Origin of the sequence: Hydrogenophaga sp. UC242_50 (genome assembly GCF_042697355.1) — a bacterium.
GTDB lineage: Bacteria > Pseudomonadota > Gammaproteobacteria > Burkholderiales > Burkholderiaceae_C > Hydrogenophaga.
This window is the reverse complement of sequence record NZ_CP170553.1, coordinates 1,642,053-1,699,069: the sequence shown is the minus strand read 5'-3', so window position 1 is coordinate 1,699,069 and position 57,017 is coordinate 1,642,053. Positions and strand designations below refer to the sequence as shown.

The 57,017-nt window shown below is 68.7% G+C and carries 43 protein-coding genes and 11 pseudogenes (2 of these 54 cut by a window edge); 24 read left to right on the top strand and 30 right to left on the bottom strand.

The features are described 5' to 3' along the window. The 3 genes and pseudogenes from ACFJGX_RS08710 to ACFJGX_RS08700 all read left to right on the top strand — a co-directional run. Nucleotides 1-914: pseudogene (locus ACFJGX_RS08710) on the top strand (patatin-like phospholipase family protein); it begins 337 nt to the left of the window's first position. A 12-nt stretch (nt 915-926) separates the two neighbouring features. Next, on the top strand, nt 927-1,586 hold the full coding sequence (locus ACFJGX_RS08705) for a TetR/AcrR family transcriptional regulator (protein WP_291111097.1): 660 nt from the start codon (nt 927-929) through the stop codon (nt 1,584-1,586). A gap of 22 nt (nt 1,587-1,608) precedes the next feature. After that, the gene (locus ACFJGX_RS08700) at nt 1,609-2,382 is read left to right on the top strand and encodes a hypothetical protein (protein WP_382321940.1); all 774 of its coding nucleotides are present in this window, start codon (nt 1,609-1,611) and stop codon (nt 2,380-2,382) included. Here the strand turns inward: ACFJGX_RS08700 and ACFJGX_RS08695 are convergent, their stop codons facing one another. From ACFJGX_RS08695 to ACFJGX_RS08685, 3 genes are all read right to left on the bottom strand, one after another. Next, the gene (locus tag ACFJGX_RS08695; protein ID WP_382321942.1) at nt 2,383-3,483 is read right to left on the bottom strand and encodes a M14 family metallopeptidase; all 1,101 of its coding nucleotides are present in this window, start codon (nt 3,481-3,483) and stop codon (nt 2,383-2,385) included. Beyond that, complete coding sequence (locus ACFJGX_RS08690; RefSeq protein WP_382321943.1) at nt 3,480-4,697, bottom strand: M20 aminoacylase family protein; 1,218 nt, start codon at nt 4,695-4,697, stop codon at nt 3,480-3,482. Before ACFJGX_RS08690 ends, ACFJGX_RS08695 begins: the two co-directional genes overlap by 4 nt. Nucleotides 4,698-4,818: 121 nt before the next feature. Continuing rightward, nucleotides 4,819-5,970 (bottom strand): ABC transporter substrate-binding protein, encoded by a 1,152-nt coding sequence (locus ACFJGX_RS08685; protein WP_382328212.1) that lies wholly within the window; start codon nt 5,968-5,970, stop codon nt 4,819-4,821. 182 nt (nt 5,971-6,152) lie between these two features. Here ACFJGX_RS08685 and ACFJGX_RS08680 point away from each other — a divergent pair, with 182 nt between their 5' ends. From ACFJGX_RS08680 to ACFJGX_RS08670, 3 genes are read left to right on the top strand one after another with little or no spacing between them, the layout of a single operon-like run. Continuing rightward, nucleotides 6,153-8,219 (top strand): molybdopterin-dependent oxidoreductase, encoded by a 2,067-nt coding sequence (locus ACFJGX_RS08680; protein ID WP_382321944.1) that lies wholly within the window; start codon nt 6,153-6,155, stop codon nt 8,217-8,219. Further along, a complete protein-coding gene (locus tag ACFJGX_RS08675) occupies nt 8,219-9,307 on the top strand; it encodes an aminopeptidase (protein WP_382321945.1) in 1,089 nt (362 codons plus the stop codon). Before ACFJGX_RS08680 ends, ACFJGX_RS08675 begins: the two co-directional genes overlap by 1 nt. A gap of 36 nt (nt 9,308-9,343) precedes the next feature. Then, entirely contained in the window at nt 9,344-9,688 is a 345-nt protein-coding gene (locus tag ACFJGX_RS08670) for a polyhydroxyalkanoic acid system family protein (RefSeq protein ID WP_382321946.1), read from the top strand. Between the two features lie 90 nt (nt 9,689-9,778). On the opposite strand, the gene ACFJGX_RS08665 is transcribed toward ACFJGX_RS08670, so the two are convergent. Next, the gene (locus ACFJGX_RS08665) at nt 9,779-10,033 is read right to left on the bottom strand and encodes an acyl-CoA-binding protein (protein WP_382154125.1); all 255 of its coding nucleotides are present in this window, start codon (nt 10,031-10,033) and stop codon (nt 9,779-9,781) included. 304 nt (nt 10,034-10,337) lie between these two features. Between ACFJGX_RS08665 and ACFJGX_RS08660 the strand changes: the two genes are divergently transcribed. Continuing rightward, the gene (locus ACFJGX_RS08660) at nt 10,338-11,771 is read left to right on the top strand and encodes a wax ester/triacylglycerol synthase family O-acyltransferase (RefSeq protein ID WP_382325735.1); all 1,434 of its coding nucleotides are present in this window, start codon (nt 10,338-10,340) and stop codon (nt 11,769-11,771) included. Between the two features lies 1 nt (nt 11,772). Here the strand turns inward: ACFJGX_RS08660 and ACFJGX_RS08655 are convergent, their stop codons facing one another. The 4 genes from ACFJGX_RS08655 to ACFJGX_RS08640 all read right to left on the bottom strand — a co-directional run bounded on the left by ACFJGX_RS08655 (nt 11,773) and on the right by ACFJGX_RS08640 (nt 14,018). Further along, entirely contained in the window at nt 11,773-12,534 is a 762-nt protein-coding gene (locus ACFJGX_RS08655) for a type III pantothenate kinase (protein ID WP_382328645.1), read from the bottom strand. A 75-nt stretch (nt 12,535-12,609) separates the two neighbouring features. Continuing rightward, nucleotides 12,610-13,278: a helix-turn-helix transcriptional regulator gene (locus ACFJGX_RS08650; RefSeq protein ID WP_291111076.1), complete on the bottom strand. Its 669-nt coding sequence runs from the start codon at nt 13,276-13,278 to the stop codon at nt 12,610-12,612. A gap of 329 nt (nt 13,279-13,607) precedes the next feature. Beyond that, a complete protein-coding gene (locus tag ACFJGX_RS08645) occupies nt 13,608-13,760 on the bottom strand; it encodes a hypothetical protein (protein WP_382328210.1) in 153 nt (50 codons plus the stop codon). A 90-nt stretch (nt 13,761-13,850) separates the two neighbouring features. Next, a complete protein-coding gene (locus ACFJGX_RS08640) occupies nt 13,851-14,018 on the bottom strand; it encodes a hypothetical protein (protein WP_382321949.1) in 168 nt (55 codons plus the stop codon). A 23-nt stretch (nt 14,019-14,041) separates the two neighbouring features. Between ACFJGX_RS08640 and ACFJGX_RS08635 the strand changes: the two genes are divergently transcribed. After that, on the top strand, nt 14,042-14,695 hold the full coding sequence (locus tag ACFJGX_RS08635) for a sensor histidine kinase (protein ID WP_382325737.1): 654 nt from the start codon (nt 14,042-14,044) through the stop codon (nt 14,693-14,695). Between the two features lie 5 nt (nt 14,696-14,700). Beyond that, nucleotides 14,701-15,687 carry a response regulator gene (locus ACFJGX_RS08630; protein WP_291111072.1) on the top strand — a complete coding sequence of 329 codons (987 nt, stop codon included), beginning with the start codon at nt 14,701-14,703 and terminating at the stop codon, nt 15,685-15,687. 12 nt (nt 15,688-15,699) lie between these two features. On the opposite strand, the gene cqsA is transcribed toward ACFJGX_RS08630, so the two are convergent. The 3 genes and pseudogenes from cqsA to ACFJGX_RS08615 all read right to left on the bottom strand — a co-directional run. Further along, the gene (gene cqsA / locus ACFJGX_RS08625; RefSeq protein WP_382328208.1) at nt 15,700-16,962 is read right to left on the bottom strand and encodes an alpha-hydroxyketone-type quorum-sensing autoinducer synthase; all 1,263 of its coding nucleotides are present in this window, start codon (nt 16,960-16,962) and stop codon (nt 15,700-15,702) included. A 163-nt stretch (nt 16,963-17,125) separates the two neighbouring features. Then, nucleotides 17,126-17,545, bottom strand: a complete 420-nt coding sequence (locus ACFJGX_RS08620) for a rhodanese-like domain-containing protein (RefSeq protein WP_382325739.1) — start codon at nt 17,543-17,545, stop codon at nt 17,126-17,128. Between the two features lie 24 nt (nt 17,546-17,569). Further along, nucleotides 17,570-18,250: pseudogene (locus ACFJGX_RS08615) on the bottom strand (MBL fold metallo-hydrolase); the annotation flags it as partial. Between the two features lie 226 nt (nt 18,251-18,476). Between ACFJGX_RS08615 and ACFJGX_RS08610 the strand changes: the two are divergent. From ACFJGX_RS08610 to icmF, 5 genes and pseudogenes are all read left to right on the top strand, one after another. Then, a pseudogene (locus ACFJGX_RS08610) lies at nt 18,477-19,587 on the top strand (TRAP transporter substrate-binding protein). A gap of 86 nt (nt 19,588-19,673) precedes the next feature. Then, the gene (locus ACFJGX_RS08605) at nt 19,674-20,294 is read left to right on the top strand and encodes a TRAP transporter small permease subunit (protein WP_382321951.1); all 621 of its coding nucleotides are present in this window, start codon (nt 19,674-19,676) and stop codon (nt 20,292-20,294) included. Continuing rightward, nucleotides 20,291-22,254, top strand: a pseudogene (locus tag ACFJGX_RS08600) (TRAP transporter large permease subunit). Before ACFJGX_RS08605 ends, ACFJGX_RS08600 begins: the two are co-directional and overlap by 4 nt. 138 nt (nt 22,255-22,392) lie before the next feature. Further along, nucleotides 22,393-23,283 carry a PPK2 family polyphosphate kinase gene (locus ACFJGX_RS08595; RefSeq protein ID WP_382321953.1) on the top strand — a complete coding sequence of 297 codons (891 nt, stop codon included), beginning with the start codon at nt 22,393-22,395 and terminating at the stop codon, nt 23,281-23,283. A gap of 34 nt (nt 23,284-23,317) precedes the next feature. Then, a pseudogene (gene icmF / locus ACFJGX_RS08590) lies at nt 23,318-26,613 on the top strand (fused isobutyryl-CoA mutase/GTPase IcmF). Nucleotides 26,614-26,831: 218 nt separating this feature from the next. Here the strand turns inward: icmF and ACFJGX_RS08585 are convergent. The 3 genes and pseudogenes from ACFJGX_RS08585 to ACFJGX_RS08575 form a co-directional block, all read right to left on the bottom strand. Continuing rightward, nucleotides 26,832-27,722: pseudogene (locus ACFJGX_RS08585) on the bottom strand (DUF6352 family protein); the annotation flags it as partial. Nucleotides 27,723-27,820: 98 nt separating this feature from the next. Continuing rightward, entirely contained in the window at nt 27,821-29,140 is a 1,320-nt protein-coding gene (locus ACFJGX_RS08580) for a right-handed parallel beta-helix repeat-containing protein (RefSeq protein ID WP_382328206.1), read from the bottom strand. A 324-nt stretch (nt 29,141-29,464) separates the two neighbouring features. Continuing rightward, nucleotides 29,465-32,230, bottom strand: a complete 2,766-nt coding sequence (locus ACFJGX_RS08575) for a right-handed parallel beta-helix repeat-containing protein (protein ID WP_382328204.1) — start codon at nt 32,228-32,230, stop codon at nt 29,465-29,467. Between the two features lie 41 nt (nt 32,231-32,271). On the opposite strand from ACFJGX_RS08575, the gene ACFJGX_RS08570 reads away from it, so the two are divergent. Together ACFJGX_RS08570 and rocF are read left to right on the top strand one after the other, a co-directional pair. Next, complete coding sequence (locus tag ACFJGX_RS08570; RefSeq protein WP_382321960.1) at nt 32,272-32,451, top strand: hypothetical protein; 180 nt, start codon at nt 32,272-32,274, stop codon at nt 32,449-32,451. A 503-nt stretch (nt 32,452-32,954) separates the two neighbouring features. Then, nucleotides 32,955-33,872 (top strand): arginase, encoded by a 918-nt coding sequence (rocF, locus tag ACFJGX_RS08565; RefSeq protein ID WP_382328202.1) that lies wholly within the window; start codon nt 32,955-32,957, stop codon nt 33,870-33,872. A 49-nt stretch (nt 33,873-33,921) separates the two neighbouring features. Here the strand turns inward: rocF and ACFJGX_RS08560 are convergent, their stop codons facing one another. Continuing rightward, nucleotides 33,922-34,221 (bottom strand): antibiotic biosynthesis monooxygenase family protein, encoded by a 300-nt coding sequence (locus tag ACFJGX_RS08560; protein ID WP_382321962.1) that lies wholly within the window; start codon nt 34,219-34,221, stop codon nt 33,922-33,924. Between the two features lie 133 nt (nt 34,222-34,354). Next, nucleotides 34,355-36,073: a GMC family oxidoreductase gene (locus ACFJGX_RS08555; RefSeq protein WP_382321964.1), complete on the bottom strand. Its 1,719-nt coding sequence runs from the start codon at nt 36,071-36,073 to the stop codon at nt 34,355-34,357. A gap of 155 nt (nt 36,074-36,228) precedes the next feature. Here ACFJGX_RS08555 and ACFJGX_RS08550 point away from each other — a divergent pair, with 155 nt between their 5' ends. Further along, the gene (locus ACFJGX_RS08550; RefSeq protein ID WP_382328200.1) at nt 36,229-37,080 is read left to right on the top strand and encodes a 3-hydroxybutyryl-CoA dehydrogenase; all 852 of its coding nucleotides are present in this window, start codon (nt 36,229-36,231) and stop codon (nt 37,078-37,080) included. Here ACFJGX_RS08550 and ACFJGX_RS08545 read toward each other — a convergent pair. Together ACFJGX_RS08545 and ACFJGX_RS08540 are read right to left on the bottom strand one after the other, a co-directional pair. Continuing rightward, nucleotides 37,074-37,961 (bottom strand): pyridoxamine 5'-phosphate oxidase family protein, encoded by an 888-nt coding sequence (locus ACFJGX_RS08545; protein WP_382321966.1) that lies wholly within the window; start codon nt 37,959-37,961, stop codon nt 37,074-37,076. The genes ACFJGX_RS08550 and ACFJGX_RS08545 overlap by 7 nt on opposite strands. After that, the gene (locus ACFJGX_RS08540) at nt 37,958-38,581 is read right to left on the bottom strand and encodes a glutathione S-transferase family protein (protein WP_382321968.1); all 624 of its coding nucleotides are present in this window, start codon (nt 38,579-38,581) and stop codon (nt 37,958-37,960) included. Before ACFJGX_RS08540 ends, ACFJGX_RS08545 begins: the two co-directional genes overlap by 4 nt. A 103-nt stretch (nt 38,582-38,684) precedes the next feature. Here ACFJGX_RS08540 and ACFJGX_RS08535 point away from each other — a divergent pair. The 3 genes and pseudogenes from ACFJGX_RS08535 to gorA all read left to right on the top strand — a co-directional run. Continuing rightward, nucleotides 38,685-38,813: pseudogene (locus ACFJGX_RS08535) on the top strand (LysR family transcriptional regulator); the annotation flags it as partial. Nucleotides 38,814-38,996: 183 nt separating this feature from the next. Next, nucleotides 38,997-39,591, top strand: a pseudogene (locus ACFJGX_RS08530) (LysR substrate-binding domain-containing protein). Then, the gene (gene gorA / locus ACFJGX_RS08525) at nt 39,588-40,988 is read left to right on the top strand and encodes a glutathione-disulfide reductase (protein ID WP_382321972.1); all 1,401 of its coding nucleotides are present in this window, start codon (nt 39,588-39,590) and stop codon (nt 40,986-40,988) included. The pseudogene ACFJGX_RS08530 and the gene gorA overlap by 4 nt, the downstream one beginning before the upstream one ends. A 6-nt stretch (nt 40,989-40,994) precedes the next feature. On the opposite strand, the gene ACFJGX_RS08520 is transcribed toward gorA, so the two are convergent. Next, complete coding sequence (locus ACFJGX_RS08520) at nt 40,995-42,275, bottom strand: MgtC/SapB family protein (protein ID WP_382328198.1); 1,281 nt, start codon at nt 42,273-42,275, stop codon at nt 40,995-40,997. A gap of 61 nt (nt 42,276-42,336) precedes the next feature. Here ACFJGX_RS08520 and ACFJGX_RS08515 point away from each other — a divergent pair. Further along, a pseudogene (locus tag ACFJGX_RS08515) lies at nt 42,337-43,844 on the top strand (AMP nucleosidase). Between the two features lie 15 nt (nt 43,845-43,859). On the opposite strand, the gene ACFJGX_RS08510 reads toward ACFJGX_RS08515, so the two are convergent. Together ACFJGX_RS08510 and ACFJGX_RS08505 are read right to left on the bottom strand one after the other, a co-directional pair. Beyond that, a complete protein-coding gene (locus ACFJGX_RS08510) occupies nt 43,860-45,110 on the bottom strand; it encodes a S1C family serine protease (RefSeq protein ID WP_382321976.1) in 1,251 nt (416 codons plus the stop codon). Beyond that, nucleotides 45,107-45,655 (bottom strand): DUF2846 domain-containing protein, encoded by a 549-nt coding sequence (locus ACFJGX_RS08505; RefSeq protein ID WP_382325741.1) that lies wholly within the window; start codon nt 45,653-45,655, stop codon nt 45,107-45,109. The genes ACFJGX_RS08510 and ACFJGX_RS08505 overlap by 4 nt, the downstream gene beginning before the upstream one ends. A gap of 168 nt (nt 45,656-45,823) precedes the next feature. On the opposite strand from ACFJGX_RS08505, the pseudogene ACFJGX_RS08500 reads away from it, so the two are divergent. After that, nucleotides 45,824-48,128, top strand: a pseudogene (locus ACFJGX_RS08500) (molybdopterin cofactor-binding domain-containing protein). On the opposite strand, the gene ACFJGX_RS08495 reads toward ACFJGX_RS08500, so the two are convergent. The 5 genes and pseudogenes from ACFJGX_RS08495 to asd all read right to left on the bottom strand — a co-directional run bounded on the left by ACFJGX_RS08495 (nt 48,115) and on the right by asd (nt 52,197). Then, complete coding sequence (locus ACFJGX_RS08495) at nt 48,115-48,816, bottom strand: anti-sigma factor domain-containing protein (protein ID WP_382321978.1); 702 nt, start codon at nt 48,814-48,816, stop codon at nt 48,115-48,117. The pseudogene ACFJGX_RS08500 and the gene ACFJGX_RS08495 sit on opposite strands and share 14 nt — an antisense overlap. Then, entirely contained in the window at nt 48,813-49,415 is a 603-nt protein-coding gene (locus tag ACFJGX_RS08490) for a sigma-70 family RNA polymerase sigma factor (protein WP_382321980.1), read from the bottom strand. Before ACFJGX_RS08490 ends, ACFJGX_RS08495 begins: the two co-directional genes overlap by 4 nt. A 25-nt stretch (nt 49,416-49,440) precedes the next feature. Then, nucleotides 49,441-49,989, bottom strand: a complete 549-nt coding sequence (locus ACFJGX_RS08485) for a DUF3455 domain-containing protein (RefSeq protein ID WP_382321982.1) — start codon at nt 49,987-49,989, stop codon at nt 49,441-49,443. Between the two features lie 121 nt (nt 49,990-50,110). Further along, a pseudogene (gene purT / locus ACFJGX_RS08480) lies at nt 50,111-51,314 on the bottom strand (formate-dependent phosphoribosylglycinamide formyltransferase). A 31-nt stretch (nt 51,315-51,345) separates the two neighbouring features. Then, complete coding sequence (gene asd / locus ACFJGX_RS08475) at nt 51,346-52,197, bottom strand: archaetidylserine decarboxylase (RefSeq protein ID WP_382328196.1); 852 nt, start codon at nt 52,195-52,197, stop codon at nt 51,346-51,348. Between the two features lie 101 nt (nt 52,198-52,298). Here asd and ACFJGX_RS08470 point away from each other — a divergent pair, with 101 nt between their 5' ends. Both ACFJGX_RS08470 and ACFJGX_RS08465 read left to right on the top strand, forming a co-directional pair. Next, entirely contained in the window at nt 52,299-53,234 is a 936-nt protein-coding gene (locus ACFJGX_RS08470) for an ATP-binding cassette domain-containing protein (RefSeq protein ID WP_382321986.1), read from the top strand. 3 nt (nt 53,235-53,237) lie between these two features. After that, entirely contained in the window at nt 53,238-54,062 is an 825-nt protein-coding gene (locus ACFJGX_RS08465) for an ABC transporter permease (protein WP_382321988.1), read from the top strand. 3 nt (nt 54,063-54,065) lie between these two features. Here ACFJGX_RS08465 and ACFJGX_RS08460 read toward each other — a convergent pair whose 3' ends face one another. From ACFJGX_RS08460 to ACFJGX_RS08445, 4 genes are all read right to left on the bottom strand, one after another. Continuing rightward, entirely contained in the window at nt 54,066-54,323 is a 258-nt protein-coding gene (locus ACFJGX_RS08460; protein WP_382154047.1) for a hypothetical protein, read from the bottom strand. A 163-nt stretch (nt 54,324-54,486) separates the two neighbouring features. Continuing rightward, nucleotides 54,487-55,614 (bottom strand): YbdK family carboxylate-amine ligase, encoded by a 1,128-nt coding sequence (locus ACFJGX_RS08455; protein ID WP_291121182.1) that lies wholly within the window; start codon nt 55,612-55,614, stop codon nt 54,487-54,489. 3 nt (nt 55,615-55,617) lie between these two features. Further along, a complete protein-coding gene (locus ACFJGX_RS08450) occupies nt 55,618-56,805 on the bottom strand; it encodes a cation:proton antiporter (RefSeq protein ID WP_382321990.1) in 1,188 nt (395 codons plus the stop codon). 154 nt (nt 56,806-56,959) lie between these two features. After that, a protein-coding gene (locus ACFJGX_RS08445; RefSeq protein ID WP_382154041.1) for a class I SAM-dependent methyltransferase crosses the window boundary here: on the bottom strand, nt 56,960-57,017 show its end. It continues 818 nt past the right edge of the window; 58 of the gene's 876 nt are visible here — the last part of the coding sequence; its start codon lies beyond the right edge, outside the window; it ends in the stop codon at nt 56,960-56,962.

Sequence of the window (57,017 nt, the reverse complement as noted above, 5' to 3'; positions counted from 1 at the left end):
GCCTGCCGCGCCTGATCGGCAGTGCCTTGTGGGCCTGGGGCGTGCACCGCAAGCCCTTCACCCACGCGCTCGAACGCGTGGGCGCGGCGCTGCCCACCGGTGTGCTCGACAACGAGGGCATCCACCAGCAGATTCAGCGCCTGTTCAGCCAGCCGGGGCGCAGCAACGACTTCCGCGAGCTGCGCGCGCGCGCCTGACCCTGGTTGCGCACGCAGCTCGACACCGGCGACGCCGCGCCCTTCGGCCGCCCGGGCTGGGACCACGTGCCGATCTCGCGCGCCATCCAGGCCAGCGCGGCCCTGCCCGGTCTGTTCCCGCCGGTGGAGATCGGCGGCCAGCACTACGTGGACGGCGCGCTCAAGAAAACGCTGCACGCCACCGTGGCGCTGGACGAAGGCACCGACCTGCTGCTGTGCCTGAACCCGCTGGTGCCCTTCCACACCAACCCCAGCCTGCACGACGGCCGGCGCATTCCCTCGCTGGTCGAGGGCGGCCTGCCCGCGGTGATGAGCCAGACCTTCCGCTCGATGATCCATTCGCGGCTGGCGCTGGGCCTCAAGCACTACGAGCGCGCCTACCCCGGCACCGACATCGTGCTGATCGAACCCGACCAGCGCGACGCCACGCTGTTCTTCGCCAACACCTTCAGCTACCGCCAGCGCCGCGAGATCGCGGAGCACGCCTACCAGCAGACCCGCCGCATGCTGCTGGACCGGCAGGCCGAGCTGGGGCCGCAGCTGGCGCGCCATGGTGTCACGCTGGACCTGGCCGCGCTGCGCGACCCGCAGCGGCGCCTGCTGGGTGCCGCGCGCACCCCACCGGCACGCACCACCCTGGCCGCGCGGCTGCACGCCACGCTGGATGACCTGCAGCGGCACCTCGAAGGTCCCGCCGCGCCCGCCCACAGCCGCTGAAAGCGCCGCGCCATCGCCAAGAAAGCCCCGCGACGCACCGCCGAGCGCATCCTGGAGGTGACGCTGGAGCTGTTCAACCGCTTCGGCGAACCCAACGTCTCCACCACCCTGATCTCGGCCGAGCTCGGCATCAGCCCGGGCAACCTGTATTACCACTACCCGGCCAAGGACGAGCTGATCAACTCGCTGTTCGAGCGCTACGAGCGCTCGCTCGGTGAACTGCTCAGCGCCAGCGAAGGCGTGCGCAACGTGGAGGACGCCTGGTTCTTCCTGCACTCGCTGTTCGAAATCATCTGGGAGTACCGCTTTCTCTACCGCGACCTCAACGACCTGCTCTCGAAGAACCGCCTGCTGGAAACCCGTTTCCAGACCGTGCTGAAAAACAAGTCGCGCGCGATCCGCCACCTGCTCGACGGCATGAGCCGCCACGGCGCGGTGAGCATCGACGCGCGCGAGAGCGAACCCACCGCCACCAGCATGGTGGTGGTGCTCACCTACTGGCTGAGCTTCGAGTACGTGCGCGACCCGCGCAACGCCCTGGAGCCCGACAACGCGCAGCAGGCCCTGCTGCGCGGCGCACACCACGTGCTCAACCTGCTGGCGCCCTACCTGGAAGCCACGCAGCGGCAACACCTCATGACGCTCACCGGCGCCTACGGTCCCCAGTCCTGAACACCTCCCGGGAGAATCCACCATGGCCGATTGGAAACCCTTTCCCTCCGCAGGCCACACCCCATTGGACGCCGACCGCCTCAAGGCGCTCTGGAGCCGGCTGCATCGCGGCGATGCCGAACCCTGGCCCGAGGAGTCGGCCGTGGTGCAGGCCTGGGTGCTGTTCCACAACGGCGAGTTCCAGCGCGCGGCCGAGGCCGGCCTGGCCTTGGGCGACGCGGGCATGAACGTGGCCAACAAGGCCACCTGCATCTACGCCAACTACCTGGAGGCGCGCGAGCAGGTCCGCCAGGACCTGCTGCTCGAGGCCGCGGCCCGGGCCGAAGCCCTGCAACGCCGGCAGGCCGACCACACCGGGGCCTGGTACTGGCAGGCCTACGCGCTGGGGCGCTACAGCCAGGGCATCAGCGTGGCCAAGGCACTCACGCAGGGCCTGGGCGTGCGCATCCGCCACGCGCTGGAGACGACGATCTCGCGCTGCCCGCACCACGCCGATGCCCACCTCACCCTGGCCGCGTTCCACGCCGAGGTGATCGACAAGGTGGGCAGCATGGTCGGCGGCATGACCTACGGCGCCAACAAGGCGACCGGCCTGTCGCTGTACCAGAAGGCGATGGCGCTCAACCCGGACTCGGTCGTGACGCTGACCGAGTACGCCAACGGCCTGGTCATGCTGGAAGGCATCGACGCGCTGCCCGAGGCGAACCGGCTGCTCGACCGCGCGGCGTCGATCGAGCCGCAGGACGCGATGGAGCGCCTGTACGTCGCGTCGGCGCGGGTGGCGCTGGACAGCTGATCAGCCGGCCGACAGGCCGTCGACCACCTGGAACAGGGCCTGCCGCGCCTGCGACACGATCTGCGCCTTCCACTCGTCGGTGTCCACGTAGAACGCGGCCAGCGTGCGCGCCTTGATCGCGGCGCGCAATTCGGCCGGTGCCTCCGGATGGAGGTGCTGCCAGTGGTCACCGCGCAGCGCGTCGATCACCTCGGTCACGGGCACCGTGCCGTACTCCATGGCGATGCCGGTGTACTCGGCCTGCGGGCACTCTTCGTACGCCGCGCACCACATCAGGCCGGTGAGCAGGGCCGAGGTGGACGAGCCGTCGTAGATCGAGGTCACGGGAGTCTTGCCATCACCGCCCCACCAGGCCCGCGCGCGCTGGAGCGCGGCCGCATCGTCGGCGCAGGCGAAGATGCGCTCGCCCAGGCCCGTGGGTCCCAGGCCGGTGTGCAGGTCGATCCATCCGAGGCGCCGGGCCTGGCGGCCGTGCCGGCGAAGCACCGCGCGCAGCGTCTGGTTGCTCCAGGTCGCGGCGGTGCCGCCAAAGAACAAGCCGTCGGCGAACGCGTGCTGGCCCTGCGTCACCGCTGCCTGGAAACGCGGGAGGCCGTGCTCGGCGATCCAGGCCTGGATCGCGGCCTCGTTCTGCGCCGTCGGCGGCCACTGCGCGGGCAGCAGCAAGCCGTGCAACTCGGCGTAGGCCGGGTTCTGCGGCAGCGCCTTGCTGAAGTCCTGGAAGTTGCGGTTGAGGTCCACGTTCTCGTTCGTCACGCGGCGCACCCACGAGAAGCCGTGCGGGTTGAGCGCGTGGATGTAGAGCACGGCCACACCGGCCGAGCGCGCGTGTTCGCGCCAGTCGGCGTCGTGCGTGGCGAACACCTGCACGCCCGAGCCGCAGTAACCCTCGACCCCATGGCAGGCGCTGCTCACGATCAGCAGGCGCTCTGCATCGGGCGAGCCGTCGAGCGCCACGTCCATCGCGAGCGTCTCACCGTCGCGGCCCGGCAGCGGGTGGTTGTGGCTGGTGATCGCCATGCCGGCGGCCGCCGCGCCTTCGAGGAAGCGCACCCGGGCGCGGGCGTAGGAAGAGGAAAAGGCGTCCTGGGGCGAGATCAAGCGGCACCTCCGGTGCGTGCCTGGCCCAGCCACTTTTCGGCCAGTCGCACCCAGAAGGTCGCCCCCAGCGGGATCAGGTCGTCGTTGAAGTCGTAGCTCGGGTTGTGCAGCATGCAGGGGCCGCCGCCATGACCCATCTCGCGGTGCGCGCCGTCGCCGTTGGCGATGAAGGCGTAGCAGCCCGGCTTTTCCTGCAGCATGTAGGCGAAATCTTCCGCGCCCATGGTGGGCTCCTGCTCCAGCACGTGGTCCGCACCGACGATCTCGGCCATCACCTCGCGCGCGAACGCGGTCTCGGCCGGGTGGTTGATGGTGGGCGGGTAGTTGCGGTGGAACTTGAACTCCACCGTGGCGCCGAAGGCCGCGCAGGTGTGCTCGGCGATCTCCTGCATGCGGCGCTCGATCAGGTCGAGCACCTCGTAGGTGAAGGTGCGCACGGTGCCCTGGATCTCGCAGCTGTCGGGCACCACGTTGGTGGCCTCGCCGGTGTGGATCATGGTGACCGAGATCACGCCGGCGTCCACCGGCTTCTTGTTGCGCGTGATGATGGTCTGGAAGGCCTGCACCATCTGGCAGGCCACGGGCACCGGGTCGATGCCGTTGTGCGGCAGCGCGGCGTGCGAGCCCTTGCCGCGGATGACGATGTGGAACTCGTTGCTCGACGCCATCACCGGGCCGGCGCTCGCGGCGAAGGTGCCCACGGGCAGGCCAGGCCAGTTGTGCATGCCGAACACGGCCTCGACCGGGAACTGCTCGAACAGCCCGTCCTTGATCATCTCGCGCGCGCCGCCGCCGCCCTCTTCGGCCGGCTGGAAGATCAGGTAGACCGTGCCGTCGAAGTTGCGGTGTTTCGCGAAATGCTGCGCCGCGGCCAGCAGCATGGCGACGTGGCCGTCGTGGCCGCAGGCGTGCATCTTGCCGGCGTGCTGGCTGGCGTGCGCGAAGGTGTTGTGCTCCTGCATGGGCAGGGCGTCCATGTCGGCGCGCAGGCCGATGGCGCGCCCGCTTTGGCCGCCGTCGCGGCCGTGCACGATGCCCACCACGCCGGTGGTGCCCAGGCCCCGGTGCACCGGAATGCCCCAGTCGGTGAGTTTCTGCGCCACCACGTCGGCGGTGCGCACTTCCTGGAAACAGAGCTCGGGGTGGGCGTGGATGTCGCGTCGCACAGCGGCGATGCTGGCCGCCTGGGTCAGGATGGAGTCAATCAGCTTCATGGGGAACCCTCTCGATACCCCTCGGGGCACCTGTTCAAAGGGGCCATGGTACCCAAGGCAGGGGACCACGATGGCCCCCGGGGCGACAACCGAGTGCGTTCAGGGGGATCCACTGGCGGGCTCAGCGCCGGATGCGGCCGTCTTCGGTGAGCAGGGTCATCTCGACGAAGCGCGAGCCGGTGTGCTTGTTGGGCCCGAAATCCACCGGAAAACCACCCAGATCGAGGTTGCGCAAGCCCTGGACGGCGTGGATGAAGCCCTCGCGCGTGAGGTTGCGCCCGGCGCGCTGCGCGGCTTCGCTGAACACCTTGGCCGCGACGTAGCCCTCCATGCTGGAATGGTTGGGCACCAGGCCCGGCCGGGCCTTGACCGCGGCGAGGTACTCGCTGGCAATGGGCGTGACCGGCGTGTAGGGAAAGGGCATGACCTGGCTGACCAGCACGCCCTTGGCCATCGCGCCGAGTTCATCGAGCAGGGCCTGCGTGCCGACCACGGAGACGTTGTAGAAGTTGCCGGTGTAGCCCCGGCCGCGCGCCAGGCGGACGAAGACCGCACAGGCCTTGTAGACACCGATCTGCACGATGGCCTCGGGCCGATGGGCCAGGATCTCGTCGACCGCTTTCACCACGTCCACCGAATGGCGTTCGACGGTGCCCAGCGCCACGGGCGACAGGTTCTGCGCCTGGAGCGCGCGCGCCACGCCCTCCAGACCAGCTTGGCCATAGGCATCGTTCTGATGGAACACGGCGATCTTCTTGATGCCGGTGCCGGTGATCTGGCGCACGATGGCCGCAGTCTCGTCCTGGTAAGAGGCGCGCACATGAATGGCATAGCGGTTGAAGGGCACGCGCAAGGCTTCGGCCCCGCTGGCGGGCGCGAAGAACGGCAGCTTCGCTTCGGTTGCCAGGGGCAGGGCCGCCGCGCTGGTGAGCGTGCCGATGTAGCCGAACAGCGCGAACACGCCTTCGCTCAGGAATTGCCGGGTGTTGGCCGCGCAGCGATCGGGATCGTCGCCATCGTCCAGGCGCCGCAACTCGATGCGCCGGCCCTGCACGCCGCCCTTCTGGTTCAGGGCCTCGAAAAACAGCTGCGCGCCCAGGTAGAACTGCAGGCCCAATTGTTCGGACGCCCCGCTGAACGGGGCCGACTGCCCCAGCACGATGCGGGTGTCGCTGATGCCCACCGACTGCGCCCGGGCGGCGAACGCCACCCCGCCCAGGGTGGGCCAGAGGGCCAGGCGGCCCGCGTGTCCAAGCATGTCTCTGCGTCGCATGATCCGTTCCCCCAACCGCGTGAATGTGTTCCGCAGCGTAGGCCAAATCCCCGGCGAAAGTAAGGCTTTCGGCCTGCATTTCGTCGCCGATGAACGGGGGCCGCGTGAGCGAGTGCACGCAAGTGCGACCGGCAAGGACATGGGGGCGCGAATATCATGAACGGCTGCCACACCATCGCCCCATGACACCCCTCACGACCACCCCGGAACCGCAACAGGTGCGCGGCGCCTGCCCGCACGACTGCCCCGACACCTGCGCCCTGGTCACCACGGTGGAGAACGGCGTGGCCCTGCGCGTGCAGGGCAACCCGGCGCACCGCCACACCGACGGCGCCCTGTGCACCAAGGTCTCGCGCTACGCCGAGCGCAGCTACCACCCCGAGCGCCTGCTCACCCCGCTCAGGCGCAGCGGCCCCAAGGGCAGCGGCCGCTTCGAGCCGGTGGGCTGGGACGAAGCGCTCGACGACATCGCGCAACGCCTGCAGGCCATCGCCGCGCGCGACCCGCAGGCCATCCTGCCCTACAGCTACGCCGGCACCATGGGCCTGGTGCAGGGCGAGGCCATGGCCGGGCGCTTCTTCCACCGCCTGGGCGCGTCCCTGCTCGACCGCACGATCTGCGCCTCGGCGGGCGGCGAAGGCCTGGTGCAGACGCTGGGCGGCAAGGTCGGCATGAAGGTCGAGCACTTCGCGCGCTCCAAGCTGATCCTGATCTGGGGCAGCAACTCGATCGGCAGCAACCTGCACTTCTGGCGGCTGGCGCAACAGGCCAAGCGCGAGGGCGCGCGCCTGGTCTGCATCGACCCGCGCCGCACCGAAACGGCCGACAAGTGCCACGAACACATCGCCCTGCGCCCCGGCACCGACGCCGCGCTGGCGCTGGCGCTGATGCACCAGCTCATCACCCACGGCTGGCTGGACCACGGCTACATCGAACGCCACACCCTGGGCTGGGAAGGCCTGCGCGAACGCGCCCTGCAATGGCCGCCCGAGCGCGCCGCCGAGGTCTGCGGCGTGCCGGTGCAGCAGATCGTGGACCTGGCGCGCGCCTACGGCACCACGAAACCGGCGGCGATCCGCCTCAACTACGGCATGCAGCGCGTGCGCGGCGGCGGCAACGCGGTGCGCGCCATCGCCTGCCTGCCCGCCCTGGTGGGCGCCTGGCGCGACCCGGCCGGCGGCCTGCTGCTCTCGGCCTCGGGCCACTTCCCCGTGCAGCGCGCGGCCTTGCAGCGGCCCGAGCTGCTGGCCGGGCGCGCGGCGCGCACGATCAACATGAGCACCATCGGCGACGACCTGCTGCGCCAGACCTCGCCCGGCTTCGGCCCGAAGGTCGAGGCCGTGATCGTCTACAACAGCAACCCGGTGGCGGTGGCGCCGGAGTCCGGCAAGGTGGTGCAGGGCTTCGAGCGCGAAGACCTGTTCACCGTGGTGCTGGAGCATTTCCAGACCGACACCGCCGACCTCGCCGACTACATCCTGCCGGCCACCACGCAGCTGGAGCACTGGGACATCCACACCAGCTACGGCCATACCGACGTGCTGCTCAACCGGCCCGCCATCGCCCCGGTCGGCCAGGCCCGCACCAACACCGACATCTTTCGCGCGCTGGCCGCGCGCCTGGGCTTCGACGAACCGTGTTTCGCCGACGACGACCTCACGCTGTGCCGCACCGCCTTCGGCGACGCGGTGGACTTCCAGCAGCTGCTGGACCAGGGCTTTGCCACGCTGAACCTGCCCGAGGCCCCGTTTGCCGATGGGCAATTCCCCACCGCCTCGGGCCGCTGCGAGTTCCACAGCGCGCGGCTGGCGGCCAAGGGCGAGGATGGCCTGCCCGACCACCTGCCCAACTTCGAGGCCTTCGGCAGCTCGACCCAGTTCCCGCTCGCCATGATCTCGCCGCCCGCGCGCAACTTCCTCAACTCCAGCTTCGTCAACGTGACCAGCCTGCGCGACATCGAGGGTGAGCCTCTGCTGGAAATCCACGCCGACGACGCCGCCGCGCGCGGCATCGCCAGCGGCCAGATGGTGCGCGTGTTCAACCAGCGCGGCGAATACCGCTGCAAGGCCAGCGTGTCCAAGCGGGCCCGTCCCGGCGTGGTCAACGGCCTGGGCATCTGGTGGCGCAAGCTCGGGCCCTTCGGCACCAACGTCAACGAGGTCACGAGCCAGCGCCTCACCGACATGGGCGGCGGCCCGGTGTTCTACGACTGCCTGGTCGAAGTGGCGACCCTGCCCGAGGGCGCCTGATGCGGCGCGGCCTGGCGCTCATGGCCCTCGCCCTGCTGGGCGCAGGCTGCGCCAGCACCACCGGCGTGGGCTATTACTGGCAGTCGGTCACCGGCCACCTGCGGCTGATGCAGGCCGCGCGCCCGGTGGACGACTGGCTGGCCGACGCCCAGGCGCCGGAGCGCCTCAAGGAACGGTTGGCGCTGGCCCGGCGCATCCGCGCCTTCGCCGTCACCGAGCTCGCCCTGCCCGACAACGCCAGCTACCACCGCTACGCCGACCTGCAGCGCCGCGCCGCGGTCTACAACGTGGTCGCCGCGCCCGCGCTCTCGCTCACGCTGCAGACCTGGTGTTTCCCGGTCGCCGGCTGCGTGGGCTACCGGGGCTACTTCGACGAGGCCGACGCGCGCGCCTTCGCCCGCACCCTGCCCGCCGACCTGGAGGTCGTGGTCTACCCCGTGCCCGCCTACTCCACCCTGGGCTGGATGAACTGGGCCGGCGGCGACCCCTTGCTCAACACCTTCATCGGCTACCCGGAAGGCGAGCTGGCCCGCATCGTCTTCCACGAACTCGCGCACCAGGTGGCCTATGCCCGGGGCGACACCGAGTTCAACGAGGCTTTCGCCACCAGCGTGGAGCGGCTGGGCGGTGCACGCTGGCTCACGACCCAGGCGAGCGAGCAGGCGCGCGCCGACTACGCGGTGTTCGACCAGCGCCGGCGCGCCTTCCGCTCGCTCACCTTCTCCGTGCGCCAGCAATTGCAGGACATCTACCGGGACACCACGATCGACGACGCCGAGAAGGCGCGGCGCAAGGCCACCGCCATGACCGGCTTCCACCGCAGCTACCAGGACCTCAAGCGCGGCTGGGGCGGCTTCGCCGGCTACGACCCCTTCGTGGCCCAGGCCAACAACGCGAGCTTCGCGGCCCAGGCGGCCTACGACGGCCTGGTCCCGGCCTTCGAGGCCTTGTTCGAGCGCGAAGGGCGGGACTTCGCGCGGTTCTATGATGCGGTTCGCACCCTGGCCGCGCTGCCCAAGGAAGAACGGCAAGCGCAGTTGCGCCGCCTGGCACCTGCCGGCGCGCCCCAGGTGGCCCGCCACCCCTGACCCCGGCAACCACACCACCCACACACGAGGCAAGCCATGGCAGACATCCACATCGAACGCGAACACGCCCTGGGCCTGCCCGCCGCGCGCAAGCTGGCCTGGCGCTGGGCCGAACAGGCCGAGAACGAGTTCGACATGAGCTGCACTTACGAAGAAGGCGATGGCTGCGACGAAGTGCAGTTCACGCGCTCGGGCGTCAGCGGCACGCTCAAGGTGTCGGGCGAACGTTTCGAACTCGACGCCCGCCTGGGCTTTCTGCTCGGTGCGTTCAAGGACCGCATCGAAAGCGAGATCGTGAAGAACCTCGACACGCTGCTGGCGGCCAGGAAGCCGGCCGCCAAGGCGGCGGCCAAAAGAAGAAAGCCGGCTGAGCCGGCTTGACTTCTTCCAGAGCACCCGCGGAACCGGCTTTGCCGGGCCGCCAGGTGCGCCCCCCTGCAAGGGGGGTGACGCCGAAGGCGGCGCGGGGGGTCAGCTCAATTCTTCGATGAGGTCGACGTACTGCTGCATCGCGTCCTCGCTGCCCGTGCCCTTGAGGCCGTTCCAGGCGTCCCACTTGGCGCGGCCCACCATGTCGCCGAAACCGGGCTTCTTCTCGGCGTTGTCGCCGGTGGTGGCCTGCTTGTACAGCGCGTAGATCTTGAGCAGCGTGGCGTTGTCGGGGCGCTCGCTCAGGTTCTTGGAATTCGCCACCGCGGCGTCGAAACGGGACTTGAGATCGGCCATGAATGCTCCTGGTTTGAAATGAAACGCCCGGCGCGGGTCGGCCGGGCTTAGGGCTGTCCCGCTATCTTACGGTTTGGTCTGTCTGCACAATAGAGCCACAACCCCAAGACCCGCGGCACCGGCCTTTCAGCGGCCTGGTTCACGCACCCGAGGAGCATCCATGGTTCAACGCGTCGCCGCCCGGCCCGGCCCTTCCGCAGCGCGCCCACCCGCCACCGCCAAATCCCCGGTGGCCCTCGTGCGGGGCGCGAGCGCCTCGGTCCAGCAGGCGCTGGCGAGCACCCTGGGCATGGAAGGCGAGCGCATGAGCAAGGTGGACACCGCCTGGCTGCGCATGGACTCGCCGTCGAACCTGATGATGATCGTGGGCGTCTGGATCCTGCGCCCCGGCCTCACGCCGGACGCCTTGAAGGAACGCGTGCGCGAACGCCTGCTGCCCTACCCGCGCTTCGTGCAGATCGCGCGCGAGGACGCCGCCGGCGCGCACTGGTCCAAGGACCCGGATTTCCAGATCGATCGGCACATCGTCACGCACAAGCTCAAACGCCGGCCCGGCCAGACCGAGCAGGACGCGCTGCAGGACCGCGTGGGCGACCTCGCCATGCAGGCGCTGGACCCCGAGCACCCGCTCTGGCGCTTCGAACTGATCGAGCGCTACGACGGTGGTTCGGCCCTGATCGCGCGCATCCACCACTGCATCGCCGACGGCATCGCGCTCATCAGCGTGATGATGAGCCTGGTCGATGGCGGCGGCGCGCCCCCCGAGCGCCAGCGCCGCAAGCCCCCGAAGATCGGCCTGGACGGCGCCGAGGACTGGCTGGCCGACACGCTGATCCGGCCCTTTGGCGACATCACGGCCAAGGCATTGGAAGCCGCTGGCGGTGGCGCGGCGAAATCGCTCTCCATGCTTGCCGCTCCGCAGCAGAGCCTGAGCGACACGCTGGGCCAGGCGGTGGACCTCGCGCGCATGGGCGGCCAGCTCGCCAGCGACCTGGCCTCGCTGGCGCTGATGCCCGACGACTCGCCGACCCGGCTCAAGGGCCAGCCCGGCCGCACCAAGCGCGTGGCCTGGTGCGAGCCCATCCCGCTGGACGAGGTCAAGGCCATCGGCAAGGCCATGAACTGCTCGGTCAACGACGTGCTGCTGGGCTGCGTGGCCGGCGCCATCGGCGCCTACCTGCGCGGTCTGGGCGACGACACCGGTGGCAAGGAAATCCGAGCCATGGTGCCGATCAACCTGCGCCCGATGGAAGACGCCTGGAAACTGGGCAACCGCTTCGGCCTCGTGCCCCTGGTGCTGCCCATCGGCCTGGACAACCCGATCGAACGCGTGTTCGCGGTGCGCGCGCGCATGAACAACCTCAAGGGCAGCCTGCAGCCGCTGCTGACCTTCGGCCTGCTCTCGGTGGCGGGGCTGCTGATCAAGCCGGCGCAGGACGCCATGCTCAGCCTGTTCGGCCGCAAGACCACGGCGGTGATGACCAACGTGCCGGGGCCAGCAGCCAAGCTCAAGGTGTGCGGCGCCACGCTGGAGCAGACCATGTTCTGGGTGCCGCAGACCGGCACCGTGGGCCTGGGCGTGTCGATCCTGAGCTATGGCGGTGGCGTGCAGTTCGGCGTGATCGCCGACACCCAGCTGTGCCCGGACCCGCAGCAGATCATCGACCGCTTCGAGCCGGAGTTCGCCCGGCTGCTGACACTGACGCTGATGCTGCCCTGGGGCGAGGCCAAGGGCTAGTTCAGACCAAGGCCAGGCGTCGGTCGGCGATTTCCAGCAGGCCGTCGAAGATCAGGCTTTCCACCAGCTCCACCTCGGTGGACATGCTGGGCGCCATCTTCCAGCCCGCGCCCCCGGTCATGATGCAGACCGGCTGCTCGCCGCAATGGCGCCGCAGGTTCTCCACCATGCGCTGCACCGCACCGGCGATGGCGAAGGTGCCGCCGCTGGTGAGCGCGTCGCTGGTGTTGGTGGGAAAGTCGCAGACCTCGCCGGTGGGCACGTGCAGACCCGCCGTGCCCGACTCCAGCGCGCGCAGCATGATGCCGTGGCCGGGCAGAATGATGCCGCCCAGGAAGCGCCCCTCGATGTCGATGGCCTCGACCGTGACGGCCGTGCCCACCATCACCACCACGCAGGGCTTCGCAGGGCCCCGGGCGAGCAGCCGCTGGCGCGCACCGATCATGCGCACCCAACGGTCCGACCCCAGCCGGGCCGGGTGGTCGTAGCCGTTGACCAACCCCGCTTCGGCGCTGCTGGACACGACCCAGTGCGGCGTCACGTCCCACAGCTCGAGCTGCTCGCCGACCCGCCGCTTGACCGCGTCGCCAGCGACCACACAACCCAGCACCCATTGCGGGGCGGGCAGGTGGCGCCAGTCGCCGTCTTCCAGGGTTTCGATGTTTTCCAGAAACTGCGCACCGCTGGCCAACAGCGTGGCCCCCACGCGTGGCGCGTCGTAAAGGGCCCACTTGAGGCGGGTGTTCCCTACGTCCAGGGCCAGAAAGTCATGCGCGGATTATGACCAAGCCACCGTGCCCGGATTGCCGCAGTGCAGCATGGGGCGCGGTGGGCGGGTTCAGATCAGTCCGATCCAGCAGGCGCGCTGCACGGCGGCCAGCTTGTTGTCGGTCTGCAACTTGGACATCGCGTTGGCGAGGTGGTAATTCACCGTGCGCTCGGAGCAGTCCATGCGCAACGCGGTCTCGCGCGCGGTCAGACCTTCGAAGGCCAGGTTGAGGCTTTCGAGTTCGCGCGGGCTCAGGCCCACGCGCTGCTCGGCGATGGTGCGTCGCAACATGGGCCACACGTTGAAGGCCGACCAAGCCAGCACCGCCGCCTCGGAGCGGTCGGCAAAGGCCCGTGGGCTGAACATGAAACACTCGAAGGCACGGCCCGCCGGCAGGCTGAAGGCCACGCGCACCAGTGTCTGGTAGCCGTGCGCCAGCCACAGGCGGCGCCAACGGCTCGACTGTTCGAACGAGGATTTGGAAATGTCCTGCCAGGCCACCAGCGGCGCATCGCTGTCGCGCCAGCCCGCGCCGAAGTCCCGGCTTTCGGCCAAGGCCTCCGCGGCCCCCACCAGCCGGGGGGGATGCACCGCCAGCACCTCGCGCTGATCCCGCCCACCCAGGGGGTTCGGACCAAGAACCAGCACGGCGTCCACCCCTTGATCGCGCAGCGCGCACACCCAGTCGGCCAGAATACCGTCCAGCCCGACACTGTCAAAGTTGACAGGCAGGGTCATGGTTGATAACACCCTGTTGCATACACAATGCCTGATGAATCAGGATGGGAGTCACGCGCCACAGGTGTTTGGCGATCGAAGGAGTGCATATTGTCTTTTGACCGGTTGTGGATGCTCAGCGCCAAAGCCCGCATGTGGCGGTGGGTGCTGGACGAGGTTGTCCACGCGCCTGTGGAGCCTATTTTGCACCCATCGCGGTACCGGCTGCTGTGGATCGGGGCATTCACGTTCGTCGGCCACCTGGTCATCTATGGCATTTGGGGCCATCTGGTGCCCCAGCCCTATGAAAATGTGTGGGCCCGCCTGGTGATGGCCTTCCTGGCACTCATTTATGTGTTGCCCCGGATTTCGCGCGACCCGTCGTCCACGGAAAGTGGGCGCCTCTTCAGCCTGGCCACCTGGATCCAGCTGCCCTGGTTCTTCACCTGGATGTACTGGATGAACGGAGGCAATGCCGCCTGGCTGGGCAGCGTCGCCGCCATGATCCTCATTTATTACCACGCGACCGACTGGCGCCTGGCGACGCTCGGCCTGATCACCGGCGGCATCGCGGGCTGGGCCACGGCGGAGTTCTATGGCGGCAGCACCCGCCCGTTCGAGGAGCCGCTGGCGAACGTGGTGGTGATCACCTTCTCCTGGCTCATGGGCCTGATGCTGGGTTTCTCCAGCGCCAACCTGCGCCGCGCCCGCCTGCTCAACACGCTGAGCACCATGGGCGTGATGGCGCACGAGCTGCGCACGCCGCTGGCGCACGGTGAACCTCATGGGCGACGTGCTGCGCAACCTGGTGCAACACGACATCCCGGACCCCAAACGCAAGAAGCTGGAGGAACTGGCCACGCGGCTGCAGAACCTGGTGCGCAGCATGAACCGCCAGATCGACACCCAGATTTCCAACGCGCAGCTCATGCGCCTGCCGCGCGAGCAGTCCCTGATCATGGCGGCCGAGCTGGTGCAGGAGGTGGTGAACCAGTACCCCTACCGCTCCTCGCGGGAGCGCGACTGCGTTCAGGTGCACATCCAGAGCGACTTCTGCTTTTCGGCTTCCCGCCCGCTGTTCGCCCAGGTGCTCACCAACCTGATCAAGAACGCGCTGCACGCACTGGCCGCGGCCAGCACGGCACCCAGCCCGGGCGACCTGCGGGTGGACGTGGGCCTGCACCACGGCAAGGGCCGCATCGCCGTGTCGGACGACGGCATCGGCATCACGCACGAGCAGCAGCAGCGCATTTTCGAGCCCTTCTTCTCGACCCAGAGCGGGGCCGGCAACGGCCTGGGCCTGACCTTCTGCAAGAACGTGGTCGAGGCCGCCCATGGCCGCCTCAGCGTGCACTCCCAACCTGGGCTGGGCGCGGTCTTCATGATCGACCTCCCCCTCAACACATCTGCGGCCCAGACCTTGGCCGTCTCAGGCTGACCACGATGGCACTGACGATCTCACTCTTTCACCGCCCTGGCAGCGTCCTCTTCCTGGATGACGACACCGACTACCTGGAAATGCTGGGCATGGTCATCCCCTCGCACTGGCAGGTCGAGCTCTATTCACGCCCCTCGGGCTTCGCCGCCCGCATGCAGAACGAGCCCGCGCGCTGGGAGGCCGACGCTATGGCTCAGCTGCAGATGATCGAGCGCTGGCGGCAGGGTCAGCCGCTGCTGCCGCAGGTGTTGCGGTACTGGGCCGTGAGCGCCTCGCGCTACGAGCTGGCCCAGATCTGCGTGGTGGACTACGCCATGCCCGGCACCGACGGCCTGCGGGTGCTCAACACCCTGCTCGACTGGCCGGGCTCGCGCGTGCTGCTGACGGGCCAGGCGGACGAGCAGATCGCCATCCAGGCCTTCAACAACGGCCTGATCGACCAGTTCGTGCCCAAACAGACCACGGACATCACGCGCCACCTGCTCGGTGTGCTGCGCAAGCTGTCCCAGACGCCACACCCCCGGCTCAACACGCTGTGGCGTGCCGCCCTGCGGCCGGCGCAGCAGTCCATGCTGCAGATCCCGTCGGTGGCGCAGGCGCTGCGCGCGTACACCGAGCAGCACTGGGTGGAGTACGTGGTGCTCGGCGAGCCCTTCGGCCTGGTCGGCCTGGACTCCATGGGCAACTGCCACTGGCTGCAGCTCGAACCCACGGCTAGCCTGCCCGATCTGGCCGAGCTCGCGGGCTCGGCCGGGCTGGGCTTCGATGCCGTGCGCGCCGTGCAGGCCGGGCAACGGCTGGCTGCCGTGGAACTGCACCAGCAAATGGGCCTGCGGGGCCCGGTGCGGACCGCGCAGGCCTTCCCGGTCGGGGACGACGGCGTGCTCTCCGGCGCCCTGTTCAGCCTGGACCGCGCCGACCTGCCCCAGCCCATCTATGCCTACCGGCACTTTCTGGAAGCCCAGGGCGGGCGCGAGGTTCACGACACTTAGGGCCTGTCAACCCTATGCCGCCAGGGCCTCCTCCTGGGCGCCGGCCTGCACGCGGGCGCGCCGGGCACAAGGCCAATCCCAGGGTTTGACGATCGGCGCGATCTCGCGCGCCACCGCCTCCAGGTGATCGAGTTCGGCCTCGGTCAGCGCCGCGTTGAGCGTGAGTCGCACCAGGGCGCGCTTGCTGCTGGTGGCCGGGGCGCAGAAGATGGCGCCGAACACGCCGCGCTTTTCCAGCTCGTCGCGCAGGCGCATGGTGTCCGGCTCGGTGCCGGCTTCCAGCGAAATGATCTGCTCGGTGCCCTGGTGGATCCAGTAACCCAGGCCGCCCAGGGTGTCGCGCACCCGGCGGGTGATGGCCTTGAGGCGGGCCCGCTCGTCGTCGGCCTTCTGCAGCACCTCGACCGTGGCCCGCAGGCCGGCGATCTCATGGGGCAGCAGGCAGGAGCTGAAGATGTTGGGGAAGCTTGAGCTCAGGATGTAGTAGCGCATGCTGGCCGGTGCGGTGAAGAAGCCGGCGCGCCCCGCGACCGACTTGGCCAGGCTGGCGGAAATGAAGTGCACCCGGTCCGTCAGACCGAGTTCGGCGCACAGGCCCGCGCCGCCCGGGCCGTGCGTGCCCAGGGAATGCGACTCGTCGACCAGGATCATGCTGCCGTGCTTTTCCACCACCTCGATCATGGCTTCCAGCGGGCACACGGAACCGGTGGTGCTGTAGACCGAGTCCACCACCACCACGCCCGGGCCGTTCTTGGCGATGATCTTGTCCAGGTGGGCGGCGTCGTTGTGGCGGAAGGCAAAAGCCGGCGCGCGCGCGGCATGGGCCCCTTCCCACAGGGACGCGTGCGCCTGGGTGTCCAGGTACACCGGGGTGTTGGCGTCGGCGATGGACTGCAGCAGGCCGACGTTGGCCGAGTAGCCGGACTGGCAGACGAAGGCGTCTTCCTTGCCGACCCAGCCCGCCAGGGCCATTTCGAGCGCGCGCGTGGGGTGCTGCTGGAGGAGGAACACACCCGACTGCACCACGAACTCGCTGGACTTGGTGATGGCCTCGACCTGGGCCGCGACGATGCTCGGGTGGCCCGTCACGCTCAGGTAGTCGTTGCCGTCCAGGCGCACCGCATTGGGGCCGGGCGAAGAACCGTGCAGCACGAACTTGCCGCCCCAGTTGCCTTCCCAGCGGGGTTTGAAATCACGTTCCATCCGCTGAACCAGGGTGGCGGCCAGCGGTGGGTTCTTGTAAACGGCGTCTTGAGCGCGTTCCAGCGTTTCCATGGGATTCCCCTTAGCGGATAGAAAACCCCATTAAAAAAAGAAATCCGTGAAAAATCACACGACCCCTGTCAGGTTTGACAGGGGTTATGAGGCTTTCTTCTCAAGTTTCGGCTCGTTCTGCCGACAGGCGGTTACGCGGCGTAACAACCCTTGAACGGCTGGCTCAGTTCTGGCGCCAGGGCAATTCGCGGAACCGCCACCCCCCTTTGCGCCCCCGGTGGGCGTCGGCATCGGGGTCGCCTTCGAAGCCTTCGAGGATGTTGTAGGCCTCCAGCCCGAGCTCGGTGGCCCGCTTGGCGGCGGCAATGGAGCGCACGCCGCTGCGGCACAGCAGCACCAGCTTCTTGCCGCCGGCCGCTTCCCGCACCTGCTGATCGAAGGTCGGGTTCAGCGCCATGCCGGGCCACTGTTTCCAGGCGACGGGCACCGCGCCCGGCACAAAGCCCACCCACTCCCGCTCCGCGTCGGTGCGCACGTCCACCATCACCGCCTCGCCGCTCTGGACCCAGCGCCAGGCCAGTTCGGGCGATACGTCACCGGCGTAGGTGCCCTGGTGGGTGCCCGAGGGCGGCAGGGGCTGCATCTGCAGCGCGCCGTCGGCGTCGTGGCGCAGGCCGGACGTGAGGTTGGCCGGCACGGCCTCGTCGATGCGCCGGGGGCGCGGCAGGTTCAGCGAGTTCATCAGGGCCACGAACTCGGCCTCGGTCTTGCCCGCCACCCGCGTGTTGGTGGTTTTCTCGCGGCCGATGCTGGAACACGAACGGCCCTGGTAGTCGTGGCCGGGCCAGACGATGGTGTCGTCCGGCAGCGCGAACAGCACCTGGGTCAGGCTGCGGTACAGGGCCTCGGCACTGCCCGACTGGAAATCGGTGCGGCCGCACCCATTGATCAGCAGGGTGTCGCCGGTGAACACGTGGTTGCGCCAGAGAAAGCTCATGCTGCCGGCGGTGTGGCCCGGGGTGTGCAGGGCCTTGAGCACCTCCCCACCGAACTTCAGGGTGTCGCCATCCTGGAGCTGCACGCCCGCGGTGCCGATGCCACACCCCAGGGGCGCGGCGGTCTTGGCGCCAGCCAGCTCGGCCAGCCGGCCCGCGCTGGTGATGTGGTCGGCGTGGGCGTGGGTTTCCACCGTCCAGACCAGTTTGAGGCCGTATTCCCGCAGGGTCGCGAGATCGCGCTCGATCTGCTCGTCCACCGGATCGATGAGCAGCGCGTCGCGGCTGAGTTGGTCGAACAGCACGTAGGTGTAGGTGCTGGAGGCGGGGTCGAACAGCTGGATCGGTTTCATCTGAAAGCACAAGTGGAACTCGGGGGCCGACCATCATGCCCGAGGCTGGGCGTTATGGATTTTCAACAGGGCGTGAAGATATTTTCACGCCCATTTTTGGTGCTGGAACAGCCAAAAACAAGGGCTTGCAGCCACGTGCTATTCACTGGTCGGTGAAAACCCTGCGCTCCGCCGTGGCACCTTGGGCGCATCATCGGCGCCTCATCAACCCGACTGGAGACAACAGATGACTGACAAGAAGACCGTCACTTCGCGCCGAGGCATGCTCAAAGGCGCCGCCGTCGCGGCCGGCGCCATGTCCGTGCCCATGATTGCCACCGCGCAGACCACCACGCTGCGCTTCCAGAGCACCTGGCCGGCCAAGGACATCTTCCACGAGTACGCAGGTGATTTCGCGAAGAAGGTCAATGACATGGCCGGCGGTCGTCTGAAGATCGAGGTGTTGCCAGCGGGCTCGGTGGTACCGGCCTTCCAGTTGCTGGACGCGGTGGCCAAGGGCACGCTGGACGGCGGCCACGGCGTGGTCGCCTACTGGTACGGCAAGAACTCCGCCCTGGCCCTGTGGGGCTCCGGCCCGGGCTACGGCATGGACGCCAACATGGTGCTCGCCTGGCACAAGTACGGCGGCGGCAAGGCGCTGATGGAAGAGATCTACAAGAGCCTGAACCTCGACGTGGTCTCCTACCTGTACGGCCCCATGCCTTGCCAGCCATTGGGCTGGTTCAAGAAGCCGGTGTCCAAGGTCACGGACATGAAGGGCCTGAAGTTCCGCACCGTGGGCCTGGCGGTGGACGTGTTCACCGACATGGGCACCGCCGTCAACCCGCTGCCCGGCGGCGAGATCGTGCCGGCGCTGGACCGCGGCCTGATCGACGCGGCCGAATTCAACAACGCCTCCAGCGACCGCGTGCTGGGCTTCCCCGACGTTGCGCAAGAACTGCATGCTGCAGAGCTTCCACCAGTCCGGCGAGCAGTTCGAGATCCTGTTCAACAAGACCAAGCTCAACGCCCTGCCTGCCGAACTCAAGTCCATCATCGAGTACGCGTCGGAAGCCTCCAGCGCCGACATGAGCTGGAAGGCCATCGACCGCAACTCGCAGGACTATGAAGCGCTGAAGAAGGGTGGCGTGAAGTTCTACAAGACGCCCGATCCGATCCTGCGCGCGCAGCTGGCTTCGTGGGACAAGACCATTGCCAAGAAGGCGGCCGAGAACCCCTTGTTCAAGAAGGTGCTCGACTCGCAGAAGGCCTTCGCGCAGCGCGCCGGCCAATGGCAGAACGACTACACGGTCGACTTCAAGATGGCCTTCAACCACTACTTCGCCAAGAAGAGCTGATCCCGGCACAGGGGAACGAGGGGCATGGCGCCGGCGCGATGCCCCTCTTTTTTTGCCCGTTTCACCGCGCCGGCTGAGGAATCACGATGCAATCCATCTTGTGGACCATCGATCGGCTGTCCACGCTGATCGGCAAGGTCTTTGCCTGGTGCGCCCTCCTGCTGACGCTGCTGATCAGCTGGGAGGTGTTTTCGCGCTATGTGCTGAACGAACCCCACGCCTGGGTGCTCGACGCCCAGATCATGTTGTACGGCACCATGTTCATGACGGCCGGCGCCTACACCCTGTCCAAGAACGGGCACGTCCGGGGGGACGTGCTCTATGGTTTCTTTCAGCCGCGAACCCAGGCCACCGTGGACCTGGTGCTCTACATCGTGTTCTTCCTGCCCGGCATCGTCGCGCTGACCTGGGCCGGCTGGATCTACGCCGGCGAATCGCTCGCGATCCGCGAACAGACCTTCTCGGCCGACCCCCTGCCGCTGTACCCCTTCAAGTATGTGATTCCGCTGGCGGGCATCACGCTGCTGCTGCAGGGCCTGGTGGAGATCGTGCGCTGCGTCCAATGCATCCAGACCGGCGCCTGGCCGGCGCGTGAAGACGACGTGCAGGAAGTTGACGTCGAAAAACTCAAGGAAATGGTCAACGTGAAAGACGAAGACATCGCCGCACTCGACGCCGTGGTCGTCGCCCAGGAGAAAAAACAATGAAGTTGCGCAAGGAACTCTGGTTCGGCCTCAGCTTCATGGCCCTCATCGTGGTCCTGGCGGCCGTGGTGCTGCTGCGCGCCGAAACCATCACCCAGGGTCACCTGGGCCTGCTGATGCTCTCGCTGGTGGTCGTGGCGATCATGCTGGGCTTTCCCACCGCGTTCACGCTCATGGGCATGGGCATGCTGTTCACCTGGCTGGCCTACGACAGGGACGTCACGCACACGCTGGACCTGATGGTGCAATCGGCCTACAAGACCATCGCCAACGATGTGCTCATCGCCATCCCGCTGTTCGTCTTCATGGGCTACCTCGTGGAGCGCGCGAACCTGATCGAGTCGCTCTTCAAGAGCATGCACCTGGCCATGGCCCGGCTGCCCGGCGCGCTGGCAGTGCGCACGCTGGTGACCTGCACCATCTTCGCCACGGCCACCGGCATCGTCGGCGCGGTGGTGACGCTGATGGGCCTGCTGGCCTTGCCGGCCATGCTGCGCGCCGGCTACAGCGTGCCGCTGGCGGCTGGCGCCATCACGGCGGGGGGCTGCCTGGGCATCCTGATCCCGCCTTCGGTGCTGCTGATCGTCTACGGTGCCACGGCCGGCGTGTCTGTGGTCCAGTTGTACGCTGGCGCGTTTTTCCCCGGGCTGATGCTGGCTTCCCTGTACATCGTGTACGTGATCATCGTGGCCAAGCTCAAGCCGCAATGGGCACCGCCGCTGAGCGCCGAAGAGCGCCAGGTCCACCTGCCCACGTTGACCCAGCGCCTGACCACCGACCCGACCGCCCACGCGGTGCTGGGCTTGCTCAAGGGCCGGCGCAATGCCGATGTGCCCCTGTCGCACCTGCTCAAGCAGATCGGCATGGCCGCGCTGCCCGCGCTGATCTTCGCTGCGGTGATGATCCCGAGCTACCAGGCGGTTACCACGGTGAGAGCCGAGGCGGTGTACGAGATCGAGGAAATCGGCGCCAGCCGCTCCAGCGCCTCCGAAGGCGGTGGCCTGGCCGAGCCCCCGGCCGAAGGGGGCCTGGCCGAACCGCCATCCGAATCGGGCGGCCTGGCCGAACCTCCGGCGGACCCCGATGTGCCCGAGTCCGCTGGCGCCCTGCAACCCCCTCCCGGTGCCGACGCCGCCGCGGCCGAACCCGCCGCTGCGGCGCAAGCAGCGGTCGAAGGGGTCGAGGTGGACGAAGAAATCGCCACGACCCAGCCCGCCCCCACCTGGTGGTGGGTGGTGTTTGCGGTCATGGGCGCGCTCGTCACCCTGTTCTACCTGTTCCTCAGCTTCGCCCGGCTTGAAATCTTCAAGATGCTGCTGGCCTCGTTCTTCCCGCTGGTGCTGCTGATCCTGAGCGTGCTGGGTTCGATCGTGCTGGGCCTGGCGACGCCGACGGAGGCGGCGGCCATGGGGGCGCTGGGCGGCATGCTGCTGGCAGCCGCCTACCGGCGGCTCAACATGGCCGTGCTCAAGGAATCGGTCTACCTGACCGCCAAGACCTCGGCCATGGTGTGCTGGCTGTTCGTGGGCTCGGCGATCTTCTCCGCGGCGTTCGCGCTGTTGGGCGGGCAGGCGCTGGTGGAGCAGTGGGTGCTCAGCATGGAACTCACCAAGATCGAGTTCCTGGTGATGACCCAGATCATCATCTTCCTGCTGGGCTGGCCGCTGGAATGGACCGAGATCATCGTGATCTTCATGCCGATCTTCATTCCCCTGCTGGCCCATTTCGACGTGGACCCGCTGTTCTTCGGCCTGCTGGTGGCGCTGAACCTGCAGACCGCCTTCCTCAGCCCGCCGGTGCGATGGCCGCCTTCTACCTGAAGGGCGTGGCCCCGCCGCACGTCACGCTGAACCAGATCTTCCTGGGCATGCTGCCGTTCATGGGCATCCAGATCCTGGCGATCGTGCTGCTGTACATGTTCCCCGGCATCGGCCTGTGGCTGCCGCAGCTGCTCTACAAGTGATCTGACGGGTTCGATCCACCCTAGGGGGCGCTTCGGCGCCCCTTCTTTTTGGGGGAAACGGGTTATATTACGTTTACGTAAACGTCAATTGACCGGATGCGCGAAGAATCGTGTCCGAGCCCCCTAGCTGGAGACCGCATGCCCCGCCCGAACGACGCCTCCCTGCCCTTTCCGCGTGCGGCCCTGCGTGCGGGCAAGAACGGCGCGTGGCGCGGCTGGCAGATCGAGCCTGTGGCCGAGGGCGCGCCGGCCACCAAGGTCTCTCTCAAGAAGCTCAAGCCGGACGCCAAGCCCTTTTCCAGCGGCGACAAGGCGGCCGACCAAGCCAGCGTGCAGGCCATCGCCGAAGAACTCGACGGCTTGCAGGACCTGTTCTACGCCGACCGCCGCTTCAAGCTGCTCGTGGTGCTGCAGGGCACCGACACCGCCGGCAAGGACGGCACCGTGCGAGGCGTGTTCGCACGCACCAGCCCGCTGGGCGTGCACACCGTGGGCTGGAAAGCCCCGACCGAGGTCGAGCGCGACCACGACTACCTCTGGCGCATCCACCAGCAGGTGCCCGGCGCCGGCGAGACCATGGTCTTCAACCGCAGCCACTACGAAGACGTGCTGGTGCCCGTGGTCAACCGCTGGATCACGCCCGCCCAGACCGCTCAGCGCTACGCGCAGATCAATCACTTCGAGCGCCTGCTCGCCGAGACCGGCACCGTGATCCTGAAGTTCATGTTGCACATCGGCAGCGACGAGCAGCGCCAACGCCTGCAGGAGCGCGTGGACGACCCGACCAAACACTGGAAGTTCAGCGAAGGCGACATCGACGTGCGCAAGCAGTGGGCCGACTACCAGCGCGCCTACGAGGCGCTGCTGGCCCGCACCAGCACCCCCTGGGCACCCTGGAACGTGGTCCCCGCCAACTCCAAGACCCACCGCAACCTGATGATCGCGACCATCGTGCGCGACACCCTCAAGGCCCTCGACCTGCGTTACCCGCCGCCCAAGCCCGCCTTGGCCGGCCTGCGCATCGAATGAGGCTTTCCGCCATCCGCCCCCAGAGAGAGACACCATGAGCAACCTCGCCGCCGAGTACCAGGCACTGCGCAAACTACCGCCCCACGCACAAGGTGCGTTTCGTCACCGCCGCCAGCCTGTTCGACGGGCACGACGCCGCCATCAACATCATGCGGCGCATCCTGCAGGGCATGGGCGCCGAGGTGATCCACCTGGGCCACAACCGCTCGGTGGACGAGGTGGTCACCGCCGCGCTGCAGGAAGACGCGCAAGGCATCGCCATCAGCTCCTACCAGGGCGGCCATGTGGAGTACTTCAAGTACATGGTGGACCTGCTCAAGAGCCGGGGCGGCGAGCACATCCAGGTGTTCGGCGGCGGCGGCGGCGTGATCGTGCCGGCCGAGATCCGCGAGCTGCAGGACTACGGTGTGACGCGCATCTACAGCCCCGAAGACGGCCAGAAGATGGGCCTGGCCGGGATGATCGGCGAGATGGTGATGCGCTGCGACCGCGACCTCAGCCCCTACGCGCCCAAGGCGCTGGCGGCCATCGAGGGCCAGGGCGAGATGAACTGGCGCGCGCTGGCCCAGCTCATCACGGTGCTGGAGAACGGCAGCGCGGACGCGGCCATCGTCTCCGCCCTGCGCGAGCAGGCCCAGACCAGGAAGGTGCCGGTGCTCGGCATCACCGGCACGGGCGGCGCGGGCAAGTCCTCGCTTACCGACGAGCTCATCCGCCGCCTGCGGCTGGACCAGGACGACCGCCTGCGTGTGGCCGTGATCTCCATCGACCCCTCGCGCCGCAAGAGCGGCGGCGCGCTGCTGGGCGACCGCATTCGCATGAACGCCATCAACCCCTGGGGCCAGGGGCCGCGCGTCTACATGCGCTCGCTGGCCACGCGCGACTTCGGCAGCGAGATCAGCGCCGCCCTGCCCGACGTGATCGCGGCCTGCAAGTGCGCGGGCTTCGACCTGATCGTGGTCGAGACCTCCGGCATCGGCCAGGGCGACGCGGCCATCGTGCCGCACGTGGACCTGCCCATGTACGTCATGACGCCCGAGTTCGGCGCGGCCAGCCAACTCGAGAAGATCGACATGCTGGACTTCGCCGCCTTCGTGGCCATCAACAAGTTCGACCGCAAGGGTGCGCTCGACGCCCTGCGCGACGTTGCGCAAGCAGGTGCAGCGCAACCAGGAAGCCTGGAGCACGCCGCCCGACCAGATGCCGGTGTTCGGCACCATGGCCGCGCGCTTCAACGACGACGGGGTGACCGCGCTGTACCAGGCGCTGAAAGTCCGCCTGGGCGACCTCGGCCTGCCGTTGCAGGAGGGCCGGCTGCCCGCCGTGAAGGTGCGCCACAGCACCAACCAGACGCCCATCGTGCCGCCCGCGCGCACGCGTTACCTGGCCGAGATCAGCGACACGGTGCGCGGCTACAAGAAGAAGGCGATCGAGCAGTCGCGCCTGGCGCGCGAGATCCAGCAGCTCAACGCCAGCGCGGCCATGCTGCGCAAGGACAAGCCCGAACGCGCGCGCGCCGCCGAGGCGGTGATCGACCTCGCTCAATTGCGCGAACTCGACCAGGATCCGGCCGCGCGCAAGCTGCTCGCCCAGTGGCCCGACATGCAGAAGGCCTACGCGGGCGATGAGTACGTGGTGAAGATCCGCGACAAGGAGATCCGCACCGCGCTCACCACCAAGAGCCTGTCGGGCACCACCATCCGCAAGGTCGCGCTGCCCAAGTACGAGGACCACGGCGAGATCCTGAAGTGGCTGATGTTGGACAACGTGCCCGGCAGCTTCCCCTACACCGCCGGCACCTTCGCCTTCAAGCGCGAGGGCGAGGACCCCACGCGCATGTTCGCCGGCGAAGGCGACGCCTTCCGCACCAACCGCCGCTTCAAGCTGCTCTCCGAAGGCATGGCCGCCAAGCGCCTGTCCACCGCCTTCGACTCGGTCACGCTCTACGGCAACGACCCCGACCCGCGCCCCGACATCTACGGCAAGGTGGGCAACTCCGGCGTGAGCATCGCCACGCTCGAGGACATGAAGGTGCTCTACGGCGGCTTCGACCTCTGCCACCCGGCCACCTCGGTCTCCATGACCATCAACGGCCCGGCGCCCAGCATCCTGGCGATGTTCATGAACACCGCAATCGACCAGAACCTGGAGAAGTTCGAAACCGAGAACGGGCGCCAGCCCACCGCCACCGAGGCCGCCAAGATCCGTGAATGGGTGCTGGCGAACGTGCGCGGCACGGTGCAGGCCGACATCCTGAAAGAAGACCAGGGCCAGAACACCTGCATCTTCTCGACCGAGTTCTCGCTCAAGGTGATGGGCGACATCGCCGAGTACTTCGTGCACCACGACGTGCGCAACTTCTACTCGGTGTCCATCAGCGGGTACCACATCGCCGAGGCCGGCGCCAACCCCATCAGCCAGCTCGCCTTCACGCTCTCCAACGGCTTCACCTTCGTGGAGGCCTACCTGGCGCGCGGCATGCACATCGACGACTTCGCGCCCAACCTGAGCTTCTTCTTCAGCAACGGCATGGACCCGGAGTACACCGTGCTCGGCCGCGTGGCGCGCCGCATCTGGGCCACCTCGATGCGCGACCGCTACGGCGCGAACGAGCGCAGCCAGAAGCTGAAGTACCACGTGCAGACCAGCGGCCGCTCCCTGCACGCGCAGGAGATCCAGTTCAACGACATCCGCACCACGCTGCAGGCGCTGATCGCGATCTACGACAACTGCAACAGCCTGCACACCAACGCCTTCGACGAGGCCATCACCACCCCCACCGAAGACTCGGTGCGCCGCGCGATGGCGATCCAGCTCATCATCAACCGCGAGTGGGGCCTGGCCAAGAACGAAAACCCCAACCAGGGCGCCTTCATCATCGACGAGCTCACCGAGCTGGTGGAAGAGGCCGTGCTGCAGGAGTTCGAGAAGATCGCCGAACGCGGCGGCGTGCTGGGCGCGATGGAGACCGGCTACCAGCGCGGCAAGATCCAGGACGAGTCCATGCACTACGAGATGCTCAAGCACACCGGCGAGTACCCGATCGTGGGCGTGAACACCTTCCGCAACCCGCACGGCGACCTCACGCCCGAGACGCTGGAGCTCGCGCGCTCGACCGACGACGAGAAGCAGAACCAGCTCAAGCGCCTGGCCGACTTCCACGCGCGCCATGCCCACGAGTCGCCCGCCATGCTGCAGCGCCTGCGCCAGGCCGTGATCGAGAACGGCAACGTGTTCGAGGTGCTGATGGACGCGGTTCGCGTGTGCTCGCTCGGCCAGATTACCAGCGCGCTGTTCGAGGTGGGTGGGCAGTACCGCCGCAACATGTGAGCCTCGGGCCTCGCGGCCCCAGGTTCACATCGGGTTCGCCAGCGGCAGGTTGAGCAGCAGGTTCTGCGGCTTGAGCTTGAGCAGGCCATCGGGCCCATCGCCAGGCCCAGGTAGACCGGCTTGCCGCGCACGTCGGCACGCATGTCCTGCGGGTCGGCGAAGCTCAGCCGGAACAGGCTGATCAGCCGGCGCTGGCGCTCGGGGTCCACCTCGTTGCCCAGGTAGAGGTCGTTGAGCAGCGCGGTCGAGGCCACATCCAGCCCCACATGCCAGCGCCAGGACGGGTCTTCCACCCGTGACTCGGGCTGGATCTTCACGGCCACGCCGTGGAAATGGCGCACCCACTTCTCCAGCACCGATGCCAGCGCCTTCAGACCCGAGCGGGAGCGTGCCATGGTGAGCGTGAGCCCATGCGGCAATTCGTTCTGGATTTCGTGCGTGAGGTCGAGCACGAAGTTGAAGCGCCCAGCCCCCTCCCGGCTGCGCAGGTAACGCGGCGCGTTGTCGTCGCCCAGCACCTCGATCTGCGTGGCCGGCAGGGCCGCGCCGCCCTGCACCAGCAGGCGCCCCAGCTCGCCCAGGCCACCGGTTTCATTGAGCAGGTCCAGCACCTCGCTGTCGCCGCTGAGCACGCGGCCGTCCTGCACGCTCACGCGCTGGCGGCGAAACAGCATCTCGGCCGCGCGCCAGGCCCAGGCGTCGGGCTCGTCCTCCAGCAGGCGGCACACCAGGGCCTGCACCACCAGGTCCAGGAACAGCGGCGGGATCTGGATGGCGCCGGCCTGGAAGAAGCCGGCGTAGGCGGCTTCGAGCGAGCCGGCGGCGATCACCGCGTCCCGGAAGTCCAGGAACAGGCGGTGGTTGGCGCGCGCGTCGTCGTCCTCGAAGGCGTCCAGCTCGGCTGCCGTCACGGCGCGCGTGGGCGCGGCCATCAAGGCAGCGTGCAGCGCGCGCTCGGCTGCACAGGATTCCTCAACCAGCGCGAGTTCCGGGCGCTGGAGCCAGAGCCGCCAGTAGCCGTCGGTGGGGCTCAGCCAGCCGCGCGCATCGCGGTTGAGCAATTCGTGGCCGCAGGACGACCAGATGGGGAGTGAAGAGGCGTCGGACATGAAGAAAACCCGCTGCGCGCGGGGGCGCGTGGCGGGTTGGGGAGTCGAGGGGTGAACGCATTGTCGTTCACCTGCGGCGGCGCCGGGGCGCCGCGGGTTCAGGGTGCGGCCTGCAAGGCGCCGGCTTTGCGGCTGCCCGTGATCGCCCGCGAGGCGTAGGGCGCGGGCGCATCGCGCGTGTAGGTCGCATCCGGCACGCCCGCCAGGCCGATCAGGGCCTGCAGCGTGGCATTCGGCCAGAAGTTGGGGCTGCTGATGTTGCTTGCGCCCGGGATGTTGGTGCGCACCGAGTTCACGTTGTTCGACTGCGTCAAGTTGGAGAAGCTGCTGGCGAACAAGGACTGGTTGCCGGTCCCCACGAACAGGTTGGCCGTGAGCGCGACCGAGGCGCCGCCGGCCACGGACAGGTAGGCGCCGCCCGAACGGGTGATGGCGACGGTGTTGTGCACCATCTCCAGCGAGGTGTTGGGGTTCGACAGGCCCTCCATGCCATAGGCGATCGCGTTGTTGTTCTGCGCGTTCGGGCCCTTCTGGAACAAGTTGCCCTTCAGGACCACGCGGCCGCCGTTGGGGAAATCGGCCAGGTAGCTGGAATTGCCGCTGGGCCCGTCCATGAAGTAGCTGTTCTGGATGATGGACTCGCGCGCCCGGCTCTTGAGGTTGTGGCCGACCTTGGCCTCGTGGAAATAGCTGGAGTTCACCGTCAGCCGGTCGATCTGGTTGACGTAGATGTTGTGCGTGTAGCCATCGCCCAGGCCGTTGCGCGCGAACTCCGAACTTTCGATCGTGATGGTGGCCGAACCGGCGTTGGCGAGGATGCCGTTCTGGTTGTCGTAGAAGCCGCTGTTGAGGATGCGCAGGTCGCCCGTGTGCTCGGCGCGGATGCCGGCGCCGTTCTGGTCGGGCACCGTGGTGTCGCGGAACTCGATGTTGTCGATGGTGATGTTCGCGCCCGACACCACCCACAGGCCCTTGCCCCGGGCGTTGTTGCCGTTGGCGAACAGGCGCGCGCGGCTGCCCACGCCGCAGATGGTGAGGTTGTTGACGGTCCAGGAAGCGACGTCGCCCCGGTAGTCGCCGCCCGCGATCTTGATCACATCGCCGGCCTGCGCCACCGCGGCCGCCGCGCTGGGCATGGCGTAGGTCTTGCCAGGGCCCACCTGAAGCACGCGGCCCGGTGCGGTGTCGCAAGCCGCGCCGGCCGACAAGGGAGGCGCCGGCGATGGCGTGGCGCTGCCGCCCCCTCCGCCACCACCGCCTGACGGGCTGTCGCCACTACCGCCGCCGCCCCCTCCACCACCACCGCCACCACAGGCGCTCAAGGTGGCAGCCAGCAACAGCGCGAAGCCGGGAACAACGAGGGAAGAGGACAGGCGGCGAGCAGGGGCGCTCAGGTGCGGAGTGGGTTGGATGTTCAAGATAGGCAACGGAAGAAAAACAGACACCGGCCAGGCAGGCCAATCGTCCGCGTTCTGATGAAGGGGTCCGGATCCATCGAAGACAAGGGTGCGGGGTGGAGTATCGCCGCTCAGCGCCCTGCCCCGCGCCAGGACCGGGAAACGGCCGCCAGTGTGGCCGCTGGCACCGGATCGCCTGCCACAGAACGTGTTTTTATGTAACCGAGATTCGCCGCCCTGCCCCGCAGCCCCGCTGGGCGCGGCTTCGGCCGTAACAGCTCATACGCTTTGATGCATGAAAAGGCCCGCGCGAGGCGGGCCTGGTAAGCGGTGCGCGGACCGGGCTCAGGGCGCGGACTGCAGCGCGCCGGCCTTGCGGCTGCCCGAGATCGCGCGCAGTGCGTAGGGCGCGGGCGCGTCGCGGGTGTAGCTGGCGTCGGGCACCACGGACAGGGCAATCAGGGACTGCAGCGTCGCGTTGGGCCAGAAGTTCGGGGTGGCGACGTTGGACGCGCCCGGGATGTTGCTGCGCACCGAGGTCACGTTGTTCAACTGCACCGCGCTGCCGGCGGCGTACCCGCCGGTGATCAGCGCGGGGCTGCCCGTGCCGGCGAACAGGTTGGCCGTGAGCTTGACCGAGCTGGTGCCGTTGGCGATGGCCAGGAAGGCGCCGCCCGAGCGGGTGATGACCACCGTGTTGTGCACGGCCTCGAAGGTGTTGCTCGGGTTGGACAGGCCCTCGGCGCCGTAGGAGATGGCGTTGGGGTTGTCCGCGTTCGGGCCCTTGTGGAACATGTTGCCCTTCAGCACCACCTTGCCGCCGTTGGGGAAGTCGGCCAGGTAGCTCGACGTGCCGGTGGCGCCGTCCATGAAGTAGCTGTTCTCGATCACCGACTCCTTCGCCCGGCTCTTGAAGTTGTGGCCGATCTTGGCTTCGTGGAAGTAGCTGGAGGTCACCGCGATGCGGTTGATCTGGTTCACGTAGATGTTGTGCGTGTAGCCATCGCCCCGGCCGTTGCGGCCGAACTCGGAGCGGTCGATCGTGATCGTGGTCGCGCCGGCCGCGGCCAGGATGCCGTTCTCGTTGTCGAAGAAGCCGCTGTTGCGCACCGTCAGGTTGACGCCGGGTTCCACGCGGATGCCGGCGCCGTTCTGGTCGGGCACGGTGGCGTTGCGGAACTCGATGTTGTCGATCGTGATGTTGGGGCTGGAGACCACCCACAGGCCCTTGCCCTGCACGTTTTTCCCATCGGCGAACAGGCGGGCCTTGCCGCCCACGCCGCAGATGGTGAGGTTGCTGGCCTTCCAGGTCGCCGCGTCACCGCGGTAGTCGCCGGCGGTGATCTTGATCACGTCACCGGCCTGCGCCACGGCGGCGGCGGCGCTCGGCACGCTGTAGGTCTTGCCCGGGCCCACCTGCAGCACGCGGCCGGTGGCCGTGTCGCAGGCCGTGCCCGAGGGAGCGGGTGCCGGCGCGGGTGCGGGAGCAGGGGCTGGCGCCGGTGCAGGCGCGGGAGCCGGCGCAGGGGCTGGCGCGGGTGCCGGTGCGGGAGCAGGGGCCGGCGCAGGAGCGGGGGCTGGTGCGGGTGAAGGCGCCGGGGCGGGAGCCGGCGCGGGTGCAGGCGCCGGGGCTGGCGCGGCAGCGGCCATCACTTCACAAGTCTTGGTCGCGCCCTTGGCGGGATCGCTGCCGAAATAGCTGGCGGTGCACATGCCGGCCGTGCGGACCGTCTTGTAGGCCCAGCGGGTGCCGGTGCCATAACGCACGTTCTTCGTGCCGGAGAACCAGAAAATCTTGCCTTCGTTGGCGACCTTGGTCCAGGTCGCGGAGGCCGTCTGAGCCTGGGCCGGGGCTGTGGCGGCCACCATCGAGAACATGACCGCACAGGCGGCCAACACACCGGCGTGCGAAGCCGGACGGGAGAGGGAATCGAGTTGGGACATGGGAAGAATCACCTGAGAGCTGAAGAAAGAACGGCCGCCTCCTGAACACGGGTCTTCCGTGCCCTCCTGCCTGGCGGTCCGGCGGTTTATGGGGATGACTGCAGTGCGCCCGCCTTGCGGCTGCCCGAGATCGCCCGCGAGGCATAGGGCGTGGGCGCATCGCGCGTGTAATTCGAGTCCGGCACCACCGACAGGCCGATCAGGGCCTGCAGCGCCGCGTTGGGCCAGAAGTTCGGGCTGGCGATGCTGCTGGCGCCCGGGATGTTGCTGGCCACGGAGGTCACGTTGTTCGACTGCGCCGCGTTGCCGGCGGCGTAGCCGCCCGTGATCAGCGACGGACTGCCCGTGCCGGCAAACAGGTTGGCCGCGAGCGTGACCGACGAGGTGCCGCTGGCGATGGCCAGGAAGGCGCCGCCCGAGCGGGTGATGGCCGACGGTGTTGTGCACGGCCTCGAAGGTGTTGGTCGGGTTCGACAGGCCCTCCGCACCGTAGGAAATGGCATTCGGGTTGCTCGCCTGCGGCCCCTTGTGGAACAGGTTGCCGCGCAGGTAGACGCGGCCGCCGTTCGGGAAGTCGGCGAGGTAGCTCGACGTGCCCGTGGGGCCGTCCATGAAGTAGCTGTTCTCGATCACCGTCTCCCGGGCCCGGCTCTTGAGGTTGTGGCCCACCTTGGCTTCATGGAAGTAGCTGCGGCTCACCGTCAGCCGGTTGATCTGGTTGACGTAGATGTTGTGCGTGTAGCCATCGCCCAGGCCGTTGCGCGCGAACTCGGAGCCTTCGATGGTGATGGTCGACGAACCCGCGTTGGCCAGGATGCCGTTCTGGTTGTCGTAGAAGCCGCTGTTGATGATGCGCAGGTCGCCCCCGTGTTCGGCGCGGATGCCGGCACCGTTCTGATCGGGCACCGTGGTGTCGCGGAACTCGACGCTGTCGATGGTGATGTTCGAGCCGGTGACCACCCACAGGCCCTTGCCACGGGCGTTGTTGCCGTTGGCGAACAGGCGGGCCTTGCCACCCACGCCGCAGATGGTCAGGTTGTTGACGGTCCAGGAAGCGACGTCGCCCCGGTAGTCGCCGGCGGTGATCTTGATCACGTCACCCGACTGCGCCGCAGCCGCCGCGGCGCTGGGCATGGCGTAGGCCTTGCCCGGTCCGACCTGCAACACGCGGCCGGTGGCGGCATCGCAGGCGGTGGCCGAGGGGGCCGGTGCCGGTGCCGGTGCGGGGGCTGGAGCTGGCGCAGGAGCTGGCGCAGGAGCTGGCGCAGGAGCAGGAGCAGGAGCAGGAGCAGGAGCAGGAGCAGGAGCAGGGCTTGGCGCTGGCGAAGGGCGAGGTGCTGGCGAAGGAGCCGGGCTCGGCGCTGGTGCCCCGGCCACCGGTTCGTTGACCGTGCCACCACCCGTGGCCGCCCCTCCGCCGCCCCCCACCACCGCAGGCGGTGAGCGTGGCCGCGAACAGCGCGGCCAGCAAGGGCAGCGACCTGCGGGTCGAAGGGCCCTCCATCCAGGGCGTCGGGGTCGGAATCGGAGTCGGGTTCATATCGGCGGCACAAAAACACCTTGACGCTCACACGAGGGCGGCGGCAGGGGCGATCGGGAAAGGGTTCCAGGTCACACTGCGCTGCAGTGTCGGACAGGCCAGGAACGTGAGATAAATCACCACGATGGGCGGAGACCCGCTCAGCGCGAACGGAGTATCAGCTTCCCAACGGCTTGGAGTCCGGCACGAAAGGTGTGGGTTGGTAACAAAATTCCCCGCCCGAAAAGAGGTGCCCGGTGGAGGGTGTGTGTGCAATGTCCGCCCGCCGACCGGTGGCTGGTAACACGCCATACGTTTTGAAACCAGCCCGAAGGCCGTCACACTCGGGATTCACCGACTCACAATACCGCCATGCAAAAAAACCTCAGCCTCATCGGGGTGCCGACCGACATCGGCGCCGGTGCCCGCGGTGCCTCCATGGGGCCCGAGGCCTTGCGCGTCGCGGGCCTGGCCACGGTGCTCGAAGGCCAGGGCCTGAGCGTCGCCGACCGCGGCAACCTCGGCGGTCCGGCCGATCCCTGGTTGCCGCCCACCGACGGCTACCGCCACCTGGGTGAAGTGGTGGCCTGGAACCAGACCCTTCACGAGGCCGTGCACGCCGAACTTGCGCTGGGCCGCCTGCCCATCGTGCTCGGCGGTGACCACTGTCTGGGCCTGGGCTCGATCAGCGCGGTGGCGCGCCACTGCCGCGAGGCGCGCAAGAAGCTGCGCGTGCTCTGGCTCGACGCCCACGCCGACTTCAACACCGCCGCGCTCACGCCCAGCGGCAACATCCACGGCATGCCGGTGGCCCTGCTCTGCGGCATGGGCCCGCCCGAACTCACCGGCATCGGCGGCACCACGCCGGCCATCGACGCCGGCGTGGTGCGGCAGATCGGCATCCGCAGCGTGGACGCGGGCGAGAAGCGCCTGGTGCACCAGGCCGGCCTGGAGGTGTTCGACATGCGCTACATCGACGAAATGGGCATGCGCCACACCATGGAGCAAGCGCTGATGGGCGTGGACGAGCAGACCCACCTGCACGTGAGCTTCGACGTGGACTTTCTCGACCCGGAGATCGCGCCCGGCGTGGGCACCACCGTGCTCGGCGGCCCGACCTACCGCGAGGCGCAGCTGTGCATGGAGATGATCGCGGACACCGGCCGGCTGTGCTCGCTCGACGTGATGGAGCTCAACCCCGCGCTCGATGTGCGCAACCGCACCGCCGAGCTGGCGGTGGACCTGATCGAAAGCCTGTTCGGCAAGTCCACCCTGATGCGCAAAAACTAAAGTTGTAACTCAATTACAACCAAAGGCTGCCCACGAGGGCAAGCAGCCATCAGCTCTTGCCAACCACTTCGAAGTGCTCGACCACCGGAGGCTGGGCGAAAAACGGCCCGACGATGGCGCGCCACTGCGGGAAGGCATCGGAGCCCCGGAAGGCCACGGTGTGGTCTTCCAGCGTCTCCCACTGGATCAGCAACAGGTAGCGCCCGGGGGTCTCGATGCTGCGCTGGACCTGGTAGCCCTTGAAGCCCTTCGAATGGGCGATGACGGTGCTCACCCCACGAAGAATGGCCTCTTCAAAGGCTGCGCTCTTCAGGGGGTCGATGCGGATGTCGGCGTGCTCGAGAATCATCTTGTGGAGCCCCCCGCGCCGCCTCGCGTCACCCCCCAGGGGGCGATGCCTGCGGCCTGGCAAAGCCAGTTCCGCGGCATCCTGGATGACGTGCGTGCGCGCCGGAGGAGAGTGGTGGATCGGAGAAGCAAGGTTAACCGGGAACCGCGTGGAACCGGCTTTGCCGGGCCACTGCGGTTGCCCTTTCGGGGGGTGACGCGCCGTCAGGCGCGGCGCGGGGGGGACGATCGGCTCTCATCATATCGACCGCCTTCTCCGCCATCATGATCACCGGGGCATTGGTGTTGCCCCCCACCACGCTGGGCATCACCGACGCGTCCACCACGCGCAGGCCCGCCACGCCGTGCACGCGCAGGCGCGCATCCACCACGTCCAAGCCCCCCGGCGCGCCATCCGGCCCCATGCGGCAGGTGCCCACGGGGTGGTAGATGGTGTCGGCATGACCGCGGATGAATTGTTCGATCTGCGTGTCGCTCTGCGCCTGGGCCGACGAGGCCGACTCGGTGCCACCATGGCGCGTGAGTGCGGGTTGCTGCAGCAGCGCGCGCATGCGCTTGAAGCCCCGCACCAGGCGCGCGGTGTCGTCGCTGTCCTGCAGAAAGGCGGGGTCGATCAGCGGCGCGGCCTGCGGGTCGGCGCTGGCCAGGCGCAGGCTGCCGCGGCTCTTGGGGCGCAGCAGGCACACGTGGCACGAGTAACCGTGGCCGAACACCGTCTTGCGGCCATGGTCCACCAGCTTGCCGACCACGAAGTGCAGCTGCAGGTCGGGAATGGGCTCTTCGGGCGCGCTCTTGATGAAGCCGCCCGCTTCGGCGAAGTTGGTGGTCAGCATGCCGCTGCGCTGGCGCCGCCATTCGAAGATGCCGCGCACCGCGCGCGCCACGCCGGTGAGCGAGAGGCCGAACAGGTCCTTGACCTTCGGCGCGTTGACCACCATCACCACGTCCACGTGGTCGTGCAGGTTCTGGCCCACGCCCGGTAGGTCGTGCACCGGGGTGATGCCGTGTTCGCGCAAATGCGCGGCCGGGCCGATGCCCGAGAGCATGAGCAACTGCGGCGAGCCGAAGGCGCCCGAGCTCAGCACCACCTCGCCGCCGTCCTTGAGCCGCAGGATCTGCAGCGGACCGCGCCCGCCGTTGCCCCGGTACTCCACGCCCGCCGCGCGCACCGTGCCACCGTCTTCGGTGTCGGTCACCACGCGGGTGGTGAGCGCGTTCGTGATCACCTGCAGGTTGGGCCGCGCCAGGTGCGGCGTGAGGTAGGCCTTGGCCGCGCTGTGACGCTCGCCGTTCTTGTGCGTGACCTGGTAGGCGCCGATGCCCTCCTGCTCGGGGCCGTTGAAGTCGGTGTTGAGCGGATAGCCCGCCTGCGCGCCGGCTTCGACGAAAGCGGGCAGAAAGGCATTGGGGCTGCGCAGATCCATCACATTGAGCGGCCCACCCTGGCCGTGCCAGGCGTCGGCACCGCGCTCGTTGTGCTCGGCGCGCTTGAAGTACGGCAGGACCTCCTGGAACGACCAGCCCGGGTTGCCCAGCGCGGCCCAGCCGTCGTAGTCGCTGGCGTGGCCGCGCGCGTAGATCATGGCGTTGACCGAGCTCGAGCCTCCCAGCACCTTGCCGCGCGGCTGGTAACCACGCCGGCCGTTCAGACCGGGCTGGGGCACGGTCTGCAGGCCCCAGTTGGCCTGGCCGTTCTTCGCCAGCAGCGCCAGGCCCGCCGGGCAGTGGATGAGCACGCTGCTGTCGGGCGGGCCGGCCTCCAGCAGGGCCACCCGGGTGCCGGGGTCTTCGCTGAGGCGGGAGGCCAGCACGCAGCCGGCCGATCCGCCGCCAACGATGATGTAGTCGAACATGGTGTCTCCGTGGTGGTCAGCGCCATGCAAGGCGTGCGCGACAATCAAAGGCCAAGGTAGCACAGGGCCTCGCGCCCGGTTAGGCAGCACCGCCTAGGAAAGACACGCCGGCGACGCCGGGTTTTCACGGATTTTTGAACAGGAGCAGCGTCTTCATGAACAGCATCAACACGGTCGGCATCATCGGCTCGGGCACCATGGGCAACGGCATCGCACAGGCCTGCGCCACGCGCGGCATCCGCGTGGTCATGGTCGACATCGCGCAGGCCGCGGTCGACAAGGGCCTGGCCACGGTGGCTGGCAGCCTGGACCGGCTGATCAAGAAAGAGAAGATCACCGCTGCCGACAAGGACCAGGCGCTCGCCCTGATCAAGGGTTCGACGAACTACGAAGACCTCAAGGGCGCGCAGCTCGTGATCGAGGCCGCCACCGAGAACGAAGGCCTGAAGGTCAAGATCCTGCAGCAGCTCGACGGCCTGCTCGCGCCCGAGGTGATCGTGGCCACCAACACCAGCTCGATCAGCATCACCAAGCTGGCCGCCGCCACCCAGCGGCCCGACCGCTTCATCGGCATGCACTTCTTCAACCCGGTGCCCATGATGGCGCTGGTGGAGATCATCCGCGGCCTGCAAACCAGCGACGCCACGCACGACGCGGTGAAGGCGCTGGCCGAGGCCCTGGGCAAGTCGCCCATCACGGTGAAGAACGCGCCCGGCTTCGTGGTCAACCGCATCCTCGTGCCCATGATCAACGAGGCCTTCTTCGTGCTGGCCGAAGGCATCGCCACGGCGGAGGACATCGACGCCGGCATGAAGCTGGGCACCAACCAGCCCATCGGCCCGCTGGCCCTGGCCGACATGATCGGCCTGGACGTGTGCCTGGCCGTGATGAACGTCTACATGGCCGAGTTCAACGACGGCAAGTACCGCCCCGCCCCGCTGCTCAAGGAAATGGTGGCCGCCGGCTACCTGGGCCGCAAGACCGGGCGCGGCGTCTACACCTACTGAGCGTCGCCGGGGGCCGCCCAGCGCAGCGGCAAGGCCCCCTGCACCCGCCGCGCGTGGGTCACCTGCATGCGCAGCAGGCGCAGGCTGCCGTCCCACACCACCTTCGCCTGCACCGCGAGATACAGCAGGTCGCCCCGCTCGAAGTCCACGAACAGCAGGCCCGCCGCCGGGTGCAGGGCGATGTTGCCCAGCGTGTTGAAGAAGTGGTTGCCCAGGTAGTCGGGCACGGTCAGCACCTCGCCGGCCACGTTCACGAACCCCGGCGGGCCGCCCCGGTGCGACACGTCGACCCCATGGCTGCGCTCGCCGCCCGCAGACGCCTGGGGGTGGGCGGTGGCGATGAAGAAGGTGTCGGCGGCGCGGATCAGCCCGCGCGACGCCTCGTCCAGGCCCGGGCCTTCGAAAGCGATCTGCCCCGCAGGTGCGCCGGGTACCCACACCGGCTCCCGCGCCTGGATGTACTTCGGGCAATTGCCAAAGCTCTGACCGACCTCGACCGTGACACCGCCGTCCTGCAGCCGCGCCGTGCCGTTCATGCGGTTGCGCCGGCGCGTGTGCGGTTGAATGCCGAGCAGACCCAGGGCAGCGCCATCGCGCAGCGTGGTGTTCAGCGGGTCGTGCGGCAGGGGCCGCGCACCGATGTGCAGGTGCGTGGGGTCGGGCGATTGCATGAAGCCCGGCGCGCCCGCGAGCACGCTGGCCCAGGGCTGGCCCGACGGGTCTACGCTGCCCACCAGCACGAAGGGCAACAGGCCGAAGAACTCGCGGTGCTGGTCGGGCATGTGATCGCGCAACACGCGCGGGCCGATCTGCGCCATCTGCGCCTGCACACCGGCGCGCGCCTGCATCGCCTGTTCACCGGTGTGAAAGGCGGCGCTCATGCCGCCAACCCCACTGGCGAGGTCACCATCGGCACGAAGCCCGGCAGGGCCTCGATGCGCGCCAGCCAGGCGCGGATGGCCGGATACGGCTGCAGCGACACCAGGCCTTCGGGCGCCCGGGCCACGTAGGCGTAGTGCGCCAGGTCGGCCAGCGTGGCGCGCTCGCCGACCAGAAACGGCGTGCGCCCCAGTGCGCCTTCCATGAACTCGAACAGGGCTTGCGCACGAGCGATCGCCTCCGCCGGGTCGGTGGGCAGCCCGAAGAGCTGCACCACGCGCGCGGCGGCCGGTCCGGACGCCAGCGGGCCGGCGGCCAACGAGAGCCAGCGCTGCACGCGGGCCGCGCCCACCGGATCGCGCGGCAGCCACTGGCCCGGCGCGTAACGGGCTTCGAGGTACACCAGGATGGCGTTCGAGTCGCTCAGGATGAGGTCGCCGTCGCGCAGCACCGGCACCTGACCCAGGGGGTTCAGCGCCAGGAAGGCGGCGGACTTCTGCTGCTTCTGCGGCAGGTCGATCTCGACCGTCTCGAACGGCAAGCCGAGCAGCGAGAGAAACAACTCGACGCGGTGGCAGTGGCCGGAGATGGCGCTTCGGTGCAGCTGGATGGAAGGTGCCATGGATCGCTCCTGAAAGAGGAAAGGCGCCATCTTCTTTCTTGCAAGCGCATTCACAAATACCCCTGCACGCACAAGACTGCTCCACAAATCGGTTTAATGGCGCATGGACAAGTTCCGCGCCATGGTCACCTTCGTGCAGATCGCCGACGCCGGCAGCCTCACCGCGGCGGCCTGGGCGCTGGGCGCCTCGCTGCCGGCCGTGGTGCGCTCGCTCGCGGCCTACGAGGCCGAGCTGGGGGTGCGCCTGTTCAACCGCACCACGCGCCGCATCTCGCTCACCGAAGAAGGCCGGCGCCACCTTGAGAGCTGCCGCCAGCTCCTGGCGGCGGTGGACGACGCCGAGGCCGCGCTGAAGGACGATGCCACCGAACCCACCGGCCAGCTCACCATCACCGCCCCGGTGCTGTTCGGCCAGATGCACGTGGCCCCCGTCGTCACGCGTTTCGTGCGGCGCCACCCTCAGGTGCATTGCCGCGTGATGCTGATGGACCGGGTGGTGAACCTGCTGGAAGAAGGGGTCGACGTCGGCATCCGCATCGCGCACCTGGAAGACTCCAGCCTGGTCGCCCTGCCGCTGGGCGAGATCCGCCGCGTGATCGTGGCGCAGCCCCGCTTTCCTGCGGGAACACGGCCGCCCGCAGCACCCCAACGACCTGCTCAAGGCCAACTGCGTGCGCCTGGTGGGCTACGCACCCCATCGGGGGCGTTTCCAGGAAGGCAGCAAGACCTTCAAACTCACCGTCGGTGGCAACCTGGAGTTCAATCACATTGCCCCGGCGGTGCAGGCCTGCGCGGACGGCGCGGGTTTCGGCCAGTTCCTCTCCTACCAGGTGGCGCCCTTGCTGCAATCCGGCGCGCTGGAAACCGTGCTGGACGACTTCGCGGACGCGCCGCGCCCGATCCACGTCGTCTACCCCCATGCCCGCCTGTTGCCCACGCGCACGCGGGCTTTCATCGATTTCATCCGACAGGAACTCAAAGGCTTCGAGCCCGGACACCCCCCACCATGAGCACTTCCTCTTTCGACTTTGACCTCTTCGTGATCGGCGGCGGCAGCGGCGGCGTGCGCGCCGCCCGCATGGCCGCGCAGCGCGGCGCGCGCGTGGCGCTGGCCGAAATGCTGGGCACCGACGGCCTGGGCGGCACCTGCGTGAACGTGGGCTGCATCCCCAAGAAGCTCTACAGCTACGCGGCGCACTATGCCGAAGCCTTCGAGGAATCGCACGGCTTCGGCTGGGAGCTGGACAAGCCCCGTTTCAACTGGGCCACGCTCAAGGCCAACCGCGCCAAAGAGATCAGCCGCCTCAACGGCATCTACGGCAACCTGCTGACCGGCTCGGGCGTGACCGTGTTCGATGCCTTCGCGCGCATCGACGGCCCACAGGCCGTGGTGCTCAAGCTCCATGGCGAGGCCGGCGAAAAACGCGTGACGGCGAAGCACATCCTCATCGCCACGGGCGGCAAACCCAGCGTGCCCGACATCGAAGGCCGCGAGCACGTCATCGACTCCAACGCCATCTTCGACCTCGAGCCCTTTCCCCAGCGCCTGCTGATCGTGGGCGGTGGCTACATCGCCAGCGAGTTCGCCTCCATCTTCAACGGCCTGGGCGCGAAGGTGACCCAGCTCTACCGGGGCGAGCAGATCCTGCGCGGCTTCGACGACGAGATCCGCCACTTCGTGGCGAACGAGATGATCAAGTCGGGCGTGGACCTGCGGCTGGGCGCGGACGTGGCCGCCATCGTGAAGACCCCCGACGGCCTGCAGGTGAAGCTCCAGGGCGGCGGCGAGGTGATGGCCGATGCCGTGCTGTACGCCACCGGCCGCGTGCCCACGGTAGGGGGCCTGGGCCTGGACGCGGTGGGCGTGGCCCAGGGCAAGGGCGGCGAGGTCATCGTCGACGAGCAGTACCGCACCAACGTGCCCTCCATCTTCGCCGTGGGCGACGTCACCAGCCGCCTCCAGCTCACCCCCGTGGCGCTGGGCGAGGCCATGGTGGTGGTGGACCAGCTCTTCGGCCCCGCCGCGGGCAAGCCGCCGCGCAGCATGGCCTACGACTTCGTTCCCACCGCCGTCTTCACCCACCCCAGCATCGGCACCGTGGGCCTGAGCGAGGCGGACGCGCGCAAGCGGCATGGCGACGTGACCATCTTTCGCAGCGAGTTCAAGGCGCTCAAGCACACGCTCTCGGGCAGCAGCGAGCGCACGCTCATGAAGCTGGTGGTGGACACGAAAAGCGACCGCGTGGTGGGCCTGCACATGGTGGGCGCCGAAGCGGGCGAGATCGTGCAGGGTTTTGCGGTGGCGCTCAAGGCCGGCGCCACCAAGGCGGTGTTCGACAGCACCATCGGCATTCACCCGACGGCGGCGGAAGAGTTCGTGACCATGCGCGAACCCGTCAAGGCCTGAACAGGCTCAGCGAAGCACGGCCAGCAAGGCCATGCACACGGCGGTGTGCGCCAGCAACCCGGGCACCAGCCACGCCGCGTAGCGAGCCCCGCCGCTCAGGACGGCGGTGACGCTCTTGCTCAGGGCGTGCACGCCCAGTGCCAGCATCACCGCCCACGGCACGCCCTCCGCAGGCGGCCCGCCGGACGCGAAGACCGCCGCCAGCGCCGAGTGCAGGTCGACGAGCGAGGCGAGCAAGGTCCCGGCCAACACGCCGGCCTCGCCCAGCCAGAGGTCCAGCGCATGCACCAGGACCTGGATGCCCGCGAGCAAGGCCGCAATGGCAATGGCGCCCCAAAGGCTGAACATCCGATCGCCCTGCGGCCCTCCCAGGCCCTCGGTGTGCGGCGACGACCCCATCGCGCCGCCCATTTCCATGGGCGCCCCGCGCACCAGCCACCCGCCCCACAAGGCGGCCAGCAGCGCGCCCGCCAACGCCGGCAACCACAAACCCGGGAGCCAGGTCGGGCGGACCGCCACCGCCACCAGCAACATCTGCAGCAAGGTGGGCACACACGACAACAAGCCCCCACCGGCCATCAGACGGGCCTCGCCGCCCTGCTGGCGCACGCCCATGCCCAGCGTGGCGATGGTCGCCGTGCTGGAGACAAAGCCGGAGGCGAAGGCCGAGAACGCCACCGCCTGCCGCGCCTGCAGCAGCCGCCGGCACAGGTGGGCCAGCGACTGGACCGCCAGCAGCAGCGCCAACAACTGCACGATGGTGGCCGGATTGAGCACCGGCCCCCACAAGGGCCGGTTCGGCATCAGCGGCAGCGCCACGAGCACCAGCGCGGCCAGCACGATGCCGTCGCGAATCTCCGCCGGGCGCAGCCACTCGGTCACGAAATGGTGCAGCCGCTCGCGCGCGGCCAGCAGCGCCGTCAGCCCGGCGGCCATGGCGGCCGCCAGCGGCAGTTGCCAGACGCACACCACGCCGATCAGGTAGGTCAGCAGCAGCGCCACTTCGGTGGTCGCACCCGGGTCCTCGGACCGGTCGCGCGCATAGGCCACCACACCCAGCGCCGCCACGAACGCCGCGCCGATCAGCACCAGACCCGTGTGCCCCAGGAGCGCGGCCAGCGCGCCGCTCACACACACCAGCGCGAAAGTGCGCAGGCCGGCAAAGGCCCGCGCCGGGCCCTCGCCCTTGCGGCGCTCGCGCTCGACACCGATCAGCAACCCGCAGCCCAGCGCGGCCGCCAGCGGGGCGGCGGCGGTGGTCCATTCGGGCAGGGTGATGGGCAACATGCGGTTTTCCTCCAGTTTCGGCCGTCCTGCGGTGCCAGGCAACGGCGCGCCACAATAGCGCATGCAAAAAACACCTGCCTACACCGCACCGCTCGTTTTCAAGGACCCGGCCGAGGCGCTGGCCCAGGTGCAGCGCATCTACCAGGACAACGTGGAATTCCTGCGCCAGGCCATGCGCGATTTCGTCGCCGGCGGCGATTTCACGCAGACCCATGTGCGGGCGTGTTACCCCTACGTGCGCTTGCACACCCACAGCGTGCTGCGCCAGGACAGCACCATCGGCCAGCCGCTGAGCCGCCTGAGCTATGGCTTCGTGGCCGGCCCCGGGCGCTACGAAACCACCCTGACCCGGCCCGACCTGTACAGCGACTACTACCTGGAGCAGTTCCGCCTGCTGCTGGCGCAACCACGGCGGTGAGCTGGAGGTGGGTACCAGCACGCAGCCCATCCCCATCCACTTCTCGTTCGCCGAACACGACCACGTGGAAGGCAGCATGGACGTGATGCGCCGCGCGCTCATGCGCGACGTGTTCGACCTGCCCGACCTCACCGCCATGGACGACGGCATCGCCAACGGCACGCACGAGCCCCGCGCAGGCGAGGCGCACCCGCTCTCGCTGTTCACCGCGCCCCGGGTGGACTATTCGCTGCAGCGCCTGCGCCACTACACCGGCACCGCGCCCGAGTGGTTCCAGAACTTCGTGATGTTCACCAACTACCAGTTCTACATCGACGAGTTCATCAAGCTCGGCCGCGCCGAGATGTCCGACCCCGACAGCGAGTACGTGGCCTTCGTCGAACCGGGCAACGTGGTGATGCGCCGCACCGGCCTGGCCGCCGAGAACGGCGACGAACTCGGCAGCGCACCGCCGCGCCTGCCGCAGATGCCGGGCTACCACCTGCTGCGCGAAGACCGCAGCGGCATCACCATGGTCAACATCGGCGTGGGCCCGGCCAACGCCAAGACCATCACCGACCACATCGCCGTGCTGCGCCCGCATGCCTGGCTCATGCTCGGCCACTGCGCCGGCCTGCGCACCAGCCAGCAGCTGGGCGACTACGTGCTGGCCCACGCCTACGTGCGCGAAGACCACGTGCTGGACGAAGAGCTCCCGCTGTGGGTGCCGATCCCCGCGCTGGCGGAGATCCAGCTCGCGCTCGAAGCCGCCGTGGCCGACGTGACCGGCGTGCCGCCGGCCGAGCTCAAGCGCATCATGCGCACCGGCACCGTTGCGCAGCACCGACAACCGCAACTGGGAGCTGCTGCCCGACAACATGCCGCAACGCCGCTTCTCGCAGTCGCGCGCGGTGGCGCTGGACATGGAGAGCGCCACCATCGCGGCCAATGGCTTCCGCTTCCGCGTGCCCTACGGCACCCTGCTGTGCGTGAGCGACAAGCCGCTGCACGGCGAGATCAAGCTGCCCGGCATGGCCAACCACTTCTACCGCGAGCGCGTGGACCAGCACCTGCGCATCGGCATCCGCGCCATCGACATCCTGCGCGCCGGCGGCACGGACCAGCTGCACAGCCGCAAGCTGCGCAGCTTCGCGGAAGTCGCGTTCCAGTGAGCCGGGGCGCCGGCCTCAGCCCCGGCCGGCGCGCACCAGCTCCACGGTTTCCTTGCGGTCGGTGCTGCCCAACCGCTCCAGCGTGAAGCGCACGACCCGCATCAGGTCCGGCGAATACCACAACGTGGCCTGGTAACGAAGGTTCGACATCGCGACGCGGTGCACGGGCAGGCGGGAGGCCCACCCCCGGACGTCGATGCGCACCGCGTTGTACTCACTCTCGCCCATGCGGAGCGTTTGAGAGAGAGACGCTACAGCCGTGACGTCGAACGTCGTGGTGTCGCCTCCCTTCGTGGTCGAAAAATTGAAGGTCTGCACCCCGTTGAGCACCTTGCCACCCGGCGCCCAGCCGCCAGGCGGTGTCACCAGATCGAGTTCCAGCAGCGCGGGCGACGAAGAATCCAGCACGAGGCCGGTTTCATCCTCCACCCGACCGCCCCCGTTGAAAACGACGCGAGCGCCGTCCACGCGATCCACCTTCAGGCTGACCGTGCTCTTGAGCTGGGTCTGCGCGTCCGTCACCACATACTCGAACCAGTCGCCTACCCGCCGCTGCGCCGTCGGCTGCAGGCCCGCCGAAGGCGCGGCTACCGGTGCCGCCGCCACCCGGGCGGCGTTGGCGGCGGCACGCCGTTCGAGCAGCTCGCGCCCTCGCTCAGGTAACTCGGTGATGCGGTAGGCGGGCACGGCGAGGTTGATGTTCTGCGCCTCGCGCCGCATGAGCGTGGTGATGCCGATCAACCGGCCTTCGGTATCGAACAGGCCACCGCCACTGGACCCGGGCGAAATGGGCGCGGTGGTCTGCACGAACAGCAACTGCCCCTGCTCGTCGCGGCGCAGGCCGGACAGCAAGCCATCGCTCAGCGTGGCCTCCAGGCCCTGCGGCGTTCCGATCGCATAGACGCGCGCGCCCACCCGCAAGGTGTCCCTGGGCGCAAGCTCGATGGCCGGAGCCTGGAAGTTATCCACCCGGATCTGGCACAGGTCGTTCTCCGGGTCGGGAAACTCCAGCTTGCCGCCGTAGCTCACGTTGTCCTTCGCGACCTGGAAGCGGGTCATGCGCGCCAGCACATGGCAATTGGTGACCAGACGCCCAGGGCCGATCACCACCGCACTGCCCTGAGACTGGTTGCGCCCCTGGGCATCGGAGGCCACCACCGTCCAGACGCTGGGCGCCACCTTGGCGAACAGGGCATCGGGCTCAAGCGCCAACGCGGGAGCGCTTGCGGCGGCTCCCACCACCAGGACCCAGGCGCGCCAGCTCATCGTGCGGCTCCGGCAGGCGACGGTGGCAACAAGGCCTCCAAGTCAGCCATCGTCACGCGTGCCCGGGGCTTGGGGCTGGAGGCCACCGGTGGGGAGGTCTCCGTGGTTGGCGCCCGCACCGCGCCGGGCGGTGCCGTCGGCGCCATTCCGACGCCGGTGTAGCGCAAGGGCGACAGCGCCGACAAGGCCACCGCCTCGGGCTGGAGGTTCAACTGCACCCGACCGACCAGCACGCCAAACGTGATGCTGGACGCCACATACACGGTCTGGCCCGCTTCGATGTCGAACTCCAGCCGCGCCTCGTTCTCGGTCTGCGAGCTCGCCAGATGGCGGCCAGGGTGCGTGTCCACGTAGAAGAATCCGCCAGGCTGTGACTTGCCAACGACTTGGTTGTCCAGCCGTATTTCCGGCTGCATGGCCGCGCCCACCATCGAGTCGGTGCGGTAGAAGAACACACGGCAACCGTTGTCCTTCAAAGGCGGTATGGAGCTGGTCACCGCCAGATAACTGTGCCCATCCGCAGCGCAGCCCGACAACAGCGCCACCGCCAGCAAGACCAATGCGCTCGCCCACCCACGAACTCCGCCCATCATCGCCCCTCATTGCATGATTGGCGCCAATGCTAACCGTTTGTAACAAGACGAAATCCTGGGACTTTCACCAGCCAGCGTGGTGCAGGCGCCGCACGCGGCAGGCCGCGTTTCGGGTTTAAGCTGCGCCGACCCGCCCACCGGAAAACCCCATCGCGCACCACCCGACGCAAGTTCCTCCTCGGCACCCTCGCCGCCAGCGGTGCGCTGGTGCTGGGCTGGTCGGTGCTGCCGCCGCGCCAGCGGCTCACCACGGCGCAGCCGCTGCCGGTGGGCGCGAACGAGGCGGCCCTCAATGGCTGGGTGAAGATCGATGCGGACGGCGGCGTCACCGTGATGCTGGCCAAGAGCGAGATGGGCCAGGGCGTTGCGCACCTCGCTGTGCATGCTGCTGGCCGACGAGCTGGACGCCGACTGGTCGCGCGTGCGCTTCGAGGCCTCGCCCATCGACAAGATCTACAACAACATCGCCACCGTGGTCGACGGCTTGCCGGTGCACCCGGACACCGAGAGTCGGGTGCTGGACGCGGCGCGCTGGATGGCGGCCAAGGCCATGCGCGAGATCGGCGTGATGATGACCGGCGGCTCGTCGAGCGTGAAGGACCTGTGGCTGCCGATGCGCGAGGCCGGGGCTTCGGCGCGCGAGATGCTGGTGAGCGCCGCGGCCCGGCAATGGAACACCGAGCCCGGCCACTGCCGCACCGAGAACGGCGAGGTGCTCGGCCCCGCCGGGCAGCGCGCGGGCTACGGCAGCCTGGCCGGCGCGGCCGCGCAGCAGCGCCTGCCGCGCTCGCCCACGCTCAAGACGCCCGCCCAGTTCAAGCTGATCGGCCGGCCCACGAACCGCATCGAGGCCGCGAGCAAGACCGATGGCAGCGCGCGCTTCGGCATCGACGCGCGGCCCGAAGGCCTGCTGCACGCGAGCGTGCAGATGTGCCGCACCCTGCGCGGCCGCGCCACCCGCTTCGACGCGGCCGCCGCCCAGGCCATGCCGGGCGTGCGCACGGTGGTCCCGTTCGAGCCCCGCCACGGTGGCACCGGCGGCGTGGCCGTGATCGCCGACCACCCCTGGCGCGCCAAGCAGGCGGCCGAGGCGCTGAAGATCGAATGGGACGCGGGCGAACTCGCGAACTTCCAGAGCGCCGACGCGATGGAGCAGCTCGCGCGCACGCTGGACACCGAAAAAGGGTTTGCCTTCTTCACCGAAGGCGACGTGGACGCGGCCATGGCCGGCGCGGTGCGCGCCATCGAGGCGGAGTACCGCGCGCCCTACCTCGCGCACGCCACCATGGAGCCCATGAACTGCACGGTGCGCTTCGACGGCGACCGCGCCACGGTCTGGGTCTCGACCCAGGTGCCCGGCCTGGCGCGCAAGGCCGCCGCCGACGCACTCGGCCTGCCCGCCGAGGCGGTGACGGTGCACGTGATGCTGCTGGGCGGCGGCTTCGGCCGGCGGCTGGAGGTGGACTTCATCGCCCAGGCCGCCTCCATCGCCAAGGCCGTGCCCGGCGCGCCGGTGCAGACGCTGTGGTCGCGCGAGCAGGACCTGCGCCACGACATCTACCGCCCGGCCTGCGTCTCGCGCTTCAAGGCCGGCTTCGATGCCCAGGGGCAGCTCGTGGCCTGGCAGAACACCAGCGCGGGCCAGGCCATCGTGCCGCAGGTGCTGGGCCGCCTGTTCGGCCTGCCCGGCGGCGGGCCGGACAAGACCACCTCGGAAGGCGCGTTCGACCAGCCCTACGAATGGCCGGCCGCGCGCATCGCGCACGCCGCCGTCGCCCTGCCCTTGCAGGTGGGTTTCTGGCGCTCGGTAGGCCATTCGCACCAGGCTTTCTTCAAGGAAAGCTTCGTCGACGAGGCCGCGCACGCCGCCGGCACCGACCCGCTGGTCTTTCGCGAACGGCTGCTGCAGCGCCATCCCCGGCACCTCGCGGTGCTGCAGGCGGCGGCCCAGGCCGGCGGCTGGGGCACGGCTTCGCCGCCCGCGCCCGACGGCGCCAAGACCGCGCGCGGCATCGCCTTGCACGAGTCCTTCGGCTCCATCGTCGCGCAGGTGGCCGAGGTCTCGCTGGCCGCCGACAAAACCATCCGCGTGCACCGCGTGTGGTGCGCCGTCGACTGCGGCACGGCGGTCAACCCGACCGGCATCGCGCAACAGATGGAGAGCGCCATCGTCTACGGCCTCTCGGCGGCCCTGTACGGCCAGGTGGACATCGTCAACGGCCAGGTGCAGGCCAGCAACTTCCACGACCAGCCGGTGCTGCGTTTCCACGAGATGACGGCGGTCGAGGTGCTGATCGTCCCGAGCAGCGCGCCGCCCGAAGGCGTGGGCGAGCCTGGCCTGCCGCCGATCGCCCCGGCGGTGGCGAACGCGCTGTTCGCGCTGACCGGCCAGCGCCACCGCAGCCTGCCGCTCAGGTCAGCTTGACCGCGCGCCCGATGTAGAGGATCGGCCCGGTCGGGCGGCCGGTGGGCGAGCCGTTGTAGGGCTCCAGCGTGATCTCGAACAGCTGGTTGGGCACCAGCGGCGGCAGCTGGTCGAGCTTCACTTCCAGCGGCTGGCCCGGTTGCACCAGGCCCAGCGAGACCGGCGCGTTCCAGTCGTCGGCCTTGGTCCAGAACTGCAGCGAGCGCTGCTCGGGCACGGCCGTGGTGCCCAGTGGCACCAGCCGCAAGCTGTTGGCGCCGCTGGTCTGCACCACCCAGCCCGGGGCCGTGCCGTTGGGCGCGACCAGCACCACCATGTATTGAGGCGCGGCCGGCGCGAACAGGCCGGTGGACGGCAGCAGCGCGACCACCGACGCGGCCACGAAACCGGTGGCGGCCACCGCGCGCCAGAAGCCCAGGCTGCTCCACCAGGTCTGCCAGGCGCTGGCCTTGGCCGCTGCGCGTGGGGGGGCGATGGCGCGTTCGATGCGCGTCCACAGCGCGGGCGAGGGCTCCACCGCCTCGACCAAGGCGGTCAGCGGCAGCAGCCGGCCTTCCCAGCCGTCGACCGCGTCGCGCAAGGCGGCATCGGTGGGCAAGCGCGCCTGCACCTCGCGCCGCTGCCCCGCCGAGAGCGTGCCCAGCACGTAGGCCGCAGCCAGTTCGTCGATCGGATCAAGGGCGGTCATGCCAGGCACTCCCGCAACGACGCCAGCCCGCGGCGGATCCAGGCCTTCACCGAGCCCAGCGGCGCGCCCAGGCGCTCGGCGATCTCGCTGTGGCTGCAACCGTCCAGGTACGCGTAGAGCACGCAGTTGCGCTTGGGCGTGTCCAGGCGCGCCAGGCAGTCGTCGAGCCGGCCGAGGTCGGCGCGCAGCGCGAAGGCCTCGGCCATGTCGGGCGCGGCGGGCGGGTCCTCGGCCTGCAGCGCGTCCATCTGCGCCTCGTCGGCCGACACGGTGCGCGCACCCGAGCGCACGGCATCGAGGGCGCGGTGGCGCACGATGCCGTACATCCACCCCCGGCCCGCGCCACGGCGGGCGTCGAAAGTGGCGGCGCGGGTCCAGATGTTCATGAAAGCGTCGTGCAACACGTCTTCAGCAGTGGCGCGGTCGCGCACGATGCGCAGCGCCACCCCCAGCAGGTAACGGCCTTCGTGCTCGTACAGGCGGCGCAGGGCCGCACGATCGCCCCGCGCACAGGCGGCCAGGGCGGCATCGTGGTCGAAAGCGTCGGGGTCGGATGGGGGCAAGGGCGGTGCTCGCGAAAGTGCGGGGCTGCCGGCCATCCTAGCCGACGGCAGCCCCGCCCGCTCAGGATGCCTTGTAGAAGATGTAGTCGGCCTGGTACTGCACGACCTGCTTGGCGCCCACGTTGGCGGCACCGCAGGCGGAGGTCGGTGCGATGCCGCCCTTGGTCGCCACGCGCTGGGTGTAGGTCACGCCATTCAGGGCGCCCATGCCCATGGCGGGGTTGGCCTTCACAAGCTGCAGGGGGATGTTCGCGTCGCCGTTGGGCGCCACGGCGACCTGGGTGGCGGTGAACTTGGAGCCGTCCATGGCTTCCCAGGTGGCGGGCGGGCCGTAGTACTTGCCGACCTGCTTGCCGCTGCGGTCCAGCAGCTTGGCGTCGGGGCCGCCGAACACCCATTCGTGCTGGCCAGGCATGTTGGCCTTGACCTTGCACTCGTAGGTGATCTGGCCGACGCCCACGGTTTCCCAGGCGACCTTGTGGCCGGCCGGCACCTTCACGGCGTCGGGCAGGCTGGCCTGCGAATACATCATGGCGGGCGAGCCCATGTGGGAAGCGCAGGCGGTCATGGCAAGCACCGCTGCGGCGGCCAGGGTGGATTTGAACAGCATGGCAAAACTCCTCGGGGTTGGGGTTGTGGGCAGCAGCGCAAAAAACGGCGCCACTGCTTCCACTACTCGCCAACCGGCGTTTTGGATGCAGCCGGATGCAAAAAAAACTTCGGGCCGGGGTTCAGGCCTTGCGCGGCCGGACCTTCGAGGCCGCCAGCTTGGCCTGGGTGCGGGCGCGCTCCACGTCGGCGTCGAACGCCAGCGCCACGCCCATGCGGCGCTTGGTGAAGCTCTCGGGCTTGCCGAACAGGCGCAGCTCGGTCTGCGGCACCTGCAGGGCCTCGTCCACGCCGTCGAAGGCGATGCCCGTGGCCTCGACGCCGCCGTAGATGACGGCGCTGGCACCCGGGCTCTTGAGCGTGGTGGAGACCGGCAGGCCCAGGATGGCGCGCGCGTGCAGCTCGAACTCGTTCTGCCACTGGGTGATCATGGTGACCATGCCGGTGTCGTGCGGGCGCGGGCTGACCTCGCTGAACCAGACCTGGTCGCCCTTGACGAACAGCTCCACGCCGAACAGGCCCTGGCCGCCGAGGTCGTCGGTCACGGCCTGGGCGATGCGGCGCGACTCGGCCAGCGCCTTGGGCGTCATGGGGTGCGGCTGCCAGCTCTCCACGTAGTCGCCGCTCACCTGCACGTGGCCGATCGGATCGCAGAAGTGCGTCTCGATGCCGCCGTCGGCGCCGCGCGCGCGCACGGTGAGCTGGGTGATCTCGTAGTCGAAGTCGATGAAGCCTTCCACGATGATGCGGCCCGGGCCGACGCGCCCGCCCGACATCGCGCAGTCCCACGCGGTCTTCACGTCGGCGGGGCCGTCGATCTTGCTCTGGCCCTTGCCGCTGCTGCTCATCACCGGCTTGACGATGCAGGGGTAGCCGATGCCGCCGTCGATGGCGGCCTGCAGCTCGTCGAGCGAATCGCAGAACTTGTAGGGGCTGGTGGGCAGGCCCAGGGTCTCGGCGGCCAGGCGGCGGATGCCTTCGCGGTCCATGGTCAGGCGCGCGGCTCGGGCGGTGGGGGATCACGCGCACCACGCCAGCGGCTTCGAGCTCCTGCAGCATGGGCGTGGCGATGGCTTCGATCTCGGGCACCACCAGGTGCGGGCGCTCGGCCTCGATCAGCGCCTTGAGCTGCGCCGGGTCGCTCATGGTGATGGTGCGCGCGTGGTGCGCCACCTGCTGGCCCGGGGCATTCTCGTAGCGGTCCACCGCGATGGTCTCCACGCCCAGGCGCTGCAGCGCGATCAGCACCTCCTTGCCGAGCTCGCCCGAACCCAGCAGCATGACCCGGGTGGCCGAAGGAGACAAAGGGGTGCCCAGCGTGGTCATGTGAAGCTCCGGAAGAAAGAAAGGGAAATGTTCAGAGGGACTGGCCCATGGCCTCGCCCAGGCGCACGGCGTTGCCGGGTGCCCAGTCGGGGTTGAAGGCGATCGTGTCGCGCGGCCACAGCAGCACCACGGTGGAGCCGAGCAGGAAGCGGCCCATTTCCTCGCCGCGCTGCAGGTGCAGCGGCTGGTCGTTGTAGGACCACTCGCGCACCGTGCCCGGGCGCGGCGGGTTCACCACGCCGTGCCAGGTGGTGGCGGTGCTGCCCACGATGGTCGCGCCCACCAGCACCTGCACGAAGGGCACGGTGGTCTCGCCCACCTGCAGGTCGAACACGCACACCACGCGCTCGTTGCGCGCGAACAGGCCGGGCACGCCCTGGGCCGTGGCCGGGTTGACCGAGAACAGGTCGCCCGGCACGTGGATCATGCGGCGCAGCGTGGCCGCAGCCGGCATGTGGATGCGGTGGTAGTCGCGCGGGCTGAGGTAGATGGTGGCGAAGGCGCCGTCGTCGAACAGCGCGGCCAGGGCGGCGTCACCGCCCACCAGCGCGCGCGTGCTGTAGGTGTGGCCCTTGGCCTGGTAGATCTGGTCGCGCGCGATCGCGCCGAACTGGCTGATGGCGCCATCCACCGGACAGACGAAGGCCGCATCGGCCAGCGGGCGGGCATCGGCGCGCAGCGCGCGGGTGAAGAACTGATTGAAGCTGGCGTAGGCCTGTGGGTCGGGGTTCGCGGCCTCCGCCATGTTCACGCCGTACTTGCGGATGAAGCGGCGGATGATCCACTGCGTGATGCCCCCCCAGCGGCCGTTCGCCACCCAGCCCCCAAACACAGTGAGTGCGCGCTTCGGGAAAACGTATTGCAGGGCAACGGCGAATGACATGGGTGGGCAGGACGGTGGCGGGGACAAGACCCTGGCGGGCAGCCCCGCATTGTAGGGGCCGGCCCCAGGCGCTACGGTGCGAGCGGGCACAATGCCGGCACATGAAAGACGCCCTGTTCGAATGCCAACACCTCGTCAAACGCTATGGCGACAGCACCGTGGTGAACGACCTGAGTTTTGCCATCGGCCCCGGTGAATGCCTGGGCGTGATCGGGCCCAACGGCGCCGGCAAGACCACCACCATCCGCATGTGCCTGGGCCTGACCGCGCCCGACGCCGGCACCATCACCGCCTTCGGCCAGGACATGCCGCGCGACGCGTTGGCCATCAAGGCCCAGCTCGGCGTGGTGAGCCAGATGGACACCCTGGACCCGGACTTCGACTGCGCCGAGAACCTGCTGGTGTACGGCCGCTACTTCGGGCTGCCGGCGGCCACCGTCCGCGAACGCATCCCTAAGCTGCTGGAGTTCGCCGCGCTCTCGCACAAGGCCAACGCCAAGCCGGGCGAACTCTCGGGTGGCATGAAACGGCGCCTCTCGCTGGCGCGCGCGCTGGTCAACGACCCGCGCCTGCTGATGCTCGACGAGCCCACCACCGGCCTGGACCCACAGGCGCGCCACCTGATGTGGGAGCGCCTGCAGATGCTGCTGCAGCAAGGCAAGAGCATCCTGCTGACCACGCACTTCATGGACGAGGCCGAGCGCCTGTGCTCGCGCCTGCTGGTGCTGGACCACGGCCGCAAGATCGCCGAAGGCCGGCCGCGCGAGCTGATCGCGCAGCACCTGGAGCCCGACGTGGTGGAGGTCTACGGCAACGGCGCGCTGGCGCTGGCCCATGACGAAGGCCACGCCGCGCTGCGCGCCCTCGCCGCACGCGTGGAGGTGAGCGGCGAGACCGTGTTCTTCTACACCGCCCAGGCCCTGCCGCTGCTGGCCGCGCTCGGCGAGCACCACCACCTGCGCACCCTGCACCGGCCCGCCAACCTGGAAGACCTCTTTCTCAAACTCACGGGTCGCCAGATCCGCGAGGACGGCTGACCCATGAGCACCACCCACACCCCCTCCCCCTGGTCCCCACCGCGCCTGTCCATGCGCTGGTGGCCCGTCTTCCTGCGCAACCTGCTGGTCTGGCGCAAGCTCGCCATCCCCAGCCTGGTGGGCAACATCGCCGAGCCGCTGATGTGGCTGGTCGCCTTCGGCTACGGCATGGGCGCGCTGGTGGGCCAGGTCAACCTGGGCACGCCGCAAGGCGGCAGCGTGGCCGTGCCCTACATCCTGTTCCTGGCCAGCGGCAGCATCTGCATGAGCGCGATGAACGCGGCCAGCTTCGAGGCGCTGTACTCGGCCTTCTCGCGCATGCACGTGCAGAAGACCTGGGACGGCATCATGAACGCGCCGGTGAGCCTGGACGACGTGGTGCTGGCGGAAATGCTGTGGGCGGGCTTCAAGGCCCTGTTCACGGTGACGGCCATCCTGGGCGTGATGCTCGCGCTGGGCATCAGCCATTCCCCCAAGCTGCTGCTGGCCTGGCCGGTGCTGCTGGGGGTGGGTATCACGTTCTCGTGCATCGCCCTGGTGTTCAACGCCCTGGCCAAGGGCTATGACTTCTTCACCTACTACTTCACCCTGTTCCTGACCCCCATGATGTTTCTCTCGGGGGTGTTCTTTCCGCGCGAGCAGTTGCCCGGGGTGGTGCGGCAGATCTCGGACTGGCTGCCACTGACCAATGCGGTGGAGCTGGTGCGGCCCCTGTTCATGGACCAGTGGCCCACGCAGGCCTGGCTGCACGGCGGGGTGCTGCTCGCCTACACGGTAGGCGCCTTCTGGCTCGCCCTCGCGCTCACGCGCAAAAGGTTTGCCAAGTAGACCTCAGTGGACGGCGCGCAGCGCAGGCTGGGCGTCGCTGTACAGCTCGCTGCCGGTGTCGATGAAGTCTTCGGCTTCGATCACGGCGTCGAACTCGCGGGCGGCGGTGTCGAAGATCTTGGGAATCAGGGGCTTGTCCAGCGGGCGGCAGATGCGGCTGCGGATGCCGCGCAGGTTGGCGCTGGTCTCCATGGCGCTGATCACGGCTTCCGGATCGAGCATCAGGACGAAGGGGTTGAGGCGGGTGGCGGTGGTGGACATGGGGGGCTCCCTGGGGTGGGTTTGAACGGTGACAAATGGGCTGTCGATGAAACAAACTGTACCGGCGCCCCCCTGGAACGTTAAGTCGGCGCCCCGCCATTCGCGCTGTAGGAACTTCGCTGACAGAGCGTGCGTTGTCCCTACAGGCGGTTCGTGAACTGCATCACGAACGGGGGCCGCGCAGCGCCTCCACGCTGGCGCGCACCACCGACTGCACGCTGCCACTTTCCTTGAACTGGTTGCGCAGGTAGGTCGCGTGGTTGCCCACACGGCCGGCCGTGCGCTCGATCTCGTCCAGCGCCGCGAGCGAATTCAGCGCCACGCCATGGGGCGTGAGGTGGCGCAGCGTGGCGAGGATGTCCTCGCGGATGCTGATCTGCTCGCGCGTCTTGGGGTTGACCATCATGCCGTCCAGGCCGAAGCGGCAGGCCTGGAAACGGTTGTAGGTGTAGACCAGGTAATCGTCTTCTTCCGGCGGCAGCTCGCGCCGCTCCAGCAGGTGGCGGCACAGCGCCTGCAGGTAACACGCCAGCCCCGCCGCGCGCTCCACCGTCAGGGGCGTGTCGCACACGCGCAGTTCGATGGTGCCGTACTCGGGCTTGGGCCGGATGTCCCAGTAGAAGTCCTTCATGGATTTGACCACGCCCGTGCTCTCCATCTTGGTGAAGTAGACGTTGGTGAACTCCTCCCAGCTCAGCACGAAGGGCGCGCGCCCACTGAGCGGGAAGGCGAACACCGAGTTCAGGCGCGCCGAATCGAACAGCGTGTCCACGCCCTGCGAGAACGGCGACGAGGCCGACAGCGCGATGAAGTGCGGCACGTAGCGGTTGAGCGAGTGCAGCAGGAACAGCGCCTCGTCGGCGCTGGCGCAGCCGATGTGCACGTGCTGGCCGAACACGGTGAACTGCTTGGCGAGGTAACCGTACAGGCCCGAAAGCTGCTCGAAGCGCGGCTTGGAGAAGATGCGCTGCTCGAACCAGCGCTGGAACGGGTGCGTGCCGCCGCCCGAGAGCTCGATGTTGAGCCGGTCGCCCGCGCTCACCAGGGTGTCGCGGATCTGCTGCAGCTGCGCGAGCAGGGGGCCGTGTTCGCGCTGCACGTCGGTCGCGATCTCGATCATGCTCTGCGTCATTTCGGGCGTGACCACGCCCGGGAACGGCTTGCGCCGCAGCAGCTCCAGCAGGTCGTTGGCGCTGCTGGACAGATCGAGGTCGTAGGTGTTGACGAGCTGCAGTTCGAGCTCGACGCCCATGGTCAGCGAGTCGGAGGATTTGAAGGCTTCCAAAGGCATGGCTCAACCTTTCGTGACGTGGGTTTCATGCGCGGCCAGCAGCGCGCGCTGCGTGACCACCGGGCCGAGCAATTCCTGCAGCAGCATCATGCCGGCCATGACCGAGAGCACCTCCACCGCGGGCGCGAAACCATACAGGCGGCTCTGCTCGATCAGCAGGATGGCGAAGGCCGACATGGGCGTGAGCGCCAGGCCGGTGAGCAGGCCCTTGCGCTCGGTGATGCCCGAGAGCCGCGCGGCCACCAGGTTGCAGCCGACCTTGGAGGCCGTGCGCACGAGGATGAGCAGCAGGCCCAGCAGCATGCCGGTGCCCACGTCGGCCCAGTCGAGCAGCGAGGCGATGTAGACGAAGAGGAAGATCGACAGCAGGTCGCCGGCGGTGCCGAAGTCGCGCTGCGCGTTGGTCAGGTGCACGCGGCGCTCGCGCGCCACGATGCCGAAGGTGAGCGCGGCCAGCAGCGGCGAGAGCTTGAGGCCATAGGCCGCGGTGGTGAGCAGCAGCACCGACAGCGCGAACACCACGGTGACACCGCGCTCGTGCGTGTTGCGCAGGCGCAGCAGCCAGGGCACGGCCACGCCGAGCAGGCCCCCCACGGCCACCGAGGTGCCCACCTGGTGGATGCTGCCGAAGGCCGCAAGCACGAGGTCGCCCGAGGTGCTGAGGTACCAGTAACCCACCACCAGCTTGAGCGCGAGCACCGAGATCATGCAGTTGATGGCGCACAGGTGCAGCACGCGCTCGGTCACCTGGCCGGCGCTGCGCAGCTCGTTGGCCACGCGCACGATGCCGGCCGGCGAGGCCGAGATCGACAGCGCCGCGATGATGAGGCGCAGGTCCGTGGCGAGGTCGAACCAGCCAGTGACCCAGTACATCACCGCGAAGGTGACGATGGACTCGACCACGCCGAGCACCAGCACCCAGGGGTTGTGGCGGAACCAGCGCAGGTTGATGCGGTAGCCCAGCTCGAACAGCACCAGCGAGAGCGCCACGTTGGCCAGGAAGGGCAGGCCCGGCACGTCGGTGGTCAGGCCGGGCAGGTTGACCAGCCCGCCGACCAGCCCCACCGCCACGTAGCTGGTGACGCGCGGGATGTGCCAGACCTCGTGCGCGCGCTCGGCAATGAACCAGGCGAGCAGCAACACCAGGGGCCAGGCAATGGACTGGAGCAGAAAACTGTAATCGGTAAGCATGGGTAAAAACTCCTCGGCGAGAGTTTGATGAACGAATGCCGCCACGCGTGTAGGACACGCGCTGAAAACATCAAGACGTCCGGCCATCAGCGAAAGCTGAACGGAGCGCCGCGAACACGGCAACAGGGATGCCTGGTGAGAAGGCGAGAAGCGGTCAAGCCGCGAAACGCTGCGTGAGCTCTTGCAGGTGAAGCTCGTCGAGCACCTGCTGC

Coding starts and splice junctions, on each gene's coding strand:
- ACFJGX_RS08700 (WP_382321940.1), top strand. CDS start 1,609: ATGGCCGATTGGAAACCCTTTCCCTCCGCAGGCCACACCCCATTGGAC.
- ACFJGX_RS08690 (WP_382321943.1), bottom strand. CDS start 4,697: ATGAAGCTGATTGACTCCATCCTGACCCAGGCGGCCAGCATCGCCGCT.
- ACFJGX_RS08685 (WP_382328212.1), bottom strand. CDS start 5,970: ATGCGACGCAGAGACATGCTTGGACACGCGGGCCGCCTGGCCCTCTGG.
- ACFJGX_RS08680 (WP_382321944.1), top strand. CDS start 6,153: ATGACACCCCTCACGACCACCCCGGAACCGCAACAGGTGCGCGGCGCC.
- ACFJGX_RS08675 (WP_382321945.1), top strand. CDS start 8,219: ATGCGGCGCGGCCTGGCGCTCATGGCCCTCGCCCTGCTGGGCGCAGGC.
- ACFJGX_RS08670 (WP_382321946.1), top strand. CDS start 9,344: ATGGCAGACATCCACATCGAACGCGAACACGCCCTGGGCCTGCCCGCC.
- ACFJGX_RS08665 (WP_382154125.1), bottom strand. CDS start 10,033: ATGGCCGATCTCAAGTCCCGTTTCGACGCCGCGGTGGCGAATTCCAAG.
- ACFJGX_RS08660 (WP_382325735.1), top strand. CDS start 10,338: ATGAGCAAGGTGGACACCGCCTGGCTGCGCATGGACTCGCCGTCGAAC.
- ACFJGX_RS08650 (WP_291111076.1), bottom strand. CDS start 13,278: ATGACCCTGCCTGTCAACTTTGACAGTGTCGGGCTGGACGGTATTCTG.
- ACFJGX_RS08645 (WP_382328210.1), bottom strand. CDS start 13,760: ATGGCGGCGACGCTGCCCAGCCAGGCGGCATTGCCTCCGTTCATCCAG.
- ACFJGX_RS08635 (WP_382325737.1), top strand. CDS start 14,042: ATGGGCGACGTGCTGCGCAACCTGGTGCAACACGACATCCCGGACCCC.
- ACFJGX_RS08630 (WP_291111072.1), top strand. CDS start 14,701: ATGGCACTGACGATCTCACTCTTTCACCGCCCTGGCAGCGTCCTCTTC.
- cqsA (WP_382328208.1), bottom strand. CDS start 16,962: ATGGAAACGCTGGAACGCGCTCAAGACGCCGTTTACAAGAACCCACCG.
- ACFJGX_RS08620 (WP_382325739.1), bottom strand. CDS start 17,545: ATGCAGCCCCTGCCGCCCTCGGGCACCCACCAGGGCACCTACGCCGGT.
- ACFJGX_RS08605 (WP_382321951.1), top strand. CDS start 19,674: ATGCAATCCATCTTGTGGACCATCGATCGGCTGTCCACGCTGATCGGC.
- ACFJGX_RS08595 (WP_382321953.1), top strand. CDS start 22,393: ATGCCCCGCCCGAACGACGCCTCCCTGCCCTTTCCGCGTGCGGCCCTG.
- rocF (WP_382328202.1), top strand. CDS start 32,955: ATGCAAAAAAACCTCAGCCTCATCGGGGTGCCGACCGACATCGGCGCC.
- ACFJGX_RS08560 (WP_382321962.1), bottom strand. CDS start 34,221: ATGATTCTCGAGCACGCCGACATCCGCATCGACCCCCTGAAGAGCGCA.
- ACFJGX_RS08555 (WP_382321964.1), bottom strand. CDS start 36,073: ATGTTCGACTACATCATCGTTGGCGGCGGATCGGCCGGCTGCGTGCTG.
- ACFJGX_RS08550 (WP_382328200.1), top strand. CDS start 36,229: ATGAACAGCATCAACACGGTCGGCATCATCGGCTCGGGCACCATGGGC.
- ACFJGX_RS08545 (WP_382321966.1), bottom strand. CDS start 37,961: ATGAGCGCCGCCTTTCACACCGGTGAACAGGCGATGCAGGCGCGCGCC.
- ACFJGX_RS08540 (WP_382321968.1), bottom strand. CDS start 38,581: ATGGCACCTTCCATCCAGCTGCACCGAAGCGCCATCTCCGGCCACTGC.
- gorA (WP_382321972.1), top strand. CDS start 39,588: ATGAGCACTTCCTCTTTCGACTTTGACCTCTTCGTGATCGGCGGCGGC.
- ACFJGX_RS08520 (WP_382328198.1), bottom strand. CDS start 42,275: ATGTTGCCCATCACCCTGCCCGAATGGACCACCGCCGCCGCCCCGCTG.
- ACFJGX_RS08510 (WP_382321976.1), bottom strand. CDS start 45,110: ATGAGCTGGCGCGCCTGGGTCCTGGTGGTGGGAGCCGCCGCAAGCGCT.
- ACFJGX_RS08495 (WP_382321978.1), bottom strand. CDS start 48,816: ATGACCGCCCTTGATCCGATCGACGAACTGGCTGCGGCCTACGTGCTG.
- ACFJGX_RS08490 (WP_382321980.1), bottom strand. CDS start 49,415: ATGGCCGGCAGCCCCGCACTTTCGCGAGCACCGCCCTTGCCCCCATCC.
- ACFJGX_RS08485 (WP_382321982.1), bottom strand. CDS start 49,989: ATGCTGTTCAAATCCACCCTGGCCGCCGCAGCGGTGCTTGCCATGACC.
- asd (WP_382328196.1), bottom strand. CDS start 52,197: ATGTCATTCGCCGTTGCCCTGCAATACGTTTTCCCGAAGCGCGCACTC.
- ACFJGX_RS08470 (WP_382321986.1), top strand. CDS start 52,299: ATGAAAGACGCCCTGTTCGAATGCCAACACCTCGTCAAACGCTATGGC.
- ACFJGX_RS08465 (WP_382321988.1), top strand. CDS start 53,238: ATGAGCACCACCCACACCCCCTCCCCCTGGTCCCCACCGCGCCTGTCC.
- ACFJGX_RS08460 (WP_382154047.1), bottom strand. CDS start 54,323: ATGTCCACCACCGCCACCCGCCTCAACCCCTTCGTCCTGATGCTCGAT.
- ACFJGX_RS08455 (WP_291121182.1), bottom strand. CDS start 55,614: ATGCCTTTGGAAGCCTTCAAATCCTCCGACTCGCTGACCATGGGCGTC.
- ACFJGX_RS08450 (WP_382321990.1), bottom strand. CDS start 56,805: ATGCTTACCGATTACAGTTTTCTGCTCCAGTCCATTGCCTGGCCCCTG.